This is a genomic window from Acidisoma sp. 7E03, from assembly GCF_054665075.1.
In genome coordinates this window covers 110,832-165,761 of record NZ_BAAFHE010000011.1, presented here as the reverse complement: position 1 = coordinate 165,761, position 54,930 = coordinate 110,832, and the positions used below count along the sequence as shown (strand labels likewise).

The following is a 54,930-nucleotide window of genomic DNA, read 5'->3' as shown; positions in this document are numbered from 1 at the left end:
CGGCGCCCGTTGCCCTCAGCACACATGCCGAGGCGCAGGGCTGGCACCACTGGCATGGCGGCTACGGTGGCTGGCACGGTGGCTATGGCGGCCCCGGCCCGGGCGTTGCGGTCGCGAGCGGCCTGCTGGGCCTTGCCGTGGGTGCCGCGGTCGGCAGCGCGCTCGCGGCGCCCCCGCCGCCCGCCTATTACGCCCCGCCTCCGCCGCCGGTCGTCTATACGCCGCCGCCGGTCTACTACGCGGCCCCGCCGCCCCCGGTGGTTTATGCCGCGCCCCCGCCTCCGGCCTACTACGTCCCGTAACGGCGACATCCGCTTCCAGCCCGGACCCGACATCCGGGGATGAGAAACGCCCCGGTCCTCCTGCGAGGGCCGGGGCGTTTCCGTTCAGGGTGCGGCAAGCGCCAGATAGACGCTGTCGACCCAGGTCTCACCGATCAGGAAAGTCCGCGCGGCGCGGCCCGTTTCGTGAAAGCCGAGCCGCGTCAACAGCCGCAGGCAGGCCGCGTTCGACGGGTCCACATCGGCCGTGATCTCCGTCGCGCCGCGCGCGAAGGCGCGCGCGATGACGGCGCGCAGCGCTTCAGCGGCTATACCCTGACCCCATTGGTCGCGCGCCAGCAGGAAGCCGATCTCCCCACCGCGCCAGAGCCCCGCCTTGCCGATGACGCGACCATCGCGCGTGATGACGAAATCGTCCGACTCGCCTGCGGCGACCGCGGCGATCGTGCTGGCGACGAAGGCAGCGGTATCCGCTTCGCGCGCATGCGGCAGGCTGGACCAGAAGCGCATCACCGCGGGGTCGCGCATGATGGCGTGCAGCGCGGGCACGTCTGCCTCGGTCATGCGGCGGAGGTGCAGCCGCTCGGTATCGATCACCGGGGGTGCCGTCTCGTCCATCCTGTCCTCCAACGAAAAAGGGCGCCCCGAAGGACGCCCTTTTGCGATTCGATCGAAAGCCTGATCAGCGCGAGTAGTATTCGACGACCAGGTTCGGTTCCATCTGCACGGGGAAGGGAACGTCCGCAAGCTTCGGCGCGCGGAGGTAGCGGCCCTTCATGGCGCGATGATCGACCTCGATATACTCCGGCACGTCGCGCTCACCGCTCTGCGTCGCATCCAGAACGACGGCGAGCTGCTTCGACTTCTCGCGCACCTCGATCACGTCGTCATTGCTGACGAGGTAGGAGGCGATGTTCACCCGGCGGCCGTTGACCAGCAGGTGGCCGTGCGAGACGAACTGGCGGGCGGCGAAGGGGGTGATCGCGAACTTCATGCGGTAGATCACTGTGTCCAGCCGGCGCTCCAGCAGCTCGATCAGGTTCTCGGAGGTGTCGCCCTTCCGGCGGACGGCTTCCTCGTAATACTTGCGGAACTGCTTCTCGCTGATGTTGCCGTAGTAGCCCTTGAGCTTCTGCTTGGCCATCAGCTGCACGCCGTAGTCGCTGGGCTTCTTGCGGCGCTGGCCGTGCTGGCCCGGACCGTAGTCACGCTTCGCGACGGGGGACTTGGCGCGGCCCCAGAGATTGACGCCGAGGCGGCGATTGATCTTGAACTTGCTTTCGGTGCGCTTGGTCATGCGCAACTCCTTCGTCTATGGCGCCAGTAGTCCATCCCGGCCCCCGATGATCACTGATCGAAAGGGAGCAGCGGACAGGCCCCGGTGGGGGCCGTTCCGCCTTGGGTGGCGGGGCGATCGGCGGAAGGCCGCGGATCGTCCACATTCCCGGCAATAGCGGCGGCTTCTAGGTGGCGCGTCCCGCTCTGTCAAACCGCAGCAGCCATGCGCCGCGCGGCGCCTTATTCTTCGGGCCTCTTGTTGCTGGTGGCGCCACCCCGCGCCGCCGACCACGCGGCCGGCGCTTCCAGGAAGCGGCGCACCTCGGCCATGGCACTTTCCGGGAAGTAGGGGCGTTCGCGGCAGGCTTCCAGCACGTCCCACCAGGTGGTCAGGTAGTGGAGCGCGATGTCGTGCTCGGTCAGCGTCTCGATGCTGCCTTCGAACACGCCGTAGAAGAAGACGACGAAGGCGTGGTGGCAGAGGGCACCGGCATCCCGCAGGCTTTGGGCAAAGCGGATCTTGGACTGGCCGTCCGTCGTCAGATCCTCGACCAGCAGGGTCTCCTTGCCTTCCGGCACGTCGCCCTCGATGAGCGCGTTACGGCCGAAACCCTTCGGCTTCTTGCGCACATAGGACATCGGCAGTCCCATGCGGTCTGAAATCCAGGCGGCATAGGGAATGCCGGCCGTCTCACCGCCGGCGATCGCTTCGATCGTCTCATAGCCGATGGCGCGCTGAATCTTCTCAACCGCGAGCTGGCTGATCTTGGTGCGGGCCTGCGGGTAGTAGATGATGCGGCGGCAGTCGATATAGACCGGGGATTTCCAGCCGGAGGTGAGGGTGTAGGGCTCCTCGGGCCGGAAATTGATCGCCTTGATCTCGAGCAGGATTCGCGCAGCCGTCATGGCCGCGTCGCGGTCCCAGTCGCTCGCATGGCCTGCAAGTTTGCGGGATAAGGCGGTCATGGCTGCGCTCCGATGCAAATTCCGGCCGATTTCTAGCGGATTGTCGCCGTCCCGCAAGAATGACCTGGAACCTGCCGTCCGGGCCAGCCCCCCGGCCGGCGCGGGGCGCCTTTCCGCGATGCACAATGGCCCGCGCCTTGATCCGAAGGCCCCATCTCTGTAAGGATCAGGGCGCCGGCGCGACGCCCTGTGGGCGGCGTGGCGGATTGGATCATAGGGGGCCTGACAGGATGGGGCGTGACGTAGCCACCATCGCTCGCCGGTGCGAGCGTGCCGTGATTACCGCCTATCGGGAGCTGCGCGTTCACGGCAACGGAGACATGGAGTCCTTCCGCGCCTGCACGACCCTCTATCGCATCCACCACCCGGAGGCTTCGATGGACGAAGCCCGCCGCCTCGTCGCGGAATGGATCGACCATCACGTCGTCCGCGAGGATGCCGGCCCGACCCCGGGTTGCGATTGCTGACGACCGAGGCGTGAGCCCGGCGCCGTCTCCCGATCTTTCCCAGTGGAAGGGTGTGCCGCGTCCTGAGCGTGTCGTGCTCGACGGGCAGTATGCGCGTCTCGAACCGCTGGACCCCGCGCGCCATGGGACCGATCTCTACGTGGCGGCGAACGATGACGGGGCCGAAGCCCGCTTCCGCTATCTCTTCGAGATCAAGCCCCCGGACCGCCCGACCTTCGACGGGTGGCTGAGCCAGGCCGCCGCATCGACCGATCCCCTTTTCTTCGCCGTGGTGAATCGCGCCACGGGACGCGCCCTCGGCCGCCAGGCGCTGATGCGCATCGACCCCACGCACGGCGTGATCGAAATCGGCAGCATTCATTGGGGCCCCGGCATGGCGCGCAGCCGCATCGCGACCGAAGCGCTCTTTCTCTTCGGCCGCTACGTCTTCGAGACCATCGGCTACCGCCGCTTCGAATGGAAATGCCATAACGGCAACGAGCCCTCGAAGCGCGCGGCCGCCCGTTTCGGCTTCACCTATGAGGGCCTGTTCCGCCAGCACATGGTGGCCAAGGGCGCCAACCGGGACACCGCCTGGTTCTCCATCATCGACGGCGAATGGCCGGCGCTCGCCGCGGCCTTCTCCGCCTGGCTGGACCCGTCGAACTTCGATGGCGAGGGCCGGCAGCGCCGCCGGCTCGAAGCGTTCCGCTGAAGGGACGTCCGATGCAGGGCAGGACGCTGGAACTCCACGGCCACCGCGGCGCGCGGGGGCTGTGGCCCGAGAATACGCGGCCGGCTTTCGAAGGCGCGCTCGCCCTCGGCGTCTCAGCGATCGAGATGGACGTGGCGCTGAGCCGGGATGGCGTCGCCCTCCTCAGCCATGACCCGATCCTTGATCCAGATCTCACGCGGGGCCCCGACGGCGCTTGGATCACTCCCCCCGGCGGCCTGATTCGCGATCTGACGGCTGTCGAGTTGGAGGCCTTCGACGTTGGGCGCATCCGCCCTGGCAGCGCCCAGGCCGCGGCCTTCCCCGAACAGCGCGGCATGGACGGCGTTCCTCTGCCGCGCCTCGACGACATCGTGGCGCTCGCCCCGCCCGGGGTGTTGCTGGCGGTGGAGCTGAAGACCTTTCCCGACCATCCGGAGCGGACGGTGCCGCCCGAAGCGATGGCCGATGCCGTTCTCGCCGTGCTGGAAGAGGCGGGGGTGCTGGCGCGCACGCGCATCATCTCCTTCGACTGGCGGGTGCTGGCCTATCTCCGGCAGGTGCGGCCCGCGCTCGACCTGGGCTATCTCACCGATGCCGAAACAGAAGCGGCCGAACGGCTGTGGTGGAACGGCGCCTCCGCCGCCGACCATGGCGGGTCGGTCCCGCGCCTTGTCGCGGCGCTCGGCGGCCGCGTCTGGGGACCCGACGCCGCGACGCTCACCCGGGCGCAGGTGGACGAGGCCCATGCGCTGGGGCTTCTGGTCAATCCCTGGACGGTCAACGACCCGGCCGAGATGGCGCGGCTCATCGGCTGGGGCGTCGGCGCCCTGACGACGGACTATCCGGATCGGGCGCGGGCGGTGATGGCGGAGAAGGGCATCACCCTCGCCTGAAACGAAGAGGGCGTCCGGATCGCTCCGGACGCCCTCTTCTGTCCGATTCGGAGCGCCTCAGCGCTTGTCGGCGGGCACGTAGTCGCGCTTGGCGGCGCCGGTATAGATCTGGCGCGGGCGGCCGATGCGGTTCGCCGGATCTTCCAGCATTTCCTGCCACTGGCTGATCCAGCCGGCGGTGCGCGCCACCGCGAAGAGCACGGTGAACATGCTGGTCGGGATGCCCATCGCCTTGAGGATGATACCCGAATAGAAATCGACGTTCGGATACAGCTTGCGCTCGACGAAATAGGGATCGGTCGTCGCGATGTGCTCGAGTTCGAGCGCGAGATCGAGCAGCGGCTCGTCCTTGATGCCGAGCTCGTCCAGCACCTCGTGGCAGGTCTGCTGCATGATCTTCGCGCGCGGATCGTAGTTGCGATAGACGCGATGGCCGAAGCCCATGAGGCGGATGTGGCTGGTCTTGTCCTTCACCTTCGCGATGAAGTCCGGGATGTTGTCCTTGTGCCCGATCTCGTTGAGCATCTTCAGCACCGCCTCGTTCGCGCCGCCATGCGCGGGGCCCCAGAGGGAGGCGATGCCGGCCGCGATGCAGGCGAAGGGATTGGCGCCGGTGGAGCCGGCGAGCCGCACCGTGCTGGTCGAGGCGTTCTGCTCATGATCCGCGTGCAGGATGAAGATGCGGTCCATGGCGCGGGCCAGGATGGGGTTGACCTTGTATTCCTCGGCCGGCACCGCGTTCATCATGTAGAGGAAGTTGGCCGCGTAGCTGAGGTCGTTGCGCGGATAGATGAAGGGCTGACCGATCGAATACTTGTGGGCCCAGGCCGCGATCGTCGGCAGCTTGGCGATCAGGCGGAAGGCGCTGATCGTACGGTGCTCGGGGTTCGTGATGTCCAGGCTGTCATGGTAGAAGGCGGACATGGCGCCCACCACGCCGCAGAGGATCGCCATCGGATGGGCGTCGCGGCGGAAGCCGTCGAAGAAGCGGCGCAGCTGTTCGTGCACCATGGTGTGATGCGTGACGCCACGATGAAATTCGTCCATCTGCTTGGCGTCGGGCAGTTCACCATGCAGCAGCAGATAGGCGACTTCGAGGAAGGTCGACTGCTCGGCCAGCTGGTCGATCGGATAGCCGCGATGCAGCAGGATGCCCTCGTCACCGTCGATATAGGTGATCTTGGAGGCGCAGGAGGCCGTGGCGCCGTAGCCGGGGTCGAAGGTGAAGATGCCGAGATCGGCATAGAGCTTACGGATATCGGCGACGGGCGGCCCCATCGTCCCATGCATCAGGGGCAGCGATGCGACCTTGCCCGATGATTCCAACGAGACCGTCACCGCGTCCTTGGCTGTGTCGCTCATTCCGCCGCCCTTCGTTCTTCAGGTTGTGCGTGTGACCGATGACCGTTCGGTCACCAGGACCGTACGGGGATCGGATTGGATGGTCTTTGCATAAGACGGAGCCGGCTTTCTGGCAATCTTCGCGGACGCAGCATAGGCCGCAAAAAGCCAGGCCGGCGGCCCGGAAGCCTACTTAAAAGGGATAGGTTTTCATCAGCTTGCGCCACGCCGCGAAGACGGCCTCGCGCGTGCCGCTGGCGCGACCCAGACCATAGCCGCGCACCAGCCCTGTCGCTTCCGCAGCGAGCACCTGCGAGCGGACCGCCGCCCGCGCCGCGGGGCGCAGGCTTTCGGCGAGGTCGCCTGCGACGGCGCCATCGTTCAGCGCACCCATGATCTCCTGGGTTTCGCTGAGGCGCCGGATCAGCCTGCGCACCGGCTTGGCCGGCAGCGCATCCTGAAACATCTCTGCCTGGTAGCGCAGCTTCTTGCACAGGATGCGCATGGCATGCAGCTCATGCACCGGCATGGGCAGAAGGTCGCGCACCGGGCGCGCCGTCTTCTTCCAGCGCATCTCGATGCAGCGAAGCGCGAAGTCTCCGAGGCGGCTGAGGTCCACCGCGTCCTTGGCTCGCACGGCCGGCGGGGCGAGGCGGGAGATGGCGCCGGAGACGGGGTCCGCGCCCTCGCCCGCCGGTTCGGGCGGCGGGGGTGGTTCCACGTGCCGCCAGCCGATGCCAAGGCAAAGTCCGACCAGTTCCCACAGCAGCGCCCGATAGTCCGCCTGATGCTGATAGGCGAGCAGCGCTTCGTACGCGCTTTCGCGGCGCGCCTCGGCGGCTTCTTTCAGCCATTGCAGGGCAGCGGCTTCCTCGGGCTGCACCGCGGCCAGCGGCGCGACCGTCTCCGACAGAAACACGTCCCAGTCCCGCGCCGGGCCGAGCACGGTCTTCAGCTCGGTCAGCAGCGCCTTCACCCGCTGCTCGCCATCTTTCAGGATCGGGCGGAAGGCGAGCATGAGGGCGCGCAGGCGACGCATCGTCACCCGCGCCTGATGCACGGGTTCCGGCCCGCTGCGGCCCGGAATCTGGGCGAGGCGCGTGAGAAAGGTGGTGACGAAGCCGCTGGCGAGGATGGCCAGCGCCTCCTCGGTCGGCATCGTCGCATCCAGAATCGGAGGCGGTGGGGCCTTGATCTTGGCGCCGCGCAGTGAAAGGGCTTCCTGCGGCAGCGTCGTGATGCCAGGCAGCACGGGAAGGTCGGCCGCGAGCCGCCGGGCAAGGTCGAGCGCGACCGGCGCCGCAGCTTCGATCTCCAGCTGCCGAACCGGCGTCGGCCGCCCCGCATCCCCGGGCAGGGCAAAGCTCTCCAAGGTCCCGCGCAGCAGTCTGCACTCGGCGGTCCCCTCCTCGAGCGCAATCGGCAGGCGCTGCACCTCACCCGTGAAGCGAGCGACGGCATGGCGCGGCCCGGGTAGGGCCTCGCCGAGGGCAGTTTCGATTCCAGCCGGATTGATGGCCTCGGCAAGCGTCTCCGGAGCCGTTGCCGGCCGGCGCGGCCAGCCGAGGCCGAGATGACGGAGATGCCAGTGGCCGGCGCTCTCGGACAGGGCGAGATCGCGCACCGCGAGCTGAGAATCGGCAGTGTCGTACCAGACCTCTTCGACCTTCTTCGCCCGCGGTTTGCGGCCGCGCAGCTTCAGGGCGGAATGCCGCAGCAGCTCGGTTTCGGCGGTCGGCGGGTAGTGGAGGACGAGGACGACAGACCCGATGGTCGGGGCAGGAGAGGACATCAGCGTGCGGCAGTCTGCAGATCGTGGGGGGTCAGGAAGCGGACCAGTTCGGCCCCTTCGGGCAGACTGCGCCAGGAGCCGGCGAGGGAGAATTCGGCGAGAGCTGCGGTTGGAAAGCCACGGGCGAGGCGCTGGCTGCCGGGGCGGCCGAGGCTCGCCGCATGAGCGCCGAGCAGGATCATGGCAAGGTCATGCAGCCCAGGATTATGGGCGATGACGAGAACACGGCCGGTCTCCCCGGGCAGTTCGGCCAGTTGTTCCAGGATCTGCCGCGGGCTCGCGAGATACAGGTCCCCCGTCACCTCGGTCTGCGGTGCGCCGGGCAGGGGCTGCAAATGCTCCAGCGTCTCGCGCGTGCGTCGGGCCGAGGAGACGAGAACCAGATCAGGCGCAAGGCCGAGGCTCAGGATCGCACCGCGCATCGCGGCGGCATCCGCTTGACCCTCTGCATCGAGCGGACGGTCGTGATCGGCGAGGCTGGGGTCGTGCCAGCTCGATTTGGCATGGCGAAGGAGCAGCAGGTGACGCATGGCGCGATCCTCGCATGAAATTCACCCTCTGTCGCCAGCCGCCGCGCGGATTTCCAAGCCGCGGCGTCACGCCATCGAGGCTTGTCATTCCCCCCGGTTGGCGGTTCGATCCGTCGACCAAGCGGGAGAGAGCAGGGTGGGGCAGTTGAAGATCGCAATCGAGCAGGTGACGCCGTTTCGGCAGAACTGCGCCTTCATCTGGGATGACGAGACGCAGCGCGGTGTCGTTATCGACCCCGGCGGGGAGGTGGACCGGCTGCTCGAGACGGTGGCAACCACGGGCATCGTCGTGGACCACATCCTGCTGACCCATGGCCATATCGACCATGCGGGCGGCGCCGCCCGGCTGCGCGAGGAACTCACCGCCCGGCAGGGGGCCCCGGTGCCGATCTGGGGGCCGGACGAGCGCGACCGCTTCCTGCTCGACGGGCTGCAGGTCACCGGAGAGGGCTACGGCATCACCGATGCCCGCGCCTTCGTGCCCGACCGCTGGCTGAGCGAGGGGGACGAGGTTCCGATCGCTGGTCACAGCTTCCAGGTGCTGCACTGCCCAGGTCATACGCCGGGCCATGTCGTCTTCGTCTCCCGCGCCATGGGGTTCGGCATCTTCGGCGACGTGCTGTTTCGCGGTTCGGTGGGGCGGACGGATTTCCCCTACGGTGATCCAGAAGCGCTGCTGCGCGCGATCCACGACAAGCTGATGGTGCTGGACGACCGCCTGGTTTTCATCTGCGGCCATGGGGCCCGCTCGACGATCGGGACGGAGCGGCAGACCAATCCCTTCCTGCGGAGGGAGGCATGAGCGGCCCCGGCCGTTGGCGGGATGACGGCGTTCAGGTCATCCCCGGGACTCAGCTCGACCCGAATACGGCCAGCACCCCGGGCATGGCGCGGGCGGCCGCCATCACCGCGGCGCGGACGGGCGCGCAGAAGATCTGGGCCGGGACGGTGACGATCGCGCCGCATGCGAAGACCGGCGCCCACCACCACGGCGACCTCGAAAGCGTCATCTACGTCCTGCGCGGTCGCGCCCGCATGCGCTGGGGCGAAAGGCTGGAATTCGTCGCGGAAGCGGGCCCGGGCGACTTCATCTATGTTCCCCCCTTCGTGCCGCATCAGGAGATCAACGCCGGGACCGATGAGCCGCTCGAATGCGTTCTTGTGCGCAGCGGTGGGGAGGCGGTGGTCGTCAACCTCGACATCGAGCCGGTGGAGGCGCCGGAAGCGGTCGCCTGGGTCGATCCGATTCACCGCGCGCCCTGAGGTCTCCACGGCCACGAATCCGGCCGCCTGCTTGGCAAGTCTCGTGAGAGGTGACACGATGCTGTGAGCAGCGGTGAAGCATTTCGGCGCTGATCTGTCACAATAAACAATGTGGGGGACGGATGTCCGATACACGGAACGCGAGCCGCGTGGTTCTGGCCGCCTATCTCGGCTGGACGCTGGATGCCTTCGACTTCTTCATCATGATCTTCGTCTTCGATGACGTGGCAAAGACCTTCGGCGTCGGCCTGACGACGGCGAGCTTCGCGATCACGCTGACGCTTGCGATGCGCGCCTTCGGCGCCCTGCTGTTCGGCCGCCTGGCCGATAAATATGGCCGGCGTCCCATCATGATGTTCAACATCCTGTGCTTCTCGGCGCTGGAACTGCTCTCCGGCCTCGCGCCCACGCTGCTCTCCTTCATGATCCTTCGCGCGCTCTTCGGCATCGCCATGGGTGGCGAATGGGGCGTCGGCTCCTCCCTGACCATGGAGAGCATTCCGGCCAAATGGCGCGGGTGGGTTTCCGGGCTGCTGCAGGCGGGCTATCCCTCGGGCTATCTGCTGGCGACCCTCGCCTTCGGCGTGCTTTACCCGCTCGTCGGCTGGCGCGGCCTCTTCATCGTCGGCGCCCTGCCGGCGCTGCTCGTCGTCTACATCCGCCGCAACGTGCCCGAGAGCCCGGACTGGCATGCCCGTCAGGAAGAGGGGCCGCGGCCGCCGATCATGGAGGTGCTGCGCCGCCATGCCGGCCTCACCGTCTATGCCGTGATCCTGATGTGCGCCTTCAACTTCTTCAGCCACGGCACGCAGGACATCTATCCCAAGGCCTTCCTGAAGGTGCAGCACGGCTTCAGCCACGACACCATCACCATCATCGCTCTGGTCTACAATGTCGGCGCGATCCTCGGCGGCCTCACCTTCGGCTCACTCTCCCAATATATCGGCCGCCGCTGGGCGATCGTGCTCGCCGCGGTGCTCGCTCTGCCGGTCATTCCGCTCTGGGCCTTCTCGAACTCGCCGTGGCTGCTCGGCCTCGGCGCCTTCCTGATGCAGTTCATGGTGCAGGGTGCTTGGGGCATCATTCCGGCGCATCTCAACGAGTTGTCGCCTGCCGACATCCGGGCGACCTTCCCGGGCTTCGTCTATCAGCTGGGGAACTTCCTGGCCTCGTACAACGCGACCCTGCAGACCAAGATCGGCGCGGCGAACAACCACAATTACAGCTGGGCCCTGGCCGGCGTCGCCGGCACGGTCGCCATCATCATCGCGGTGCTCTCCGCCTTCGGCGTGGACCGCAGCCACGTGAAGATGGGCCGAGAGGCCCGAAGCTAGGGCCATACCGACTCCGAGGGGCGCCGCACGGCGCCCCTCGGGCAACGGTCAGTCGTCGCTGCCCAGGCTCTGGCTGCCGAGCGGCAGCATCACCTCCACCGTGGTGCTGGCCTCACCCTCCCCATGGCGCACGCCGATGGTGCCGCCATGCGCCTCGATCAGCTCGCGCGCGATGACGAGGCCGAGACCGCTGCTGCCGAAGCGGAAGGCGCCCGAGAAGGGGCGCAGCGCATCGGCCAGCTGCTCATCCCGAAAGGGCCGGCCGTCATCCGAGAAGTGGATGACGATCCGTTCCGCCAGCACCTCCACCATGATCGCCATGCGGCGCGCCTGCGCCTTGGCGGCCGTCCGCAGCAGATGGGCGAAGGCCCGCAGCAGAAGCGCGCGATCGGCATCGAGCGTGACATCCGTCGCCGTGCCGTATTCCACCGCCATGCTCTGATGCTGGACGTGCACGTCCTGCACCGCCTGCTCGATGATGGAGGAGAGGGTGCAGGGCGCCCGGGTCAGGCGCGGCGCCCCTTCCTGTGCGAAATCGAGCGAGGTGTTGATGAGCGCCGTCGCTTGTTCGAGGGCCGAGACGATGAGCCGACCGCTGCGCGCGACCTTCGGGTCTTCAGAGGATTCCAGCCGGTCCGACACCATGAGCGCGGAGGCCATGATATTGCGCAGGTCGTGGTTCAGCTTGGCCTGCGCAACGCCGAGTTCGGCGAGGCGCCGCAGCCGCCACACGTCCTCCCCGAGGGTTCGGCGGAGAACCGCGATCTCGGCGCGCAGGGTCAGCAGTTCCTGGGTCTGCTGGTCGGTCTGATCGGTCTCGTTCATGGCGATGCGAAAGTCCGTCCGATGAGAGGGCGCCTGGCCGCTCGGGGCCGATCGGCACGGCGCGATGTGCGCCTCAGGAAATGCCCATCTCTCTTAAGTTTGCTTGAAACAGATAGGGGTAACGGGCCTGATTCGCACCCGCGGCCGTATTTTTCCACCAGCCGGCCGGGCCGTGGCGGGCCCAGTGCGAGAAAAGGCGCATCTGGCACCCGGTGCATGGACGTTGACGCGCGCGGGATCCGACTTCTATACCGCGCTCCCTGAGCGGGACCGTCATCCGGGATGCGGGCGCCCGCCTGTTTTGTTGACGCCTGATCATGACGGTGATGCCGGCCGGGCCAAGCCCGCCCGGGGCCGGGAAGACTGGAGAGTAACGTGAAGCGCACCTATCAGCCCTCGAAGATCGTCCGCAAGCGGCGGCATGGTTTCCGCGCCCGCATGGAGACCGTGGGTGGTCGCAAGGTGCTGGCCAACCGCCGCGCCAAGGGCCGGAAGCGCCTCTCCGCCTGATTTCTTTCGGACGGAAGGTCATGCCGTGGCGACGACTCGCATGAGCCAGCCGCCACGCCTCAAGCGCCGGGCGGAGTTCCTGGCGGTGGCGGGCAAGGGGGTCAAGGCACCCATGCCCGGCCTCGTGCTGCAACTCCTGCCCCGGGCGGATGATGCGCCGCTGCGCGTCGGCTTCACCGTGACCAAGAAGGTCGGCAATGCCGTCGTCCGCAACCGGACGAAGCGCCGCCTGCGCGAAGCCGTGCGCCTGGGCCTGGACCCGGCCCTACATCGCGGCTTCGACATCGTCGTCATCGGCCGGGACAAGACGGCCGACCGGCCCTTCGCCGAACTGATCGACGATCTGCAGCGCGCGACGGCGCGCGCGCGTCGCCAGCTCGAGCGCGGCAGCCCGGCGCCCACGTCCATCTCGCCCCGATGAACGATTTCCTTTCCACCCTCCTGCGCGCCCTGCTGATCGGCCTCGTCCGGCTGTGGCAGGTGATGCTGCGCCCCGTGCTCGGCAACAATTGCCGCTTCCATCCCGGCTGCAGCGACTATGCGGTCGAGGCGATTCGGGAGTATGGGGCGATCCGGGGCGGCTGGATGGCCTGCCGGCGTATCCTGCGCTGCAATCCCTGGCATCCGGGCGGTTACGATCCGGTGCCGCCGCGTGACGGCGGCCCATGCCACGACCACGACCACCACGATCGTGGCCTGCCGCCAGGCATGCCGCGGCAAACGAACTGGGACCTTGTCGGCTGATGGAACAGAAGCGCCTTTTTCTCGCGATCGCGATCTCGCTGGCGATCCTGCTCGGCTTCGAGTTCCTTGTGCAGCCGCATCTGCCGCACCCGAAGCCCCCGCCGGCGGTGACCGAGACCAAGACCAACCCGCAGGCGACGAGCGCGGACAATGCCGCCCCGGGCGCGCCCGCCGGCAAGAACGGCGTGTCGGCCTCGGCTGCGGCGGCCGGCGCGGCACCGTCTCCGACCGTCGCCATCAAGGCGCCGTCGCTCGACGGCTCGATCAGCCTGCGCGGCGCCCTGCTCGATAACCTCGTCCTCACCGACTATCACGAGACGGTCGACCCGAAGTCGCCGCTCGTGAAGCTGCTGGAGCCCACGACGAGCGCGCAGCCTTATTACATCCAGTACGGATGGGCGGCGGCGCCCGGCCAGACGATCGACGGCCAGCCCGTGCGTTTGCCGGATTCGACCACGCTGTGGAAGGCCTCGGGCGACACGCTGTCCCCCGGCCAGCCGCTGACGCTGAGCTGGGACAATGGCCAGGGCCTGACCTTCGCGCTGACCTATACGATCGACGACCACTACATGTTCTCGGTCGATCAGCAGGTGAAGAATACCGGCAAGACCGCGGTCTCGCTCTTCCCCTGGTCGCGCATCCGCCGCGACTACATGCCGCCGACCTCCGGCTACTATCTGCTGCATGAAGGGCCGCTCGGCGTCTTCCGCGGCACGCTGCACGAACTCGGCTACAAGAGCATCCAGAAGGACGGCGAGCAGCACGACGGGGTCGGCTATACCGAGACGAGCGACGGCGGCTGGCTCGGCTTCACCGACAAATACTGGCTGACGGCACTGATCCCCGACCAGCATGACGAGGTGACGGGCTCCGTCCGCGCCATCAATATCGGCGGCACCGAAGGCTTCCAGAGCGACTTCATCGCGAGCAAGGCGCAGACGGTCGCGCCCGGTGCCACCGAAGCCTTCACCAGCCGCGCCTTCACCGGCGCGAAGGTGGTGAGCCTGCTCGACAAGTACGAGGCCGAGTACCACATCCCGAGCTTCGACAAGGCGGTCGACTTCGGCATCTTCTACTTCCTGACGAAGCCGATCTTCTTCGCGCTGGACTACCTCAATCACCTGCTCGGCAATTTCGGCCTGGCGATCATGCTCTTCACCGTCTTCGTGAAGCTGCTGTTCTTCCCGCTGGCCAACAAGTCCTACAAGTCCATGAGCAAAATGAAGCTCATGGCGCCGAAGATCCAGGAGATGCGGGAGCGCTACAAGGACGATCCGGCCAAGCAGCAGGCCGAGATGATGGCCCTGTATCGCTCGGAGAAGGTCAATCCGGCCTCGGGCTGCCTGCCCATGATCATCCAGATCCCGGTCTTCTTCTGCCTCTACAAGGTCATCTTCGTGACCATCGAGATGCGGCACGCCCCCTTCTTCGGCTGGATTCACGATCTCTCGGCGACCGATCCGACCAATATCTTCACGCTCTTCGGTCTCATTCCGTGGGACCCGACGGCGATCGCGCCCTTCCTGCATCTGGGCGCCTGGCCGATCATCATGGGCTGCACCATGTTCCTGCAGCAGAAGCTGAACCCGCCGCCGCCGGACCCGACCCAGGCGCGCCTGTTCCAGCTGATGCCGATCATCTTCACCTTCATGCTGGCGCATTTCCCGGCCGGCTTGGTGATCTACTGGAGCTGGAACAACCTGCTCTCGGTCGCGCAGCAGTGGTTCATCATGCGCCGCACCCGGCTTGACCGGCCGCGCATGGTGCGCACCGAGCGCAAGGGCGCCAAGGCCTGAGGCGGCCCCGTGGCGCGCGAAACCTTGCCGGCGGCGGAGGGGCTGAATCTGGCCCCGACGCCGGCGACACCTGAGGAACTAGAGGCGGCGCGGGTCTTCTTCGCGGCCCCCTGCGCTTTTTTCTATGCGGCGCAAAGCCTGGACCAGCTGCCCGAGCCGCGCAGCCTGGAACTGGCCTTCGCCGGGCGCTCCAACGTCGGCAAATCCTCCTTCGTGAACGCCCTGACCGGGCAGAACGCGCTCGCCCGCACCTCCAACACGCCGGGCCGCACCAAGCAGCTAAACTTCTTCGATCTCGGCGGGCGCCTCACCCTCGTCGACATGCCGGGCTACGGCTATGCCCAGGCGGAGAAGAAGGTGAAGGAGGATTGGCAGGGGTTGATGTTCAACTACCTGCGCGGCCGCCCCAACCTGCGCCGCGTTGCCCTGCTCATGGACGGGCGGATCGAGGTCAAGGAGAGCGATCGCGCGGTGATGGACCTGCTGGACAAGGCGGCCGTCACCTTCCAGATCGTCATGACCAAGGCGGACGGGCTGAAGCCCGCCGCCCTCGCGCGCAAGACCGACGAGCTTCAGGCGCTTGCCCGCTCCCATGCCGCAGGCTTCCCCCAGGTGCTGGTGACCAGCGCCCGCTCCGGCCTCGGCATACCCGAGGCGCGCGCCGCTTTCGCAGCCCTGGCGCTCGGCGGCGGTCAAGGGTAAGGGGCGTTTCGCGCCCGTGCGGCGCCGCCGGTCTCTCGCAGGAAAAGGATGTGTGGATGACTTCCGCCACTGAACGCTATCGGCTCGCCGCCGAGCAGGCTTCCACCGTCTCCCGCGCGCTGCCCTATCTCCGCCGCTATGCCGGCGCCACCATCGTCGTGAAATACGGCGGCCACGCCATGGGCGACGATACCCTGGCGGAAGGCTTCGGCCGGGACATCGCGGCGCTGAAGCAGGTCGGCATCAACCCCGTCGTCGTCCATGGTGGCGGGCCGCAGATCAACACCATGCTGAAGCGGCTCGCCATCCAGTCGACCTTCGTCGAAGGCCTGCGCGTGACGGATGCCGCCATGGTTGAGGTGGTCGAGATGGTGCTCGCCGGCTCCGTCAACAAGCAGGTGACGTCGTTGATCACCCGGGCCGGTGCGCTCGCCGTCGGCATCTGCGGCAAGGATGGCGGCCTCATCCGCGCCCGCAAGCTGACGCGGATGATGCGGGACCCCGACAGCAACATCGAGCGCGCGCTCGACCTCGGCTTCGTCGGTGAACCGGCGCATATCGACATCCGCGTCATCCATGCGCTGACCGGCGCCGGGTTGATCCCGGTCATCGCCCCCGTCGGCATCGGCGAGGATGGTCAGACCTACAACATCAATGCCGACACGGCGGCGAGTGCCATCGCGGCGGCGCTCCAGGCGCATCGCCTGCTGATGCTGACGGACGTGCCCGGCGTGCTGAACGAAAACAAGGAGTTGTTGCCCGAACTGACCGTGGAGCAGGTGGAAGCCGGCATCGCCAGCGGCATGATCACCGGCGGCATGATCCCCAAGGTGGAGAATTGCATCGCGGCCGTCCGCGGCGGCGTCAAGGGCGCCACCATCCTCGACGGCCGTGTCGAACACGCCTGCTTGTTGGAGCTCTTCACGGAAGGCGGCGTCGGCACCATGATTCTCGGCTAGGATCTGAGACTCGACCCATAAAGGCAGGGGAACATGCGACTGTTTCGGCGCGGCGTCATGGCTTTGGGACTGGTGGCCGCAGTCTCGCTCGGGGCCGTGACGGCCTATGCCGAACATTCCACGGTGGATTTTCCGGGGATCGGCCTCGTCACGCTGCGCACCATCAAGGCGATCGGCGCGCTGCCCAGCGTCGCACTCGCCGGGCCGGATGGACGCGTCCTGCTGAACGCGACGGTGGGCGGCACGCAGTCGGAATATTTCCGTATTTCCAAGGGGCCAGACGGCACTCTTAACCCGACCGTGCACTATGCCGTCCTGCCTGGGCCGGACGCCGAATCGCGGGCAGTGCTCGCGGTCGCCGCCGCGATGGGCGGTTCGGACTGCGCTTATGAGGCGATCGTCTTCGGCTCCAATCGCGGCAAGCTCAGCCTATGGACGCCCAAGACCATCGACACGATGGCGGAGGGCGGCATCTATGTCGGCGATCTCGGCCAGGGCCGGGGCTACGGCATGGCGGACTGGAACTTCATCTGGGGGGACGAGCCGCACGTCGCGCCCCATCGCTACCAGGTTCACCTCTACAAGCTGAACCGCAAGACCATGAAGTTCTATCCGACCACGACCATGACGACGCATGGCCACTACGCGGACGGCACGGCCGCGCTGCGTGAACTCCGGCTCGATTTCCCCAATCTAACGACGGCAATCCCCAAACTGTCCTGCTGATCGGCGAAGCACCCTCTCCAAAGCATGACAGGATGTTCAGATTTCCGGCAAAGCCCGTGAAACGCGGTGCGGCTTAGCGTTCGCCCATCGCGCTTGAGTGGGAGAACGTCATGCAGCCGATCCGTGCTCTTCTTCTGGCCGGTGCAGTGACTGCCGGTGCCACGGCCTTGGCAGGCTATGCCCATGCCGGACAGGACGGCATGCAGACCCTCATCCTGCAGCTGCCCGGCGGCGGCGTGGAGCAGGTGCAGGCCGTCGTGGCTGCGCCTGCCACCGTTCCGCAGCAGATCGTGCTGGTGCCGGCGCCGGCCGGCATGCCCGTGCCGATGCCCATGCCTGTCGCGCTCTTGGCCCCGCCGCCCGTGGCCGCGGTATCGGGCGATCCCTTCGCCCAGATGGACAGGATTTCGGCGATCATGAACGCCCAGGCTGCGGCCATGATGAACGCGATGACCGCGATGATGTCGCAGCCTGTCCCGACACCGAGCGCACTCGTGCCTGCACGCTTCGCGGCACTGCCGCCTGGCGGCTCGGCCAGCTATGCCGTCATCTCCACGGCCGCTGGCCGCCAAGGGGCCTGTATGGAGAGCGTGCAGATCACCATGGGCGCGCCCGGTCAGGCGCCGCAGGTCCTCTCCCACCGCGCCGGAACCTGCGGCGGGGGCGCTTTGCCCTTCGGCCAGACCCCGACGGCCGCACCTCTGCCGCAGGCGCCCGCGGGCACGCCGGCCCTGGTGCCGGCGGTGCAGCAGCCCGTGGCATCTCCGCCCGCGGAGGTGCCACACCTCATTCGGGCGCGGGCGGATCTACCGGTCTCCCTCCCGCAGCCCGCGCGTACCTGACGGCGGCCGGATGCCGGCTCACGAAGCCGGCATCCGGCGCCGCACGCCTCGTTACCGCGATCGCTTCTTGCAACCCCCGTCTTGACCCTGGCGGTTCGGCCATCATCTCGCATGGGAACCGGTTCTCAGCAGGAAGGATGCGCCGATGGCGGCGTTGGCCAAGATCAAGGATCTCGCGCCCGTACAGATGGCGCTCGATACCTTCAACGGCTTCATTGACGACGACTGCCTGAGCCGAGGCGCGGCCATCGCCTATTTCACCATCTTTTCCCTCGCGCCCATCCTTCTCGTCATCATCGCCATCGCGGGCTTCGTCTTCGGCGATGATGCGGCGCGCGGCGTCGTCTTCACCAAATTGCAGGGCCTGGTCGGCAAGGACGCGGCCGGCCTGGTTCAATCGATGATCCAGAGCGCCGCCAACCGGAAGAGCGGGATCATCGCCACCATCATCTCCATCGTCATGCTGCTGGTCACCGCCACCGGCGTCTTCGGCGAGATGCAATCCGCCCTCAACGTCATCTGGAAGACGGATGGTTCGGCGCATTCCACCGTCTCTCGCCTGATCAAGGCGCGAGCCCAGAGCCTTGGGCTGGTTGTGACGCTGGGCTTCCTGCTGCTCGTCTCGCTTGCCATCAGCGCCGCCATCTCGGCCGCCTGGAACAAGGTCGACCAGGCGGTTCCGGGTGCGAGCGTCGTGCTGCGACTGATCAATCTGCTTCTGTCGCTCGTCTTCACGACGATTCTCTTTGCCGCAGTCTACAAGGTTCTGCCGGACCGCAACCTGCGCTGGCGCGACGTCATGATGGGCTCGATCTTCACGGCGCTGCTCTACACGGTGGGGAAGACCGCCATCGCGCTCTATATTGGGCGCAGCGGGGTGGCCTCATCCTACGGCGCGGCCGGCGCGCTCGTGGTTCTCCTGCTCTGGGTTTACTACTCGGCCCAGATCTTCTTGCTCGGCGCCGAGTTCACCAAGGTCTACGCGGCGCATCGGGGCAATCAGAAGCATCTGCTCGCGCCCTTCCGGCAAACCGTGCCCGTCATGGACGCCCAGGACCGCGACTTACGGCGGGAGCCGACAACCTCGTCCCGGTGAAGGTGGCGCATGTGGCCGTCAGCCCTCTATCGCCGTCTCCGCGAGGCCGTTACGGTCCGCGGCAAGACCGTGGATGCGGTCCTTGGCCCGACCGCGAAAAGGGATGACATGACGGAAGACGACGAGACTTTCATGCGCCGGGCGATTGCCCTGTCAGAGCATACCTCGCTGGTGGAGAGCGCGGGTGGGGCCTTCGGATGCGTCATCGTGCAGGACGGCCAGATCATCGGTGAAGGCGCCAACCGGGTCGTAGCGGAGAACGACCCGACCTGGCATGCCGAGATGGCGGCCATCCGAAATGCCTGCACCACGCAAGGCACCTTCAAGCTGCGCGATGCGACGCTGTACACGAGTGCCGAACCTTGCCCGATGTGTATGGCGGCTTGCTATTGGGCCGGCATCGAACGCGTCTTCTACGCCTCTCAGGTCGAAGATGCGCTGGAATACGGCAATTTCGACGACAGCATGATCTATGAGGAAATCCGCAAGCCGGCGGCCGAGCGGACAATCGCCATCCGCCAAATTCTGCGCGCCGAGGCGACCGAGGTCTGGAAGAAATACGCCGAGAAGGACGACCGCGTTCCCTATTGAACGCGGCCCGGCCTACGCGGCGCGGCCTACGCGGCCCGGGTGATCCGCACGGGCACAGATTTGTAGGAGGGCGTGCCGCTCTGCCGGTCGTAATGGTCGAGCGGCACGAGCACGTTCGCTTCCGGATAATAGGCGCCGGCCGAACCCGGGGCGATTGCGTAGTCGACCACCGTGACGCGGCGCAGCACGGCCTGAGGGTTCGGCGCCTCGCCCTCGCGTGGCACGGCGGCGACATCCACCACGTCTCCCGCCTTCAGCCCGCGCGCCGCAATGTCCTGCGCATTGAGGAAGACCACGTCGCGCCGGCCGAAGACGCCGCGGTAGCGATCGTCCAATCCGTAGACGGTGGTGTTGTACTGGTCGTGGCTGCGCAGCGTGGTGAGGATGAGAGCATCCGCCTGCGCTGCGCGCGGATCTTCGGTGACGCCGGGAAAGACCAGGAACTGCGCTCGGCCTGACGGCGTCTTCCACTGCCGTTCGGTCGGCGGCAGGGGCAGCCGGAAGCCGCCCGGCTCCTTGATGCGCGTGTTGTAGTCATGAAAGGCCGGAAACACGCCCGCGATCTTGTCGCGGATGCGATCGTAATCCGCGATCAGCCAATCCCAGTCGATGCCGTAACGGTCACCCAGCACCGCCTTCGCCATGCCGGCGATGATCGCGGGTTCCGAGCGTACGAAGGGGGAGGGGGGCGGCAGGCGGCCGGTCGAGGCATGGACCATGGACATGCTGTCTTCGACAGTGACCGACTGTGCACCTTCGGCCTGCACGTCGAGTTCGGTGCGGCCCAGGCAGGGCAGCAGAATGGTCTCGCCCGCCAGCAGCAGATGCGAGCGGTTGGGCTTGGTCGCGACATGCACGGCGAGATCGAGCTTTCGCATGGCGGCGAAGGTGGTCTCGGGGTCCGACATGGCAACGGCGAGATTGCCGCCGAGCGCGATCATGACCTTGGAGCGGCCTTCGGCGATCGCCTGGATCGCTTCCACCGCATTGTGCCCGTGCTTTTCCGGCGGATCGAAGCCGAAGACGCGGCGGATGCCTTCGCGCAGCGCCGCCGGTGCCTTTTCGTCGATGCCGACGGTGCGGTCGCCCTGCACGTTGGAATGACCGCGCAAAGGGCAGATGCCAGCCCCAGGCTTGCCGAAATTGCCCCGCAGCATCAGCAGGTTCGCGATCTGCTGCACGTTCTCGGTGCCATGAGCGTGCTGGGTGATGCCCATGCCATAGCAGATGATGACGGCTTTTGCGCGGGCATAGACGGCGGCCGCCTCTTCCAGCGCCGCGCGGGGAAGGCCGGAGACGCGTTCGATCTCGGCCCATTCGGTTGCTTCGATATCGGCGCGCAGCGCATCGAAGCCGGTCGTATGTTCGGTGATGAAATCGCGGTCCAACACGCCCGAACCCCCGGCCGCGAGGTCCGCCGCGTCGAGCGCGAGCACGCCTTTCATGATGCCCTTGAGGGCGGCGGCATCGCCGCCGACCTTTACCTGATTGTAGACGCTGGCGATGGGCGTCGCGCTCAGCGTTGCCATCTCCACCGGCGCCTGCGGATCGGCGAAGCGCTCCAGCGCGCGCTCCTTGAGCGGATTGAAGACGATGATCGGTGCGCCGCGGCGGGAGGCTTCGCGCAGCGTTCGCATCATGCGCGGGTGATTGGTCCCCGGATTGTGGCCGATGCAGAAGATGGCCTGGGCATGGTCGAAGTCTTCCAGGCTTACGGTGCCCTTGCCGATGCCGATCGACATCGGCAGCCCCACGCTCGTCGCCTCGTGGCACATGTTCGAGCAGTCGGGGAAGTTGTTGGTGCCATAGGCGCGGACGAAGAGCTGAAACAGGAAGGCGGCTTCGTTGGAGGCACGGCCGGAGGTGTAGAACTCCGCCATGTTGGGATCGGGCAGGGCATTGAGATGCGCGGCGATCCGGGCGAAGGCGGCCTCCCAGGAAATCTCGACGAGCTTGTCCGTTGCCCGGTCATAGGTCAGGGGATGCGTCAGGCGGCCGAGATTCTCGATTTGATGGTCGCTCCAGCCGAGCAGCTCGCTCACCGTATGCTGGGCGAAGACCTCGGGCGTCGCGCGCTTCTTGGTCGCTTCCCACGAGACCGCCTTGGCGCCGTTTTCGCAGAATTCGAACGTCGAGGTGTGCTTCGGATCAGGCCAGGCACAGCCGGGGCAGTCGAAGCCGTGCGGCTGATTGTTGCGCAGCAGAAGCTTGCCGCCGGAGACCGCGTCCATCTGCTCGTGCAGCGCTTTCGCGACGGCCTTCAACGCGCCCCATCCGCCGGCGGGGCCGTCATAGGGGTGGATGCCTTCGGAGGACGGTTTCGCTGGCGTTTCGCTCATCCGAAGGCTCCTGATCGCTAGGCGGCCAAGGCCGCCACCTGTTCCGGGGTCATCTGAACCAGCGCTTCGTAATCACGCAAGAGTGTTTCGGTCACAGACCCGGGAGCAAAGATGTGGTCACCGATCTGACGCACCGGCGTTACTTCCGCCGCGGTGCCGGTGAGGAAGACCTCCTGCGCGCGGCCGATCTCCTCCGGCAGGATCGTGCGCTCGACCACGGGGATGCCGCGGCGGCGGGCGAGATCGATGACGGTGCGGCGCGTGATGCCGTCGAGAAAGCAATCCGGCAGCGGCGTGTGCAGCGCGCCGTCGATGACGAAGAAGACGTTGGCGCCCGTCGCCTCCGACACGTGGCCCCGCCAGTCGAGCATCAAGGCGTCGTCGAAGCCCTCCTCTTCGGCCTTGTGCTTGGAGAGCGTGCCGATCATGTAGAGCCCCGCAGCCTTGGAGGCGGTGGGCGCCGTTTCGGGATGTGGGCGGCGCCAGGCGGCATGGGCCAGGCGCACACCCTTCATGCGGTCGGCGCCGAAGAGATTCGGCCAGGGCCAGACGGCGATGGCGAGGTTGATGCGCGTGAGGCGGGCGGAAACCGCGAGCTGTTCCGATCCGCGCCAGGCGATGGGGCGGACATAGGCGTCCGTCAGCCCATTGGCGGCGAGGGTGGTGCGGCAGGCCGCGTCAATCTCGGCCACGGAGAAGGGGATTTCGTAGCCCAGAATCTGCGCCGAGCGGCGCAGGCGTTCGGAGTGTTCGCTGAGTTTGAAGATGTGCCCGCCATAGGCCCGCTCCCCCTCGAAGACGGCGCTGCCGTAATGCAGCCCATGGCTCAGCACGTGCAGCTTGGCCTCTCGCCAGGGACGGAGCGCCCCGTTCCACCAGATGGTGCCATCGCGGTCGTCGAAAGGAATGAGCGTCATGGCGTCATTCTCCGAAATATTGTTGCTAAGAACCTCGTCACGCTATTCTGATGCTTCTTGTTAAGTCAATAATCCTGTCTTAAACTGCCGGTATGTCAGCTATGCCCCCCTCTGCCTCGCCTCCTCCGTCCAATGCCGGTGCCGGCCTGCTCTTCCTGCGCGAGGAGGAGTTGCGGCTGGCGCAGGACCTGCTGTTCTTTGCCTATCGCAATTTCACCCATGCGGCGGATGAGGTGCTGGAGGGGCTGGAACTGGGGCGCGCCCATCATCGCGCCCTGCATTTCATCGGGCGGATGCCGGGCATGACGGTCTCCGACCTGCTGACCATCCTCGGGATCACCAAGCAGAGCCTGTCCCGCGTGCTGACGACGCTGGTCGATCAGGGTTATGTTATCCAGGCCGCAGGCCGCGCCGACCGGCGCCAGCGCCTGCTCAGCCTGACTGCGAAGGGGGTCGCCTTGGAACGGCAATTGTTCGAGCGGCAACGGGACGTTCTGCTGCGGGCCTATCGCGAAGCTGGCGGGCCTGCGGTGGAAGGCTTCCGCCGCGTGTTGCGGGCGCTGGCGGAAGAGACCGGTCAGGCGCATCTCTCGGTCATGGAGGCGGCCGCCCGCGAACTGCGCGCCCGTTCCAGCTGAGCGATGAGCATGTCCCAAACGGCGGCGGCGGACGGCACGCTCAATGCGCATGTGCTGGTAGTGGACGATGACGAGCGCCTGCGGCGGCTGCTCGTCCGCTATCTCACGGACCACGGCTTTCGCGTGACCGCCGCCGCTGATGCGGCGGAGGCCCGGGCGAGCCTCCGCTCCCTGCGGCCAGACCTCATGATCCTGGACGTGACGATGCCGGGCGAGACCGGGCTCGAACTGGTGGATGACTTGCGCCGCCGGGGAGACCCAGAACTCCCCGTGCTCCTGCTCACCGCCCGGGGCGCGCCCGAGGACCGCATCGCAGGGTTCGAGGCCGGGGCGGACGACTATCTCGGCAAGCCATTCGACCCGTACGAACTTGTGCTGCGTGCCCGCGCCCTGCTGCGCCGCGCGGGAGCCGTGGCGACGGCCGCAGCGGATGCCGGTCCGATCCGGCTGGGGGATGCGGAATTCGATACCGCGCGGGGCGAGTTGCGCAATGCCAATGGCCCGGTCCGCCTCACAGGCGGGGAGGTCGCCTTGCTGACGGCCCTTGCCCGCAAGCCCAACGAAATCCTTTCGCGCGAGGAAATTGCAGAGGCGCTTGGCATGGAAGAGCCTGGGGAGCGAGCGATCGACGTGCAGGTGACGCGGCTGCGCCGCAAGATCGAGCGCGACAGCCGCGAGCCGCGCTTCCTGCACACCGTGCGCGGCCGCGGCTACGTGTTGAAGCCCGGGATATGAGCGCGGATCTGGCCTGAGCATGGCCTCTGCCCCCGATCGCTTCCTGCGCAAATTTCTGCCGCGCGGCCTCTTCGCGCGCAGCCTGCTGATCATTCTGCTGCCCGTGCTTCTGCTCGAAGCGGTCATCCTTCAGGTCTTCTACGGCAGTCATCTCGGCATCGTCTCCCGCCGCTTCGCCTTCAGCATCGCGGGCGAGGTCGCCTTCACCTTGGATCAGCTCGACCGTAGCGACAGTTCAGCGCAGCAATGGACCATCCTGAGGGAAGCACAGCGGCAGTTTCAATTGACCATGCGCTTCGAGCCAAGGGTCCAGCTTGCCCATCGTCGTCAGGTCAACATCTTCGGCCCGATGGATGACGATCTGACGGACGCGCTGCATCAGCATCTGAGGAAGCGCTTCACCACCGACTGGGTGTCCGACCCCGATTATGTCCTCGTCAACGTGCAGCAGAAGGACGGGGTGGTGCATGTCGAGATTCCGCGCAAGCGGCTCTGGGCAGGCTCGCTCTTTATGTTCGCCGCCTGGGTGTTCGGCACCTCCATCCTGCTCGTGGTGGTGGCGAGCTTGTTTCTGCGCATCCAGGTCCGCGGCATCCGCCGCTTGGCGCGGGCGGCGGAAGCCTTCGGCATGGGGCGGGACCGCGGGCCGATCCGCCCCGAGGGCGCGCGGGAGGTGCGGCGCGCCGCCATCGCCTTCAACCGCATGCAGGAGCGCATCCTGCGCTTCCTCTCCCAGCGCACGGACATGCTGGCCGGCGTCAGCCACGATCTGCGGACACCGCTGACGCGCCTGCGTCTGACGCTCGCCATGATGCCGAAGACGCCGGAAACCGCGCCTGACATCGCCGACATGACGGCCGATCTCGAAGAGATGGAGCGGATGATCAGCGGCTATCTCGCCTTCGCGCGTGGCGAGGGTGAGGAGAAGACGACCCTTGCGAACCTCTCCGCGATCCTCGAGGAAATCGTCGCCGCCGCGCGCCGTTCGGGCGCGCGCGTCTCCTTCCATGGTGCGACGGACGTGGTGCTGCCCTTGCGCGCCGATGCGATGCGCCGCGCCATCACCAACCTCGTTGACAATGCGCGGCGCCACGCGCCGCACGTCGTCGCCGGCCTCACCGTTCTCTCGCCGCAGATGGTGGAGGTGACGGTGGAGGACGACGGCCCAGGGATTCCGCCCGAGAAGCTGGAGAGCGTCTTCCGCCCCTTCGAGAGCGGTGGAGCGGCCGGCGGGCATGGCCTAGGCCTCTCCATCGCCCGGGACATCGTGCGCGCCCATGGCGGCGAAATCCAGCTGGGGCGCAGCACGCTGGGCGGCTTGCGGGCCGCGATCCGCCTGCCGGTGTGACGCGGCTCAACCTGTCGGGAAATCGGTGCTGCGTGTCACCGCCTCCCAGGCGTCGATCTCGGCGGTTGCCGCCTCGACCGCCGCACGCTTACGGGTGAGGGCATCGGTGCCGAGCAGGAGATGCACGGGCGGCGCCTCGGCCTCGACGACTGCGATGATGGCCTCGGCCGCCCGGGCCGGATCGCCCGCCTGCCGCCCGGCCATCTCGTCGAACCGGGCGAACAGCCGTCCCACCGTCTCGGCATAGGGGCCGGTGCGCTCCGTGCCGCTATGGCGGATCGAATGCGGGTCAAGAAAATCCGTGCGGAAGGCGCCGGGGGCGATGGCCGTCACCCGAATGCCGAACGGTGCGACTTCCGGCGCGAGCGCGTGCGACAGGCCTTCCAGCGCGAATTTGGTGGCGCCATAGAGCGTGGAGCCGGCCATCGGCGCGTGCCCGGCGATCGAGGTGATGTTGATGACATGCCCGCCACCGGCCGCGCGCATGCGGGGCAGGAAAGCCCGGATCAGGCGGATGGGGGCGAAAACGTTGACGGCGAAAAGCCGCGCGGTCTCCTCCTCGGTCGAATCTTCGAGCGCGCCGAGCAGGCCGTAGCCCGCATTGTTGACGAGCACGTCGATGTTGGGCGCGAGGGCGAAGGCCTGGGCGACGAGCGGTTCGACTGCCGCGAGCTCTGCGAGATCCGCGGTCAGCACGTGCAGCCTGCCTTCGGGCGCGGCGAGGGCGGGGCGGCCGGAGCGGACGGTGCCAATGACGGTGTCGCCGCGGGCGAGCACGGCCTCGGCGAGCGCCAGGCCGAAGCCGCGGGAAATGCCGGTGATGAACCATGTGCGCATGGTCGGGTCTCCTCGTTGTCGGGATGGCCGGAGAATGGTTCTATCCGGAACGAGATTTAATACGTCCATTTCTCAGGAGGCTTGTTAGCCTCCCTTCACAATGAGAGGGTGGAGCCATGGACACCCCGCTTTCAGCAACGGAATACAGCCAGCTCCGTGCTTTCATCGCGGTCGCCGAGGCGCGCAGCTTCAGCCGCGCGGCCGATAGCCTCGGCGTTTCCGCCTCTGCCCTCAGCCAGACGATCCGTGCGCTGGAGGAGCGGCTCGGCGTGCGGCTGCTCAACCGCACCACCCGCAGCGTCTCGCTCAGCGAGGCGGGCGCGCATCTTTTGCGCGGGGCCGAGCCCGCTATCGGCGAGCTCGGCCGTGTGATCGAGCGGGCGCGGCGGTTTGGGGAAAGGCCGGCGGGGCTCGTGCGTCTCGTGGCCTTCCGCAAGGCGCAGGAGGTGCTGCGGCCGATGCTGGGCCGCTTCTTCAGCCAGTATCCCGAAATCGTCCTCGACATCACCTTCGACGATGCAGTGACGGACTTCGTGGCGGCCGGCTTCGATGCCGCGATCCGCCTGGGCGAGGTGGTGGAAGCGGATATGGTCGCGATTCGGCTCGGGCCGGATCTTCGTCAACTGGCGGTCGCGTCGCCCGCCTATCTCGCGCGGCACGGCACGCCGCAGACGCCACGCGACCTGCCGCAGCATCACTGCCTCGGCTGGCGGTGGGATGGCCAGGCGCGGCTCTACAATTGGGAATTTCAGGAAGCCGGCGCCTGGTTCGAAGTGGCGGTGAGCGGACCGCTCATCTCCAATAGCCGCGCCCTTCTGTTGCAGGCGGCGCTGGATGGCCTCGGCATTGCCTTCGTATTGGAACAGGCCGTTATCGCCCATGTCGCGGAGGGCCGGCTGGTTCCGCTGTTGGAGGCGTGGGCGGGCAGCTTTCCCGGCCTCTGCCTCTGCTATCCGACACAACGGCAGATGGCGCCCGCCTTGCGCGCCTTCATCGATGCGCTGCGCGCTTCCGTCACGGAGCATAGTGCCGTGCTCACATAATGCCCGATCATCTTCCTCCGTTGCCTGATCAGGCAGGTCGCGGCCATGATCTTGCATGGTCATTCGCGGAAAGGCAGCAAGGAGGTTCGGATGCTGAGAGTGATGGTAGGACTGGTCATCCCGGTCGTCGCGGTCGTGTTCCTGCTGCCGGTGGTGGATCAGGTGCAGTGGAGCCCTTGGAACATTCCCTTCTCATACCTGTGGCTCTTCGCTTGGTTCATCCTCACCTCGGTGTGTCTCGCCATCTGCTGGTTCTGCTTCGACCGGCACCGCACCGACGGTCTGTGAGGAGAAGCCAACATGGCAAGCCTCGTCTTTCTCCTCATCATCGCGCTGTCGCTCGTCGTCGCCTTTGCCGCCATTCGCGGCCACAACGTGCTCGATCTCAAGGAATATCTCGTCGCTTCGCGGCAATTCGGCAGCTTTCTGCTCTTCTTCCTGGCGGCGGGCGAAATCTACAGCATCGGCACCATGCTGGGCCTGCCGGGCGGCATCTATGCCAAGGGACCGAGCTACGCACTGTGGTTCATGGGCTATATCCTGCTTGCCTATCCCCTCGGCTACTTCCTCAACCCCTGGATCTGGCGTGCCGGCAAAATCTACAACGCGCTGACCCTGCCGGATCTCTTCAAGGGCCACTTCAACAGCCGCGCCCTGGAACTGATGGTGACGATCACCGCCATCATCTTCCTCATTCCTTGGGGGCAGTTGCAGTTCACCGGGCTGATCATCGCGCTGCATGCGCTGGGCTGGCAGCTTGATCCCTTCGCGCTCTGCCTGATCGCTGCGGCGCTCGCCTTCGCCTATATCGCGGCCTCCGGCGTGCGGGCGCCGGCCATGGTCTCGATCATCAAGGATACGCTGCTCGTCCTCGCCCTCGTCATCATCGGCGTGGCCGCCGCCTCCTCCAAAGGCCTTGGCGCTATCTTCCACGATGCCAATCAGCATTTCCCGCTCCATCTCACCGGGGCGCAGGAACGCTTCTCGATGAGCACCATGATCTTTCAGGCCATGGGCTTCTACGTCTTTCCCTTTTCCATTCCGAACATCTTCACGGCACGCAGCGAGCAGACCATCCGGCGCACGCAGATCGTCATGCCGCTCTACATGCTGATGTTCCCCTTTCTCGTCGTCGCCGCCTATTTCGCGGTGGGCGCGGGCTACCATCTGGGCTCTCCCAATCAGGCGCTACTGACGGCGGCGGTCCATCTTCTGCCGGGCTGGCTGATCGGCCTCGTCGCGGCCGGGGCGGCGCTCTCCGGCCTCGTCGTGCTCGCCGGCATCTGCCTTGCCATCGGTCCGCTCGTCTCGCGCAACCTGCTCGGCCATCTCGATGAGCCGCATCAGCGGAAAGGCGCCAAGATCGTCATCGTCGCCTATCTGGCGCTCTCGATCGTCTTCACCCTGGCCACGCCGTCGCTGATGCTGACCCTCGTCAACACCGCCTATTTCGGCATCACCCAGTTCTTTCCGGGTCTCATCGCCATTCTCTTCTTTCGGCGCGTGAACCCGATTGCGGTGATGGCGGGCATCCTCTGCGCCGACGCGCTGGCCATCGGGCTCTACGTCAACCACGTGCCGCTGGGCGGTCTGAATACTGGCTTCGTCTGCCTCATCGTCAACGTCGCCATCATCGCGCTCGGCAGCCTTCTTGCCGCCAAGCGCGAGATTACGCCAGTCGCTCAGATGGCAGTTGATTAGACGTGCTTGCGGCCGCCGGCGTCGTAGAACCAGTCGTCGGGGTAGGGGTACCACCAGGCCTGACGCTGCGGCTTATGATCGATCACCACCATCTTGGAGCGGCGGAAACTATCGAGGCCGAGGCGGGAGAGTTCCCGCCCGATGCCGGATTGCTTCCAGCCGCCGAAGGGCAGCGCGTCGTTGTCGATCATCGGGTTGTTGACCCAGACCATTCCTGCCTCCAGCCGCTCGGCCGCTTCCATCGCCTCTTCGAGTGAGGTGGTGAAGAGCGAGGCGCCGAGGCCGAAGGGGCTGTCGTTCGCCGCCGCAAGCGCCGCGTCGAAATCCGGCACGCGGCAGATTGCGGCGACAGGGCCGAAGCATTCTTCGTGGAACAGCGCCATCTCCGGCGTGCAGCCGGTCAGGATCGTCGGTTCGTAGAACCAGCCGGTGGCCTGCTCGGGCGGAATACGACCGCCCGTCACCACGGTCGCGCCCTTTGCCTTTGCGTCCTCCACCAGGCGGATCACCTTGGCGCGTGCGGCTTCCGAGACGAGGGGGCCGATTTCCGAGCGGCCAAGGCCCGGGCCGATGCGCAGGCGCCGCGTCTCAGTCGCGAAGGCCGCCACGAAGGCGTCATGCACGGCATCCACCACATAAAGCCGTTCGGTGGAGGTGCAGACCTGGCCCGAGAGATGGAAGGCGCCGGTCACCGCACCGGCGGCCGCCACTTCCACAGGCGCATGGGCGGAAATGATCATCGGGTCCGAGCCGCCGGCTTCGATGATGGCGGGCTTCATGCGCGCGGCGGCGGCGATCGCGACGGCGCGACCGGCCGCGACCGAGCCCGTGAAGGCGACGGCATGGGTACGGGGCGAGGCGATGAGCGCTTCGCCCAGGGCGGCGCCGCCGGGCAGGCAGGCGATCAGCCCTTCCGGCAGATCGGCGAAGACGCTCATGAAGATCAGGGTGGAGAGTGTCGTCACCGGCGCGGGTTTGACGATGCAGCCATTGCCGGCGGCGAGCGAGGCCGCGACCGTCCAGCACATCAGCAGGATGGGAAAGTTGAAGGGCATGATGTGCACGGAAAGGCCCAAGGGCTCGTAGCGCGCATATTGGAAGGAGCCAGCCTGAGTGGTGCCGGCAACCTTGCCCGCCTCGTCCCGCGCCATTTCGGCAAAATAGCGGAAGACGGCGGCGCAGTTCGCGACCTCCCCGATCGCTTCCGGATAAGGCTTGCCCATTTCGCGGGACATGGTCTCCGCACAGACGCGCATGTCCGTCGCTTCGATGCGGCTCGCCACCCGGTGCAGCACGCCAGCGCGGCTTTTCGCATCCATCTGCCGCCAGAGTTTCTGGGCGGCAGCCGCCCGCTCCAGCGCCACCTCGCGCTCCGCCTCCGTCGTCTCGGCAATCTGGCCGACGGTGGCCAGGCTTGCCGGGTCGAGGATGGCCTGCGCGGTGCCCGCGGAAGACCGCCAGCCGGCGGAGAAATGGACGGGGGTTGCGAGATCGAAGGGCGGCATCGGAGGGCGCTTCAGCGGATCATATAGACCTTCTTGATCGTCTCATGCACGGTGCAGACGCCCTTCCAGTCCTTCGGGAAGAAGGCGGCGGTGTCGGGTGTGATCTCGATCACCTCTCCCGATTCATGCACATAGGTGCAGCGCCCTTCGAGGAAGTGGCAGAATTCGTCCCGCGTGACATGGCAGTCCCACTTGCCAGGGGTGCAGACCCACAGCCCGCATTCGGACTGGCCGTCCGGCCCCTTGTGGATGAGCAGGCCGGAGGTGTGGCTTTCGCCCTCGATCATGGTTGGGATGACCCCCCAATCCTTGAGGTCGGTCTGGGCGAGGGGGTTACGCAGCAGCGGTGTGGCGGTCACGGGGCGGGTCCTCAGGAAAGCAGATACAGATTGCGGATAGTGTCGATGACATGGCATTCGCCCGTCCAGCCGGCGGGGAAGAGCACGGCCGTGCCGGGGGTGATCTCGATCACCTCGCCATCGTCGCGCGTGTAGATGGCCCGCCCCGCGACGAAATGGCAGAATTCGTCGCGCGGAATGGAGAGCCGCCAGCGCCCCGGCGTGCAGACCCAGAGCCCGCATTCGGGCTGGTTGCCCGGCCCCTTGAAGAGGAGGCGGCCGGAGGAATGGGATTGGCCCTCGAGCATCTCCGGCTGGTCGCCCCAATCCGCGAGATCGGCGTACCCCGTCGCGCCATGCAGATGCGGCGCGGAACTCTTCAGCGTGTCAGCCATTCATGAGAATCCCGTCCAGGATGCGGGCTGCCTTCTCCGGCCCGTTTTCGGCCTGCATATGGGCCGAGGTCGCGGCAAGCTTCGCGCGCATCGCGGGATCGGTGATGCAGGCCTCGATCCTGGCCGCGAGATCGGCATCGCTCCAGTCATAGCGCGGCATCTTGAAGCCGTGCCCGGTCTCGTCCACCCGGGTTGCATTGTCATGCCCGTCCCAGACGTAGGGCATGATGATCGCGGGCTTGCCGAAATAGAGGCATTCGGTGAAGGAGTTGTTGCCGCCATGATGGATCACGGCATCGACCTGCGGGATGACGGAAGGCTGCGGGAACCAGCTCTCTACGATCACATTGCCCGGCAGGTCGGTATACTGGTCCTTGTAGTCGCCGACATTGACGAGGGCGCGATAGGGCAGGCGGCCGATGACGCCGATGATGCGCTTGAGCAGATCCGTGTCCCCCGCGCCGAGGCTGCCGAAGCTCACATAGAGCAGGGGCTTGTCGTCATGCAGCGCGAAGCGCGGCACGTCATAGGGCGCTTCCTTACGCACGCAGCCTTCGAGATACTGAAATTGTGCCGGGTCCAGCGGATGGGCTCGCTCGAATTTCACCGGTTCCGGATAGAGCAGGAGGTTCATGAACGGCGAGGCCTCGAAGAACTGCCCGATCGGATAAGGTGCTTCACCGACGGAGGCGAGGAAGGCGTTGAAATCGTCGTGGATCGGGCGGATCACCTCTTCGAAGCGCGCGCGGAAGGCCGCATGGCAGGCGGTGTCCTTCGCGCCGCAGCCCGAGAGATGCGGCGGGATGGCCGGGTCTTCGATCTCGTTCTCGGAGCAGGAGATGATTCGCACCCAGGGCTTGCCGAAGCGCTTGATAGCCGGGAAGAGAATGACGTTGTCGACGCAGATGAGGTCAGGCTTGATCTCGGCCAGAACGCACGGCAGGTCCTTCTCCGCCCATTTTGCGCTGTCGACGATCGCGGACCAGCAGTCCTTCACGTAGTTGTCGATCTGGTCGATCGGGGCTTTGCGGAAGTTCGGAATGTGGCCGTTGATGAAGTCTTCCCAGAACTTCGCCATCTGCTCCGGCGGCATGGGCGCGGAGAGATTCATCGGCAGCGCGCGGAAGCCATAACCTTCGTAGACGGAAACGAAGCCGGGATCGGAGAGGAAGACGACCTCATGCCCCAGACGCTGCACCGCCTGGGCAATGCCGACCGAATTCAGCGCCGGGCCGAAGGCGGCTTCAGGAAAGAAGGCGATGGTCTTGGTCATCGGGCCGGCCCTTCGGTACAAGGGGTGACGTGGGAAGCCAAAGCCGGGACGCGCCGCGGCGCGCCTTTGTGATCACCATTCTTTCCGGGAAACCCGCCCCGTCAATGGGTAGGGCCGCGTTCAGGCAGCGAAAATCTCTTCCGCGTTGGGGTCGCCCGGTGCCGTCGCCCAGGCGAGTTCCACTAGCGTCACGATGCGCCGCCCCGCGCCATCCTGCTGACAGACGATGAGGCCCTGCTCCTCCATATAGGTGAGCAGCCGCCGCGCCCGGCCGAGGGAGCGCGTGCCGTAGGCACGGGCCAATGCGGGGTCGCCAGGGCAGGGCGCGCCGTCCCGTGCCGCGCGGGCCAGCATCATGAAGATGCCCTGGCAATCTTCCGGCAGCACGGCAGCGCGCGCCGCGACATCGTGCCAAACGGCGTCTTCCGCCATCTCGGCCGAAATGCCGGCGCGGGCGCGCGTCAGCATGCGGCGGAAGGCGGCGAGGTCGGGCGCGCCGGCGCCCAGGCCCTCGATCCGGCAGCGGACGAGGAAATCCTGGTAGAGCACGCCGACGGCGCGGAAGCCCGCCTCGGGGTCGGCGAGGATGGCGGCCAGGATGCGGTCCAACCGGGCGCGGCGCTCGGCCAGTTCTTCCGGGCTCGGGGGCGCCACCTCCGCTTCCGGGGCCGCAGCCTCAGTCATGGGCTTCGCCGCCATCAACTGGCTGAGCAGATCGGGTGCGGGTGGCGGCGGTGGGCGGCGCACCGGCCGCATCGCCTCCGGCGGTGGGGCGGCCAGGATCACGGCAGCCGCATCCTCCAGCGCGGTATTCGGCAGCGGCATCAGCCGCGGCGTCGCATTGCGCGGCGCGGTTTCGGTCGCGCCGATGGCGACGCCGAGCGGCCGGCGCGAGAGGGCAGGGCCGAGCGCCATGAAATGCCCGCGGGCGAGATCGCGGAAGCTCTCCGCCTGCCGTCGCTCCATGCCGAGCAGGTCGGCGGCGCGCGCCATGTCGATGTCGAGGAAGGTCCGGCCCATCAGGAAGTTGGAGGCTTCCGCCGCTACGTTCTTGGCGAGCTTGGCGAGGCGCTGCGTCGCGATGATGCCGGCGAGGCCCCGCTTGCGGCCGCGGCACATCAGATTCGTCATGGCCCCGAGGGAGAGTTTCCGCGCCTCGTCGGAGACTTCGCCGGCGATGGCAGGGGCGAAGAGCTGCGCTTCGTCCACCACCACCAGCATGGGGTACCAATGGTCGCGCGGCACGTCGAAGAGGCCGCCGAGGAAGGCGGCGGCGCGCCGCATTTGGTTCTCCGCGTCCAGTCCTTCGAGGTTCAGCACGGTGGAGACGCGATGGATGCGGGCGCGCTCGCCCGCCAACTGCAGCCCCTGTTCGGTATGGGCCTCGGCGTCGATCACGAGATGGCCGAAGCGGTCGGCCAGCGTCACGAAGTCGCCTTCGGGGTCGATGATGGCCTGCTGCACCCAGGGCGCACTCTGCTCCAGCAGGCGCCGCAGCAGATGGGATTTGCCCGAGCCGGAATTGCCCTGCACCAGCAGGCGGGTGGCGAGCAGCTCCTCGAGGTCGAGCGAGGCGGGCTGCCCCGCGGTCGTCTGCCCCATCTCGATCGCAATCGTCATGACTCGCCGTTCGCCCTCCTTCGCGGCCGCAGGGCTTATCAACCCCGCCCGGTCCAGTCGAGCACTCCCTGGGCTGCGGCCACGCCGGTTGCGAAGCAGGCCTGGAGCAGATAGCCGCCGGTCGGCGCGTCCCAGTCCAGCATTTCGCCCGCCAGAAACAGCCCCGGCCGGCGCTTGAGCATGAAGCGCGCGTCCAACTCCGCCCAGGCCAGTCCCCCGGCCGAGGAGATGGCGCGGCCCAGCCCCTCGGTCCCCGTGATGGTGAGGGGCACGGCTTTGATGAGGGCCGCGAGGGCGGCCGGGTCGCGCGGCAGGTCGCGCGAAACTTCGCGGAGCAGTCCGATGGCGACCGGCGCGAGGGCGAGCGTACGGCGCAGGCCGGTGGACAGGCTGTCGCGGGGGCGGAGCGCGCGCAGCCGGCCCGCAATGGCCGCCTCCGTCATGTCGGGCCGCAGGTCGATCATGATCGGCTGCGGCCCGCCCGCCCGATGCATGGCCGAGGAGAGGGGATAGACGAGGCCCCCTTCCAGGCCATATGTGCTGATCATACCATCTCCTCGGGAGAGCTGATCCTGCCAGCGCAACGCGACCGATTTCAGCGGCTCGCCCGCGAATTTCTCGCGGAACAGGGGAGTCCAGCCGATGCGCAGGCCGACATTGGCGGGCGTGAAGGGGGTGACCTGCCCGCCGAGGGATTCGAGCGCCGGCACCCAGGCGCCATCGGCGCCGAGCCTTGGCCAGGAGGCGCCGCCGAGAGCAAGCACCACGGCCTCCGCCTGGATGGGAGGCGCCTCCTCAAAGAGAAGGGCGCCGTCTGCCCTCCAGCCCTGCCAGCGATGCCGCAAGCGGAAGGTCACGCCGTGGGAGCCGAGGCGCTGCATCCAGGCGCGCAGCAGCGGGCTCGCCTTCATCGTTTTCGGAAACACCCGATTGCTGGAGCCGACGAAGAGCGGCTGGCCCAGCCCCTCCGCCCAGGCGCGCAACGAAGCAGGGGGAAAGGCCCTGATTGCCGCCAGCAACTGGGGTGCGGCGTCGCTGCCGTAGCGGCTGAGGAAGGCGTCCAACGGCTCGTCATGCGTCAGGTTCAGGCCGCCGCGCCCGGCCATGAGGAATTTGCGGCCGACCGAGGGCATGCGGTCGAAGACCGTCACCGCCTTGCCGGCTTGCGCCAGCACTTCGGCGGCCATCAGCCCGGCCGGCCCTGCCCCGATGACGGCGATCATGGCCTGTCCTTCCGGCAGGAAAGCGCATATCGGGGGCCAGGTGCGGGCGTGCAGAGAAACGACATCCGTGCATAGACGACAGAGAGGTCCCGATGCGTAAACCCCTGGTTGGAACCGGCTGGAAGATGAACCACGGCCCGGCCGCCGCCATCACCTATGCGCATCGCCTGCGCACCCTGCTCGCGGACCAGAAAACAGAGGGGCTGGACATCTTCGTCCTGCCGCCTTTCGTCTCGCTCTCGGCCGCCGCCGCGGCCTTTGCGGGTTCCCCGGTCGCGATCGGCGGGCAGAACCTGCATTGGGAGGAGCGCGGCTCTTGGACCGGCGAAATCTCCGCCCCGATGCTCAAGGAGGTCGGCTGCCGCTACGCCGAACTCGCCCATTCCGAGCGGCTGCAGCATTTCGGCGAGACCTATGACTTGGTGCGGCTCAAGCTGGATGCCGCGATGGCCGCGGGGCTGACGCCTATCCTCTGCCTCGGCGAAAGCGCGGAGGATAAGGCGGCCGGCCGTGCGGACGAGACGCTACGCGCCCAGGTGACAACGGCGCTGGCCGGCCAGACGGCCGCGAGCATTCCGGGCGTCGTCCTCGCCTACGAGCCGCGCTGGGCCATCGGCCAGGCCGAGGCCGCGCCGCCGGCCTATGTGGCGGACCGCCACGCGGCGCTGCGCGCCCTGCTGCAGGACGAATGGGGTGCCGCGACGGCCGAAGCGACGCGCATCATCTATGGCGGTTCGGTCTCGCAGAAGAACGGCGCGGCCCTCATCGCGCTGCGGAACGTCGATGGGCTCTTCATCGGCCGCGCCGCCTGGACGCCGGAAGGCTTCGCCGAGATGGTGGCGATCGTGGCACAGGCGAAGCTCGCGTAAGTGCCTTGCGGCGGGCGCGCCTCGCACCCGCCCGCCATGGTCGCTAACATGGCGGGAGGATAGCGGAGACCACGCCCGTGTACGATATCGCCATCATCGGGGCCGGCCCGGTCGGCCTCGCTTTCGCCCTCAGCCTGGCCGACAGCGGCTTGCGCGTCGCGGTGGTCGAACGGCAGAGCGAAGCAGCCCTGGCGGATCCCGCCTTCGACGGGCGGGAGATCGCGCTTACCCATAATTCCCGCCGCGTGATGGAAGAGGTTGGCGCCTGGGAACGCCTGCCGGAGGATGCGGTCTCTCCGCTGTCCCGCGCCCGCGTGCTGAACGGCCGCGGCCCGCTCGGTCTCAGCTTCACGCCGGAGCCGGGGAAGGCGGGGCCGCTCGGCTTCCTGGTGCCGAACCATCTCATCCGCCGCAGCCTCTTCGCAGCCTTTGCCGAGCGCCAGCCGGCCGATCTCTTCCCCGGCGTGGCGCTCGAGGATTTCACGATCGGGTCGGAAGGCGCCGAACTGCATCTCGCCGACGGCCGCAGCCTTCAGGCAGCGCTCGTCGTTGCCGCCGACACGCGCTTCTCCGCCGCCCGCAAGGCGCAGAGCATCGGCGCCATCGTGCATGACTTCAAGCGCAGCATGATGGTCTGCCGCATGGCGCATGAGGCCGATCATCAGGAGACGGCGACGGAATGGTTCGCCTATGGCCAGACCGTCGCTCTCTTGCCGGTGAACGGCCGCATCTCCTCCGTCGTCATCACCCGCAGCAAGGCGGAGATCGCCCGGCTTCAGGCCATGCCCGAAGCGGCGTTCGAGGCGGAGATGCAGCAGAGCCTGGCGCGCCGTCATCTCGGAGGGCTGCGTCTCGTCAGCACGCGCCACGCCTATCCGCTGGTCGCGACCTTCGCCCACCGCTTCGTGGCCCAGCGCTTTGCGCTCATCGGGGATGCGGCGGTCGGCATGCACCCGATGACCGCGCATGGCTTCAATCTCGGCCTGTCCGGTGCCGAGACGCTCGCGCGGGAAATTCAAGCGGCAGGGCCGGACTTCGCGGCCCTCGCGCCGCTCAAGCGCTATGAGGCGGCGCATCGCCGGGCGAGCTTCCCACTCTTCGCCGGCACCAATGCGATCGCGACTCTCTATGCGCGCGAAAGCACGCCGGCGCTGCTGGCGCGTCACGCCATCATCGGTCTGGGCACCGCGCTGCCGCCTGCGCGCCGAGCGATCTCGGCGCTGCTGACGGACCGGCGGGAGAGGGTGGCGCTGCCCGCCTGAGGCGCCGTTCAGGCCTGAATGCTGCCGCGGATGGCGCGATGCGCCGCGCGGTAGCCTGGGGCCACCGTCTTCAGATGGGGCTGCAGCATCGCATGAAGCCGCGGCAGGGCGTGGAAGGGCACGCCTGGCGCGAAATGATGCTCGATATGCAGATGCGCATTCCAGAAAATCAGCCCGAAGAAGCGGCCGGTGAGGGTGGTGCGCGTATTGGCCATGCGGTCGCCGTTCTCGGGGCAGCCCTTGTGCTCGGCCATCAGCACGGCGCGCAGAACCGGCTGCACGAGCAGAACGGGAATCACCCAGAGCAGCAGCGGCAGAGTTGAGCGGAAGACGAGGCCGAGGGCCGCGAGCAGGAGATAGAGTGCGAGATAGAGGCGCGCTTCCCACACCACGGTCGGGCGGGAGGATGGTGGGATCCAAGGAAGGTCGGCGCGGCCACCCGCCGTGCGGAACAGGCCGGAGATCTGGCTGATCCAATAGGGAATGCCGGTGAGCAGCCACAGATAGCGCCCGCGGGTCAGGGGCGGCGCGCCGATCAGCTCGGGGTCCTGGGCCGGGTCCTGGGTGTGGCGGTGATGCGCCATGTGGAAGAGGCGGAACCCCTCTGGCGGTAGGATCAGCACGAAGCCCGCGACCCAGCCGACGGTGCGGTTGAGCCAGAGGCTACGGAAGGGCGTACGGTGCGTCGTCTCGTGCAGCGGCGTGAAAAGCGCAATTTCGAACAGGCCGAGGAGCGCCATGGCAGGCCAGACGGCCCAACTACCGCGCAGCAGCAGGACGAGCGCCCCGGCCCCCAGGATTGCCGCGCCATGGCAGGCGAGTTGCGCGACGCCGCGCGCATCCGAGCGGACGGAGAGAGTCTTCAAGGCGGCGAGGTCGATCGGCAGATCGCGCAGGCCGGTGGCGCTGGGGCGGGTCATGGGGACGAGCTTAGTGGCCGGGGCCCCCCCGAATCCAGCCTCGCGGGGCAGGGCCGCTCTCTTGTGAGAGACGGGGGTCCGGCTTACGGACGTGAGCGCATGATCCATATCGAAGAGCTTCCCTGGCACCCGCCCGAACGGGCCTTCACGGTCTTCGCCTCCGACCGCGACCTGGCCTTTCTCGACAGCGCCGCCACAGGCGATGCGCGCAGCCGCTACGCCTATCTCTGTCCGGAGCCCTTCGGGCGGATCACCGCTACGGGTGAGATCGTCCTGCGCGATGGCAGGCGCCAGCCAGGCGATCCCTTCGCAACCTTGGCTGCGGCTCTCGAGGATTTCGCGCTGCCGGGGATCGCCGGGCCGGTGCCGTTTCTCGGCGGTGCCGTCGGCTATTTCGGCTATGAACTCGGCCGCTGGTTGGAGCGTCTGCCGGCGCGGCACGCGGCCGTGCCGCAGGTGCCGGACATGGCCTTCGGCCTGCACGACGTGATCCTTGCCTTCGACACCTGGGAAGAACGCTGCTGGCTGCTGTCTTCCGGCCTGCCGGAGCGGGACACGGCCGCGCGCCAGGCCCGTGCACGCACCAGGGCCACCGCCATCCGCACGCGGCTCGATCAGACCGCTCGCGTGCGCGTCTCGCCGGGCTGGCCGCGCTTCGATTTCCAGCCGGACCTGTCTCGTGACGCGTATGAGGCCCGCATCGCCCGCATCCTCGACTTCATCCGGGCGGGGGACATCTTCCAGGCGAACTTCACCATGGCGCACAGGGCGGCCCGGCCGGCGGGGCTTGATCCCGCGGCGCTCTACGCCGCGCTGCGGCGGCGCAATCCGGCGCCGTTCGCCGCCTATCTCGCCTTCGACGCGCTGCATCTTCTCAGCGCCTCGCCCGAACGCTTCCTGCGGCTCGATGCGGGGGGTGCCGTGGAGACCCGGCCGATCAAAGGCACGCGGCTGCGGGGCGAGACGCCCGCCGCAGACCGCGCGGCCGCCGAGGCTCTGGCGGCGAGTGCCAAGGACCGCGCCGAGAACCTCATGATCGTCGATCTGATGCGCAACGATCTCGGCCACGTCGCGCAGACGGGCTCGGTGCGCGTGCCGCAATTCCTGGCGGTGGAGAGTTTTGCGACCGTCCACCACCTCGTCTCGGCGGTGACGGCGCGACTGCGCCCGGGGCTCGGGCCCGTCGATCTGCTGCGCGCGACCTTCCCCGGGGGGTCGATCACCGGTGCGCCGAAGATCCGCGCGATGGAGATCATCGACGCGCTCGAAGCCTCGGCCCGTGGCCCCTATTGCGGCGCCATTGCCTGGCTCGGGTTCGACGGCGCGATGGACAGCAGCATCACCATCCGCACCCTGGTATTGACGCCCGCGCAGATCATCGCGCAGGCCGGGGGCGGGATCGTCGCCGATTCCGATCCGGCGGGCGAATACGAGGAGCACTTGCACAAGCTCGCACCGCTGCTCGCGCTGGGCGAGGGAGGGGAGGCATGAGGGTCTGGCTGAACGGCGCCCTGCTGTCCGCGGCCGAAGCGCGCATCGATCCGGCCGATCGCGGCTTCACCCTGGGCGATGGCCTCTTCGAGACGATGCGCGTGGCGGGTGGCGCGCCCCGCCATCTCACCCGCCATCTGGTGCGGCTGCGGCGCGGCTGCGCGCTGCTCGATCTCCCCTGCCCATACGGCGATGACGCTCTCTCGGACGCGATGGCGGTTCTGTTTGCGGCCGAGGCACGGCAGGAGGGGGTTCTCCGCCTCACCCTGTCCCGTGGTGTCATGGCGCGGGGCGTGCTGCCGCAGGGAGAGGCGCGGCCCACGATTCTGATCACCGCCCGCCCTCTGCCACCACCGCTGCCGCCGGCGCGGCTGATCGTGGCGGAGACGACGCGGCGGAACGAGCAGTCTCCCCTCAGCCGGATCAAGTCCCTGAACTATCTGGACGCGATTCTGGCGCGCCAGGAAGCGGCGGCGCGCGGCGCGGATGACGCGGTGATGCTCAACACACAAGGAATGGTCGCGGAAGCGACGGCCGCCAATCTCTTCATGATGCGGGACGGGCGGATCGTCACGCCGCGGATCGAGGATGGGGCTCTGCCCGGCATCGCCCGGGCGCTCATCCTGGAACGGATCGCGGTGGAGGAGCGCCCGGTCTCGCGCGCAGACCTGCAGCGGGCGGAGGCACTGTTCCTCTCGAACAGTCTCGGGGTGCGCGCGGTCGCCGAGATCGACGGCCGCGCCCTCTCGCCTCGACCCGATCTGCTGCGGGTCCTGGCCGATCCTTAGATCAGCAGGCGTCAGTTCGAGACGGTGACGCCCTTCCAGAAGGCCACCCGGTCGCGGATATTGGCCGCGGCCTCTTTGGGCTCCGGGTAGTACCAAACGGCGTTGGGATTGGTCTGGTCCCCCACCACCAGGTCATAGTAATGCGCCGTGCCCTTCCACGGGCAGATGCTGGTGTGCGTGCTTTGCCGCACCAGATCCTGCCGCAGCGACTCCGCCGGAAAATAGGCATTGCCTTCGACGGTCACGATGTCGTCGCTCTCGGCGATGATCGTGTCCTGCCAGATCGCTCTCATGAAAGTCTCCTCATCGTTCGGCCGCACCGGGACGGGTGAGCGCTTCGATCTTGGCAGCGAGCACGAAATCCGCCCGGCTCAGGCCGCCGATCGCATGCGTGTGGAGGGAGATGGCGACGTAGCCCCAGCCGAAGGCCAGATCGGGATGATGGCCCTGCTCTTCGGCGATGGTGCCGATGCGTACGACGTAGTCGAGCGCTGTCGCGAAGTCGTGAAATTTCAGGTGCCGTTCCAGCCGCTTGCGGTCTTCAGACAGGCGCCAGCCCGGCACTTCCTGCAGAAGCTGGTCGATTTCGGCGGGGGGAAGGGGCGGCGTGTCGCCCCGGCAGGGTTCACAGACCTCCTGAACCAGGCTGGACATGGCGCTCTCCGGGATGTTCGTGGCTCGTGATTTAGCTGAGACGGCGACCGAGCCGCCACAAGGCGGCGCCGATGATATTGACGTCATCCGGGGCTGTCAGCCAATTCCCCACGGTGCAAGCTCTGCCTGCGCCGGGGCGGCATGCGGCGACAAGACTGGCACGGCAGGCCGAGGGCAGTAGGGTTTCGTCGGATCATCATCTCATCACGCGTGCGCATGGGTCCAAGTTGGCGCCCGCGTCCAAAAGCGTCATCCACCGGAGGAAGTTTGCATGAGTGACCAACAGGCGGCCGGCAAGGCCGATATCGGCGTTCTCGGCCTGGCCGTCATGGGGGCCAACCTCGCGCGCAACGCGGCGCGCAAGGGTTTCGGCGTGGCGCTGTTCAACCGCAATCACGAGCGCACCGACAAGCTGATGGCCGAGCACGGCGCGGAAGGGCGTTTCTACCCGGCCAAGACGATCGAGGCATTCGTCGCCTCTCTGGCCAAGCCGCGTGCCATCATCATCATGGTCAAGGCCGGCAAGCCGGTGGACGACATGATCGAGGAATTGATCGGCCATCTCGAGCCGGACGACATCATCATCGACGGCGGCAACTCGCTCTACACGGACACCGCCCGCCGCTTCAAACGCTGCGAGGACGCCAAGATCCGCTTCGTCGGCATGGGCGTCTCGGGCGGTGAGGAAGGGGCGCTGGAAGGCCCCTCGATGATGCCGGGCGGCGACCGCGCGGCCTATGAGCGCATCGCCCCGATCGTCACCAAGATGGCCGTCTCCGTCGATGGCACGCCTTGCTGCACCTATATCGGCCCGGATGGCGCCGGCCATTACGTGAAGATGGTGCACAACGGTATCGAATATGCCGACATGCAGCTCATCACCGAAGCATATGACCTGATGCAGACGCTATATGGTCTCGATGCCAAGGCCATGGGCGACATCTTCGCCGACTGGAAGCAGGGCGACCTCGACAGCTACCTCATCGAGATCACCGCCGCCGTGCTGCGCAAGACGGACAGCACCGGCAAGCCGCTGGTCGACGCCATCGTGGACGAGGCGGAGCAGAAGGGCACCGGCCGCTGGACGGCGCAGAACGCGCTCGAACTCGGCGTGCCGGTGACGGCGATCACCGAGGCGGTCTTTGCCCGCGCCCTGTCCGGTCGTCGCGCGATGCGGGCGGAAGCGGAGAAGAAGCTGCCGCATCCGGCCGTCAGCCAGCGCAAGCCGGAGCGTGCCGAGATCGACGCGATCCGCGATGCCCTCTACGCCTCCAAGATCGTCGCCTATGCGCAGGGCTTCGAGCAGATGGCCGTCGCCTCCGCGCAATATGGCTGGAACCTCACCCTCGGCGACATGGCGACCATCTGGCGCGGCGGCTGCATCATCCGCGCCCGCTTCCTCGACCGCATCAAGGAAGCCTATGACCGTGACGCCAAACTCTCCAACCTGCTGCTGGACGACTACTTCCGCGATGCGGTGGTGAAGGCGGAGGAGTCCTGGCGCCGGGTCATCGTGCTCGCGGTGCAGAACGGTGTCGCTGTGCCGGCCTTCTCCTCGGCGCTCGCCTATTACGACGGTCTGCGGCGCGCGCGGGGGCCGGCCAATCTGTTGCAGGGCCTGCGCGATTACTTCGGCGCCCATACCTATCGCCGCCTGGACAAGGAAGGCTCCTTCCACACCCGTTGGAGCCAGGATGGCAGCGAGGTGGAGGCCTGAGGCTTGCCGGCTGAGACCGGCGCCTACCCCCCGGCGGCACCTGCCGCCGGGGGTAAGCGGGCGAAGAAGCGCCTGCCGCGGGAGATGCGGACCACGGCGCTGATCGTCGCCAGCGCCTTCTTCATGCAAAATCTGGATTCGACGGTCGTCGCGACGGCGCTGCCCGCCATGGCGAAGAGCTTCGACGTCGCGCCGGTCACCATGAACATCGCCATCACCTCCTATCTGGTGAGCCTCGCCGCCTGCATTCCGGCCAGCGGCTGGTTCGCGGATCGCTTCGGCGCCCGCACCGTCTTTCGCGCTGCCATTCTCGTCTTCACCCTGGCCTCGGTCCTCTGCGGCATGTCCGACAGCCTCGGTCTGCTGGTCATCGCCCGCATCCTGCAGGGCTTGGGCGGGGCGATGATGGTGCCGGTCGGGCGCCTGCTGCTGTTGCGCCGGGTCGGCAAGAAGGATCTGGTCTCGGTGATGTCCTGGCTCACCATGCCAGGCCTGCTCGGCCCGGTGATCGGCCCGCCCGTCGGCGGCTTCCTAGTGACGACCCTCTCCTGGCATTGGATTTTCTTCATCAACATTCCGATCGGCGCGTTGGGCGTCCTGCTCGTCACCCTCTTCATCCGCGAGGACGAGAGGGTCGCCGCGACGCAGTTCGACATGGTGGGCCAGATCCTGGCCGGCATCGGCATGGCGGGGCTGATCATGGGCCTTTCCTCCTTCGGGCGCGGTGCGCTGCCGCCTGCGCTCGCGGTGGGTCTGACCGCTGTCGGTGCCGCCGCGGCCGGGGCCTATCTGCGCCATGCCCGGCGCACGCCGCATCCGCTGCTGGACGTGACCCTTCTCAAGATTCCGACCTTCGCGATTTCCGTCGGCGCAGGCTCGCTCTTTCGCGTCGGCATCGGCGCCATGCCCTTCCTGCTGCCGCTGATGCTACAGATCGGCTTCGGCTTGAGCGCCTTTCACAGCGGCCTCGTCACCTTCGTCAGTGCGGCGGGCGCCCTCGTCACCAAGCCGGTGGCGCGGCCGGCGCTGAAGCGTCTCGGCTTTCGCACCTTGCTCGCGGGCAATGCGTTGATCTCGGCTCTGGTGCTGGGGCTGACGGCGGCCTTCCGGCCGGACTGGCCGCTCGCCGTGATCTACGGCGTGCTGCTGCTCGGCGGCGTTTTCCGCTCGCTGCAATTCACCGCCTACAACACCATCGCCTATGCCGACATCCCGGAACTGCGGATGAGTGCCGCCACCAGCTTCTACAGCACGCTGCAGCAGCTCTCGCTGACGGCGGGCGTCACGCTCGGCGCTGCGGCGCTCGGCCTTGCGGGCTTCCTGGCCGGCAAGCCCCATCCCAGGCTCGAGGATTTCTCCGCGGCCTTTCTGGTGGTTGCCGCCGTCATGCTGCCGGCGGCCTTCCTCGCGCTCCGCCTGCCGCAGGACGCGGGGGCGGAGATGTCAGGCCACCGCGCCTGACGCGCCTCAGGGCTTGGGCGGCTCCGTCAGCAGGGTGCGCGCCTGGGCGATGGCGATGCCCGTGAGATCCAGCGCCTCGGACAGATCCTGCGCCGGCCCCATGTCCCGTGCCTTGGCCGTCTTCGGCAGAGGATAGGTCTGCTCCCCGCCCACGACGAGCGGCGTGCCCGGCATATGGGCGAAGCAGGAGATGGTGACGCTCTTCTTGCCGAGGGGGTGGAAGCGCAGGCAGGCGATCGTCACCGGTTGCGCCTGCGCGCCCTTGGGTCCCTCGTCCTTCGCCGCATCGGTCGCGAAAAAGCCGGGGCCATGGCCGATATAGGCGAAGCTGCCCCGGCGCTTGTCCGGCGCGAGGGAAACGTAATCCGCCGCCGCGGCCTCATCGGCGAAGACGCGATAGATTAGCGTTGCGTCTGGGCCGACCATCTGCGGATCGGGATGCGCGATGATCTCGCCATAGGCCGGCTTGTCCTTGGTGGGCGCGCCGGCAGGCTGGGAGGTGACGGAGAGGATCTGGATCGGCATGCCGTTGAAGAGGGCGGGGCCAGCGGCCATGGCCTTCACGCGGTCGAAGAGGGACGGCGCGGCGCTGGCGGCCTCCGGGCTTGCCACGGGCGGCGTCGGGGAGGGCGGGGCGGCTGGCGCCGATGCCGCGGCCGTCTTCATCTCGGCGGCGAAGGGGGATTGGTCGGCGCAGCGCGTCTTGAGGACCATGGTGGTGCCGTTCGACCAGGCGACCGCTTGCCCGTTCAGCCCGAAGGCGAAGGTGCCGCTCTGGCTGCCTTGCGTGAAGGTGATGCTGCCACCGTTCAGGGCATAGCGCGTCACCGGGCTGTCCGGCCCTGCGCCGCCGAGCACGACCGTCCCATCGGGGCGGAACACCGCCACGTCGGCCGTGCAACTGCTGTCGTCACCCCAGGCGCCGAGCAGGCCGGGGGGTAGGGTGGCGTCGTCGGCATGGGCGGCAGGCGGCAGCGTGAGGCATGACAGAAAGAGCCCGGCGGCCGTCAGAGGCAGGAGAAGCGTCGGCGAGAGGCGAGAAAGCATCGGCGTCCTTTCGGAAGAGCGGCGCACCCTAGCCCGATCGGTGGCTGCGCCCAAATACGCAGCCCTCGCATTTGCAGTTCGTTCCGGCTCGGGCTATGAGCGGAATGGTTCAACCGCACGCGGAGAGGGAGGGTCGATGTACAGCCGTATGACGCATGATCATCCCCTGCCGCCTGCCTGGACGGCACGACCTGGAAAGGCGGCCCTGCCGACGCACTGAGGCAGGCCCGCCTGAGCGGCACGACAGCGGCCCATCCGCGCCCTGCGTTCCCCGCGGTCTCTCCCGTCCATGCCCTGCGGTCTTCCGCACCAGGGTTGAATCATAGGCATCTCGTTATGTCGTCGCGCGTTATGGGCACCGTTGCGGTGCAGCCTTTCCTGCGGGAGGTGAAAACCCTCATTCCGCTCGCCTTGCCGCTCGTCCTCGGGCAGCTCTTCGGCATCGGCACCGAAGTCATCCTCTCCTATTTCGCCGGTCATATGGATGCGGCGACCATGGCGGCCGTGGCCCTCGGCGGCAGCCTCTGGATCATCGCCTTCATGGCCGTGCTCGGCCTGATGATGGCGGTGCAGCCCGCCGTCTCTGCCCTGCACGGGGCGGAACGCCAGCACGAAGCCGGCCATCTGCTGGCGCAGGCGATCCTGCTCGGGCTCGGCGCGGGCAGCGTCGCTGGTCTCGCGCTCGTTTTGATCGGCCCGCATCTCGCCGGCATCATGGGTCTGCCGCACGAGGCCGTGCCGGGCATCGACGGCTTCATGCGCGGTGCCGCCTGGTCGATCCCGGCGCTGGGACTCCTCACCGCCTGCCGCGGCCTGTCGGAGGGTCTTTCCATGACCCGCCCGACGATGGTGGTGGGCGCTGTCGGTCTCGCTCTGCTCGTGCCGGCAGCGCGGGTGCTGATCCCCGGCGTCACGCTGCCGGGCCTCGGCCCAGTCGGTGGCTTCGGCGCGACCGGGGGTGGCATTGCGCTCGCCTTCGTGCTCTGGGCCGAAGCGCTCACCTATCTCGGCTGGATCACCTTTTCCGGCCGCTACCCGATGGTGGTGTGGAGCTGGGCTGCCCTGCGGCCGGATGGCGCCGTGTTGCTGCGCTTCCTTAAGGTCGGTCTGCCCATCGCGGTCACCACCATGTTCGAAGTCTGCATGTTTTCGGTGGCGACCCTCATGGCGGGCTGGTTCGGCGCCGTGGCCGTCGCCGGGCATCAGGTGGGGCTGATGGTGACGGCGGTCTTCTTCATGACCCCACTCGGCCTGTCGCTTGCCGTCACCGTCCGCGTCGGCCGGGCGGTCGGCCGCGGGGATCGGGCCGGCGTGCGCCTGGCGGGGTTCGCCGGCTTCGCCCTGATGCTGATGAGCCAAAGCATCAGCTGTGCGCTGATGATCTTCGCGGCCGGGCCGATCGCGGTGTTCTTCACGGACGTCCCGGCGGTGCAGGCCCTGGCCGCACGGCTGCTGCACTTCGCCGCGATCTTCCAATTCATGGATGGGGCGCAGGTGGTTGCGATGGGGGCGCTGCGCGGCCAGGAGGACACGCGCAGCCCCATGCTGCTCGCCATGTGCGCCTATTGGCTGGTCGGCGTGCCGGCCGGCGGCCTGCTGGCCTTCGTCGGCGGCCTCGGCGTCATCGGCATCTGGGCCGGGCTGATGATCGGCCTGACCCTGGCCGCGACCCTGCTCGGCGGCCGGTTTTTGTGGCTGACCTCGGCGCGCCGTCGCCTCTGCTGAACCGGCCTCAGACTTTCACCCGGGCCGGCCGTGGCGGTGTTTGCGCTGCGGCCGGTCTCTTGGATGAGGCGGGCGCGAGGCTCATGCCCGTCAGCTTCTCGACGAGCGCGGCATAGGCCGTGAGATAGGCTTCGCGGTCGAGATGCGCTTCCGCATAGGCGCGGGCATTGGCCCGCAGGCGGCGCGCCAGCGCCGGCTCTTCGAGCAGGCGCAGGATGCCGTCGGCGATGCGAGCAGGCTCGAGGAAGGGCACGAGCAGGCCCGTCTCCTCATGCGTCACGAACTCCCGCACAGGGGGCGTATCACTGCCGATGATCGCACAACCGACCGCCATGGCCTCGCGCAAGGACCAGGAGGCGACGAAGGGATAGGTGAGATAGACGTGTACGTCGGACCGGCGCAGCAGCGCGATGTGGGTTTCGTACGGTACTTGGCCCAGGAAGTGCACCCGGCTCGTATCGTATTTGCCGGCCATCTCCCGCAGCATGGTCTCTTTCCAGCTCGACCCGTCATCGGGCAAGGCGCCGTAGCCGGGCTTGTCGTCGCCCACCAGCGTCACGTGCAGGTCCGGCCGTGCCGCGAGCAAAGCGGGCAGGGCGCGCATCAGCACGTGGAAGCCGCGATAGGGTTCGAGGTTCCGCGCCATGTAGGTGACGAGCTTGTGGCGGGGTTCGATCTTGAAGCCGTCCGGCAGGGTCAGATGCCGGCTCGCGCGCGGTGCCGCGGGGCTGCATGTTGTAAGGTCAACGCCTTCGGGCAGGAGATGGATGCGCGGATGCGCCCATTCCGGATAGGTGCCGAGCTGCCAGGCCGTCGGCGTCTGCCCGAAGGTCTCCGTCATGTTGAGGGCGAGGAGGTTCACCGCGTTCTTCGAGCGCACCATCGGCAGGCGCTTTTCCGGCAGCGGAAACTCCGGGTCAAAATGCACGTCCTGCCCAACGAGATTATAGAAGAATTCGAAGTAGCCGAGGATCGGCACGTTCGGGAAAACGTCCTGCAGGTTGAGCAATTCACCCCAGCCGTGATGGCCGATGATGATGTCCGGCTGGAAGCCGAGTACCTTGATCTGTGCTGCGGCATTGGCGGCCGCTTCCGCCCGGCGCACCGCAATTTCGAACTCCCGTGCATGTTCGTGGATGCGCACGTCCGAGGCGCGGGGCGAGACATAGGCGATCTTCCGCACGTTCGCCATGAAGTTCGGATTGGGCTCGGACAGGAAGGCGACCTCGTGGTCGCGCTTCGTCAGGTAGCTGACGAAATGAAGGTATTGTCCGGGAAAGTTCTGATGGACGAAGAGAAAGCGCAACGACGCGTATCCTGTTCGGGTCGGCCGCCGCCATGGTCAGTGGGGCGGGTCTCCCTCGGCGTGATCCCGCGCTGGAGCGAGCCTCGGAGAACGCGACGGTGCCGCGCCTCCGAGGTCTCGTCCTCAGCGGGCTTTGGGCTTCGCCCGCGCCGTCGTCGTGGCGGGGGTCTTGGCCGCCGGCGTCGCGGCCTTGGGCGCAGGTTTGGCGGCGGCCGCTTTCGGGGCGGAGGCGCCGCGCGCACCACCCTTCGGCGTCAGTGTGATCTGCATGGCTTCGAGCGGGGAAAGCGAGGGCGCCTCGCAGCTGTCCTCGCTGCCGAGATCCTCGAGCTTGGTGCCGTCGACGAAGGATGCGTCGATGCTGAGATCGTAGCGGCGAGCGGCCGCATCGCTCAGCTTCAGCTTGAAGCCGAGGATCGGCAGGGCCATGCCGCGGCTGCCGCAGAACTGTCCGGCTTCGACCCAGGGGGACAGCCAGCCGCGGCCGAGAACCGCCTGATAGGTGAGATCGGCCGGCGCCAGACCGTCCGGCGCGCTCAGGCTGAAGCCTTCGATGGCGCGCTGGTGGCCGGGTTCGCCCACCCATGTGCCGAAGGCGCCACCCACGTCGCCCATGCTCTGGATATGCGCGATGACGTCATGCTTTTCTTTCAGCACCATGACAGGTGCGCGCGCCGCGCCCGCCGCTGCCGGCGCCGCCGCTTCCGCGCCCGCTTCCGAAAGGCGCAGCACGCGCAGCTTGGGCGCCCCGTCGGTGCTGCCGCTCGGCTGGTAGATGGTGATGAGGATCTGGGCCGGACCTTCGAGCACGCGGATGAGCGCGGCATCGCCGCCGCCGCTCAGCCAGCCATCGGCGCGGAAGGTCGCGATCGTGACATTGCTGTCGGTCGGATCCGTCGCGGAGACACGCACCCCCGAGAGATGGCTGTCAGCACCGTAGGAGGAACCGTTGACCAGGCAGAAGACGCCGGTATCGAGGCTCATCAGATGGGCGGATGCCCGCAACTCCTGCACACGATTCTCCTGAGAGCGGGCGGAAGCATGCCGTTCGGACTGGGACATTCAATCCTCTTCATCGATAGGCTGGGTCAAAACGGCGCCACGGGGCGCCCAGGCAAGGCAATCGCTGGACTTGCTTGGAGTTGTGCAACGGCTGGCTGCGGGCCGCAATACGCAGTTCCGAGTTAATTAGGGCTTTCTGCCAAAGAGATCAGCGCGTTGTTGATGCCGGCCGCAGGCAGCGCCAGGGGCAGTACCCAGCCTAGTCCGGTCTCGCGAACCCGTTCCGCTTGTGTTCCGATATCGAAGACCGCCGCGCGCAGGCCCGCGGCCCAAGCGTCGCTCAGCGCGAAACACCATGTTTCCGGCCAGATGGAGGGGATGAAGGCGATCTCCGCCTCCTGTGCCGCGATTTCCGCGACGGCCTCTTCGGGCGCAAACCGATAGGTGATGCGCACCCGTCCCGTCTCGATCAGCCGCAGATCGTCATGCGTGTAGCCGATGATGACAAATTCGAGAGGCAGGTCTCGGCGCGCCGCGTCGCGTGCGCAATCGAGGAGCACGTCGTAGCCTTTTTCGGTGCCGAGCGCCCCGATCACGGCGATCCGGAGGGGCGCGCCCGGCCGCCGCGGTGCGGCACGGGGCCGCCGCGGCAGGGTCTTGGGATCCGTCTGCCACGGCGCGATCCTGGCGTCTCGCGTGGGCACGTAGCGGCGGAAGCGCGCTTCCACCTCGGGCGAGGGGAAGGTGACGTGGCGGGCCGCTGCAAATTCGGCCGCGGTGCGGGCACGCAGCGCCGGCACCGTGATCTCTTCGCGCAGCCGGCTGCCGAGATCGGCGACGCAGGCCGCGCAGGTCGCGGCGTCGGGCTCGCCGCAATAGCGGCCGGTGACGGTGACGAGGGTGACGCGCGGGCAGATGGCGGCATAGTCGTGCACCACGATGTCGAGCGGGATGCCGAGGAGAGCAGCAAGATCGGCGACGGCGGGGGCATGGCCCAGCCGGTGGTGCAGTTCGACGTGCTGCGGCCGTTCGGCGCGCAGGAAGGACAGCAGCGCCCGCATCTCCTCCGGCAGTCGGAAGATGAGGTTGGGAAAGTCCGCGGCCCAGGGATTGCCGCTGTCGAGGCCGGTCGCAACGCGGCAGCCGCCGCCCTCCGCGGGACGCAGCAGGATCGGCGTCAGGCCTTGTCGCGCCAGCGCCTGGGCGCGGGCCCGGACCTGGCGCTCCACCCCGCCGCCTTCCTCATGGGTGATGAGCAGCACCGAGGCCCGCGCCGTGCCACGGCGCCGGCCGGCCAGCCAGCGCGCACGGTCAAACCGCCGGCGGGCCTCGGCCAGGGGATCGGCAGCGATGTGGGCGGCGACGAGCGCACCATAGCCCGGATGCAGACGCTCCAGCAGCGCTTCGTTCCGGCGCAGCAGATGGGCGCGGGCGGCACCAAAGGAATGGCCGCCGATATGGGCGACGAAGACGCCCGGGGCGGCGACGTGGCGCCAGCCGAGATGGCGCGCCCGCATGCAGAAGTCGTTCTCCTCGCCATAGCCCTGGGCGAAGACGTCCTCCCGGAAGGGCCCGGTCTCGGCCAGACAGGCCGCCCGGATATACATGCAGAAGCCGACGCTGGTCGGGATGTCCACGACGGCGGCGCCGTTTGCTTTCCAAGCCAGGGCGTCGATGCCGTCCAGTTCATCCTCCGCCGGGGGCGGCTGCCGGTCGTCGGCACGCGGATAGCTGAGGATGGTCGCCTCGTTCGAGAGCGGAGCCACGGTCCCGATGTCAGGCGCAGAATAGGCGGCGTCCCGCAGCCGCTCCAGCCACCCTGGCGGCACCAGCGCGTCGCTGTTGAGGAGAACCACGTCGCGGCCCTCGGCGGCCGCCATGCCGCGGTTGACGCTGCCGGGAAAGCCGAGGTTGCGCGCGTTGCGGATCAGGGTGATGCGGCGCCGGGCGGCAAGGGCGTCGATCGCGGCGGACAGGGCAGGTTCCGGCGACTGGTCGTCGACGACGATGACGCGGGTACCGCGCGGCACGGAAGCCAGCAGGCGGGTGAGGCACTGCAGCGTCGTCTCCAGGCCGCGATAGACGGGCAGGATGACGGCGAGGCCGGGCAGGGCGCGGCGCGGGCGCGGCGCCCCAGGTGAGCCGACGGGCCGAGGTGGAACCTCCGGCTCTACCCAGAGCGGCAGCAGGGGTTGGTCCGGCCAGGACGGGCGGCTGCGCGCGACGAAACGGACCGCGGCCTGGGCGGAGCGCACCCATTGGCCCGGCACCACGGGGCTGCCGGTGAGATCGCGGCCGTGCGCATCCCGCACATGGACCAAACCGCTGAGGTCCTCCCCGTCATGGCGGAAGACCTTGGGCGCGGTAAGGCCGTCCTTGTCGGGGTAGTGGGCAGCCTCTTCCGTCACCAGCGGCGATGCGAGCTGACGTCCGTCCGCGGTTTGCAGATGGAGGTGGACGCGCGCATCGGGATTGGCGGGCATCCAGGCCCATCCCGTCAGACCCATGCCTGCGCCGGCGACGAAGCCTTCGACCAGGCGATGCCGTGTCAGGTCGATCGGGCTGCCGATCAAGGGCGCATCGCCCACCAAGACGGAGAGCGCCTGCGCCGTGCGCCACGAGCCAGGCAGGCGGTAGCGGCTGGGCGTTTCCTGGCGGCAGCGGATCGGGCGGCCGTCCAGCAAGAAGCGTGGCGCAGCGGTGCTAGAGACCGTGACGACGCCGCTCGCTTCCGCGGCACACCAGCCAAGACGCCCGAGATGGGAGGCGATGCTCACCGCGAGCGCGGGGAAGTCGTCGTCCGTTGGCGGGGCAAAGCGCGACAGCAATTGCCCTAGCAGGCGCCCCATCTCCTCCGGCGGCTGCGACAGGGTCGCCGCCGATAGCAGGCCGCGATGGGCGGGCAGGGTGTCGGACCGGCGCACGAGATCCTGGAAGATCGGAAAACAGCCGGGCTTGCCCTGGCGCAGCAGGGTCATGCCGAGCAGAAAGCGCACCTGCGTGTCATTGGGACCGAGGCGGAGCGCGCGTTCCGCCCAGAACTGCGCCTCCTTCCACGCGCCAGCGCGGGCGGCCGCCTGCGCCCGGTTCCAGGCGTCGAGCGCGAGGGGCAGAACCTGGGGGCGTTCCGGCGCATCGCGCCGGCCGAGCAGCCAGTCGGACGGGGGTTCGGCGCTCGGCCGCTGCTGCGGCATCGCTCAGTTGTGGATGAGCTGCGGGCCTGCTTCCTGCGCCATGCCCGGCGCCGGGCTCGGTGGGCTCGCCGGCCGGGCGGTGGGGGCATCGCTCGCAACGGTGCGGGGATGGGCGGCGTCGATCGCCGCGATATCCGCCGCTGCCTCGGCAATGCCGTTGTCGAGCGCACGTTGCAGCCACAGGCGCGCCTGGTCGGGATCGGCAGGGCTGGCGAGGCCCAGGCGCAGATAACGGCCCAGCATCAGCTGCGCCTGGGGGTGGCCGCGGTCGGCCGCCTCTCGGAACCAGCGCAAGGCGCGTGCGCGATCCACCGGCACGTCATGGCCGCCGCCATAGAGGGCACCGAGGCCGAACATCGCTCCGCCATGGCCGAGCTCGGCCGCCTTTTCGAAGAGGCGCGCGGCTTCATGATGATCCCGCGGGCCCCCGCGGCCATTGACCAGCATTTCGGCGAGGGCGACGAGCGCATCGGCCATGCCGGCTTCGCCGGCGCGGGCGAACCAGAGGCGGGCGGCCGCCGCATCGGGTGCGACGCCGGTGCCCTCCAGCAGCATGCGTCCGTAATGATACTGGGCGTTGACGATCCCGTCGGCCGCGCGGTGCATCCAGAAGGCGGCACGCTCTGGGTCGCGTTCCACACCGAACCCCCGCGCCAGGCAGACGCTGAAATTGAAGGCGGCGATGAGGTCGCCGCTTTCCGCCGCCTGCTCGAACCAGGAGCGCATGCGGTCGGGGTCGCCCTCGCGAACGCTTCCCTGCAGCACGAGATTGGCGAGATCGACTTGGGAGGCGGTATTGCCGGCCGAGGCGGCGCGCTCGAACCACACGGCGGCCTCGTCCGCGTTGCGCGGGACCCCGGCGCCGGTGAGGTAGAGCATGCCGAGCGCGCGGGCCGCCATGGTGTGGCCGCCTTCGGCCGCGCGCTCGAACCAGACCGCGGCTTCGGCGAAATTCGGCGGCAGCGCGCCGCCCTTGGCGTAAAGATCGCCGACGAGGGCGGCGGCTTCGATGTCACCGGCGAGCGCCGCGCGCCGCAGCCAGGATTCGCCCGAGACCGGCTCCGCCTTGCAGCCGCGGCCTTCCAGCAGCGCGAGGCCGAGGCGGGCCATGGCGGAGCGCAGGCCGGTCGCCGCCGCCTTGTTGTAGAGACGGACCGCTTGCGGCAGATCCTGGGTCAAACCCACGCCATGTTCCAGCAGAACGCCATGGAGATATTGCGCCATGGGCAATTCGTCGTTCGACGCCGCGATGATCTGCGCAATGCCTTCGGGCTGCTGGCTGGTGTCCGGCCCGGCACGGCGGAGAATGGCGAGACCGAGGCCGAGCTTACCCTGTGGGCTGCCACCCTCGGCGGCGCGGCGATACCAGCTTTCCGCCTGTTCGAGATTGCGGATGGCTTCCGGCCCGGCGGTGAGGATGTAGCCCAGCAGCGCCTGGCCTTCGGCCGATCCCTGTTCGGCGGCGCGGCGCGCCCAGCCTTCGGCCGCAATGAAATCGGGCTGGGCCGACAGATGATCCGAGAAGAGCGCCGATCCACCCTTCTGGGTCTGATCCTCGATCTGTCCAGTCACCAGGAGGGTGGCGAGGGCGGTCTGCGCCTCGGCATGGCCTTGGGTCGCTGCGAGTTCCAGCCAGCGGCGGCCTTCGCTGCGGCTCGGGGGAACGCCCCGGCCCTGGATGTAGCAGAGGCCGACGCGGTATTCCGCGGCAGGCAGCTTGGCTTGGGCGGCGCGGGCGACGAGCTTGAAACCGGCTTCCCGGTCGCCAGACTCGAGCGCCGCTTCGCCCTTTTTCAAAAGGGCCGCAGCCCCCCCGAGATTCAGCCAGCCAAACACCAAGGCAATCGTCCTTTTTGGTCGTAACACAGTCCGACACCGGCGGGTCCTGACGCGCGTCCTTTCAGGTCCGTCCGTAGGGGCGGTGCGCCGGGCCCGGAGGGCTGCCTGACCGC

Annotated in this window: 54 protein-coding genes (1 of these 54 cut by a window edge); 30 read left to right on the top strand and 24 right to left on the bottom strand. The window is 67.8% G+C overall.

The window, feature by feature from the left end; genetic code table 11:
* Nucleotides 1-302, top strand: partial view of a hypothetical protein gene (locus ACYQ6W_RS17480; RefSeq protein ID WP_459677074.1) — the 3' portion only. 70 nt of this gene lie to the left of the window's left edge; only the last 302 of its 372 coding nucleotides appear in the window; the start codon falls outside the window, past its left edge; the stop codon is at nucleotides 300-302.
* 84 nt (nucleotides 303-386) lie between these two features.
* Here the strand turns inward: ACYQ6W_RS17480 and ACYQ6W_RS17475 are convergent, their stop codons facing one another.
* The 3 genes from ACYQ6W_RS17475 to ACYQ6W_RS17465 all read right to left on the bottom strand — a co-directional run bounded on the left by ACYQ6W_RS17475 (nucleotide 387) and on the right by ACYQ6W_RS17465 (nucleotide 2,525).
* Nucleotides 387-899: a GNAT family N-acetyltransferase gene (locus ACYQ6W_RS17475; protein ID WP_459677072.1), complete on the bottom strand. Its 513-nt coding sequence runs from the start codon at nucleotides 897-899 to the stop codon at nucleotides 387-389.
* Between the two features lie 64 nt (nucleotides 900-963).
* Nucleotides 964-1,578 carry a 30S ribosomal protein S4 gene (gene rpsD / locus ACYQ6W_RS17470; protein ID WP_459677071.1) on the bottom strand — a complete coding sequence of 205 codons (615 nt, stop codon included), beginning with the start codon at nucleotides 1,576-1,578 and terminating at the stop codon, nucleotides 964-966.
* A 221-nt stretch (nucleotides 1,579-1,799) separates the two neighbouring features.
* Complete coding sequence (locus ACYQ6W_RS17465) at nucleotides 1,800-2,525, bottom strand: orotate phosphoribosyltransferase (RefSeq protein WP_459677070.1); 726 nt, start codon at nucleotides 2,523-2,525, stop codon at nucleotides 1,800-1,802.
* A gap of 230 nt (nucleotides 2,526-2,755) precedes the next feature.
* On the opposite strand from ACYQ6W_RS17465, the gene ACYQ6W_RS17460 reads away from it, so the two are divergent.
* From ACYQ6W_RS17460 to ACYQ6W_RS17450, 3 genes are read left to right on the top strand one after another with little or no spacing between them, the layout of a single operon-like run.
* Complete coding sequence (locus ACYQ6W_RS17460) at nucleotides 2,756-2,992, top strand: hypothetical protein (protein WP_459677068.1); 237 nt, start codon at nucleotides 2,756-2,758, stop codon at nucleotides 2,990-2,992.
* Between the two features lie 10 nt (nucleotides 2,993-3,002).
* Entirely contained in the window at nucleotides 3,003-3,686 is a 684-nt protein-coding gene (locus ACYQ6W_RS17455) for a GNAT family N-acetyltransferase (RefSeq protein WP_459677067.1), read from the top strand.
* Nucleotides 3,687-3,697: 11 nt separating this feature from the next.
* Complete coding sequence (locus ACYQ6W_RS17450; RefSeq protein WP_459677066.1) at nucleotides 3,698-4,579, top strand: glycerophosphodiester phosphodiesterase; 882 nt, start codon at nucleotides 3,698-3,700, stop codon at nucleotides 4,577-4,579.
* Between the two features lie 57 nt (nucleotides 4,580-4,636).
* Here the strand turns inward: ACYQ6W_RS17450 and gltA are convergent, their stop codons facing one another.
* The 3 genes from gltA to ACYQ6W_RS17435 form a co-directional block, all read right to left on the bottom strand.
* Nucleotides 4,637-5,941, bottom strand: coding sequence for a citrate synthase (gene gltA / locus ACYQ6W_RS17445; protein ID WP_459677065.1), 1,305 nt, complete (start codon nucleotides 5,939-5,941; stop codon nucleotides 4,637-4,639).
* Between the two features lie 172 nt (nucleotides 5,942-6,113).
* Nucleotides 6,114-7,712, bottom strand: a complete 1,599-nt coding sequence (locus ACYQ6W_RS17440) for a CYTH and CHAD domain-containing protein (protein ID WP_459677063.1) — start codon at nucleotides 7,710-7,712, stop codon at nucleotides 6,114-6,116.
* Nucleotides 7,712-8,242 carry a SixA phosphatase family protein gene (locus ACYQ6W_RS17435; RefSeq protein WP_459677062.1) on the bottom strand — a complete coding sequence of 177 codons (531 nt, stop codon included), beginning with the start codon at nucleotides 8,240-8,242 and terminating at the stop codon, nucleotides 7,712-7,714. The genes ACYQ6W_RS17440 and ACYQ6W_RS17435 overlap by 1 nt, the downstream gene beginning before the upstream one ends.
* A 136-nt stretch (nucleotides 8,243-8,378) precedes the next feature.
* Between ACYQ6W_RS17435 and ACYQ6W_RS17430 the strand changes: the two genes are divergently transcribed.
* From ACYQ6W_RS17430 to ACYQ6W_RS17420, 3 genes are all read left to right on the top strand, one after another.
* The gene (locus ACYQ6W_RS17430) at nucleotides 8,379-9,044 is read left to right on the top strand and encodes an MBL fold metallo-hydrolase (RefSeq protein ID WP_459677061.1); all 666 of its coding nucleotides are present in this window, start codon (nucleotides 8,379-8,381) and stop codon (nucleotides 9,042-9,044) included.
* Complete coding sequence (locus ACYQ6W_RS17425) at nucleotides 9,041-9,505, top strand: cupin domain-containing protein (RefSeq protein WP_459677060.1); 465 nt, start codon at nucleotides 9,041-9,043, stop codon at nucleotides 9,503-9,505. The genes ACYQ6W_RS17430 and ACYQ6W_RS17425 overlap by 4 nt, the downstream gene beginning before the upstream one ends.
* A gap of 122 nt (nucleotides 9,506-9,627) precedes the next feature.
* Entirely contained in the window at nucleotides 9,628-10,839 is a 1,212-nt protein-coding gene (locus tag ACYQ6W_RS17420) for an MFS transporter (protein ID WP_459677059.1), read from the top strand.
* A 48-nt stretch (nucleotides 10,840-10,887) separates the two neighbouring features.
* On the opposite strand, the gene ACYQ6W_RS17415 is transcribed toward ACYQ6W_RS17420, so the two are convergent.
* Nucleotides 10,888-11,664 (bottom strand): sensor histidine kinase, encoded by a 777-nt coding sequence (locus ACYQ6W_RS17415; RefSeq protein WP_459677057.1) that lies wholly within the window; start codon nucleotides 11,662-11,664, stop codon nucleotides 10,888-10,890.
* Between the two features lie 375 nt (nucleotides 11,665-12,039).
* Between ACYQ6W_RS17415 and rpmH the strand changes: the two genes are divergently transcribed.
* From rpmH to ACYQ6W_RS17365, 10 genes are all read left to right on the top strand, one after another.
* Nucleotides 12,040-12,174, top strand: coding sequence for a 50S ribosomal protein L34 (gene rpmH, locus ACYQ6W_RS17410; protein WP_459677055.1), 135 nt, complete (start codon nucleotides 12,040-12,042; stop codon nucleotides 12,172-12,174).
* 40 nt (nucleotides 12,175-12,214) lie between these two features.
* Nucleotides 12,215-12,595, top strand: coding sequence for a ribonuclease P protein component (rnpA, locus tag ACYQ6W_RS17405; protein ID WP_459677124.1), 381 nt, complete (start codon nucleotides 12,215-12,217; stop codon nucleotides 12,593-12,595).
* Nucleotides 12,592-12,918 carry a membrane protein insertion efficiency factor YidD gene (gene yidD, locus ACYQ6W_RS17400; RefSeq protein ID WP_459677054.1) on the top strand — a complete coding sequence of 109 codons (327 nt, stop codon included), beginning with the start codon at nucleotides 12,592-12,594 and terminating at the stop codon, nucleotides 12,916-12,918. The genes rnpA and yidD overlap by 4 nt, the downstream gene beginning before the upstream one ends.
* A complete protein-coding gene (yidC, locus tag ACYQ6W_RS17395) occupies nucleotides 12,918-14,714 on the top strand; it encodes a membrane protein insertase YidC (protein WP_459677052.1) in 1,797 nt (598 codons plus the stop codon). Before yidD ends, yidC begins: the two co-directional genes overlap by 1 nt.
* 9 nt (nucleotides 14,715-14,723) lie before the next feature.
* Nucleotides 14,724-15,416: a ribosome biogenesis GTP-binding protein YihA/YsxC gene (yihA, locus tag ACYQ6W_RS17390; protein ID WP_459677051.1), complete on the top strand. Its 693-nt coding sequence runs from the start codon at nucleotides 14,724-14,726 to the stop codon at nucleotides 15,414-15,416.
* A 56-nt stretch (nucleotides 15,417-15,472) separates the two neighbouring features.
* Nucleotides 15,473-16,375: an acetylglutamate kinase gene (gene argB / locus ACYQ6W_RS17385; protein ID WP_459677050.1), complete on the top strand. Its 903-nt coding sequence runs from the start codon at nucleotides 15,473-15,475 to the stop codon at nucleotides 16,373-16,375.
* Nucleotides 16,376-16,408: 33 nt separating this feature from the next.
* Entirely contained in the window at nucleotides 16,409-17,101 is a 693-nt protein-coding gene (locus ACYQ6W_RS17380; RefSeq protein ID WP_459677048.1) for a hypothetical protein, read from the top strand.
* 110 nt (nucleotides 17,102-17,211) lie between these two features.
* On the top strand, nucleotides 17,212-17,943 hold the full coding sequence (locus ACYQ6W_RS17375) for a hypothetical protein (protein ID WP_459677047.1): 732 nt from the start codon (nucleotides 17,212-17,214) through the stop codon (nucleotides 17,941-17,943).
* A 145-nt stretch (nucleotides 17,944-18,088) separates the two neighbouring features.
* Nucleotides 18,089-19,039, top strand: coding sequence for a YihY/virulence factor BrkB family protein (locus ACYQ6W_RS17370; RefSeq protein ID WP_459677046.1), 951 nt, complete (start codon nucleotides 18,089-18,091; stop codon nucleotides 19,037-19,039).
* A gap of 108 nt (nucleotides 19,040-19,147) precedes the next feature.
* The gene (locus tag ACYQ6W_RS17365; RefSeq protein WP_459677044.1) at nucleotides 19,148-19,630 is read left to right on the top strand and encodes a nucleoside deaminase; all 483 of its coding nucleotides are present in this window, start codon (nucleotides 19,148-19,150) and stop codon (nucleotides 19,628-19,630) included.
* Nucleotides 19,631-19,656: 26 nt separating this feature from the next.
* Here ACYQ6W_RS17365 and ACYQ6W_RS17360 read toward each other — a convergent pair whose 3' ends face one another.
* On the bottom strand, nucleotides 19,657-21,969 hold the full coding sequence (locus ACYQ6W_RS17360) for an FdhF/YdeP family oxidoreductase (RefSeq protein ID WP_459677043.1): 2,313 nt from the start codon (nucleotides 21,967-21,969) through the stop codon (nucleotides 19,657-19,659).
* Between the two features lie 17 nt (nucleotides 21,970-21,986).
* The gene (locus ACYQ6W_RS17355) at nucleotides 21,987-22,886 is read right to left on the bottom strand and encodes a branched-chain amino acid aminotransferase (protein ID WP_459677041.1); all 900 of its coding nucleotides are present in this window, start codon (nucleotides 22,884-22,886) and stop codon (nucleotides 21,987-21,989) included.
* A gap of 101 nt (nucleotides 22,887-22,987) precedes the next feature.
* Here ACYQ6W_RS17355 and ACYQ6W_RS17350 point away from each other — a divergent pair, with 101 nt between their 5' ends.
* Genes ACYQ6W_RS17350 through ACYQ6W_RS17340 form a run of 3 tightly spaced genes read left to right on the top strand, consistent with a single transcriptional unit; the run spans nucleotide 22,988 to nucleotide 25,607 of the window.
* The gene (locus tag ACYQ6W_RS17350) at nucleotides 22,988-23,524 is read left to right on the top strand and encodes a MarR family winged helix-turn-helix transcriptional regulator (RefSeq protein ID WP_459677039.1); all 537 of its coding nucleotides are present in this window, start codon (nucleotides 22,988-22,990) and stop codon (nucleotides 23,522-23,524) included.
* A gap of 9 nt (nucleotides 23,525-23,533) precedes the next feature.
* Nucleotides 23,534-24,259: a response regulator transcription factor gene (locus ACYQ6W_RS17345; protein WP_459677038.1), complete on the top strand. Its 726-nt coding sequence runs from the start codon at nucleotides 23,534-23,536 to the stop codon at nucleotides 24,257-24,259.
* A 19-nt stretch (nucleotides 24,260-24,278) separates the two neighbouring features.
* Nucleotides 24,279-25,607 carry an ATP-binding protein gene (locus ACYQ6W_RS17340; RefSeq protein ID WP_459677037.1) on the top strand — a complete coding sequence of 443 codons (1,329 nt, stop codon included), beginning with the start codon at nucleotides 24,279-24,281 and terminating at the stop codon, nucleotides 25,605-25,607.
* Nucleotides 25,608-25,613: 6 nt separating this feature from the next.
* Here ACYQ6W_RS17340 and ACYQ6W_RS17335 read toward each other — a convergent pair whose 3' ends face one another.
* Entirely contained in the window at nucleotides 25,614-26,444 is an 831-nt protein-coding gene (locus ACYQ6W_RS17335) for an oxidoreductase (RefSeq protein ID WP_459677036.1), read from the bottom strand.
* Between the two features lie 116 nt (nucleotides 26,445-26,560).
* Between ACYQ6W_RS17335 and ACYQ6W_RS17330 the strand changes: the two genes are divergently transcribed.
* The 3 genes from ACYQ6W_RS17330 (at nucleotide 26,561) to ACYQ6W_RS17320 (ending at nucleotide 29,188) form a co-directional block, all read left to right on the top strand.
* Complete coding sequence (locus ACYQ6W_RS17330) at nucleotides 26,561-27,487, top strand: LysR family transcriptional regulator (RefSeq protein ID WP_459677034.1); 927 nt, start codon at nucleotides 26,561-26,563, stop codon at nucleotides 27,485-27,487.
* 90 nt (nucleotides 27,488-27,577) lie between these two features.
* Nucleotides 27,578-27,775 (top strand): DUF3311 domain-containing protein, encoded by a 198-nt coding sequence (locus ACYQ6W_RS17325; RefSeq protein ID WP_459677033.1) that lies wholly within the window; start codon nucleotides 27,578-27,580, stop codon nucleotides 27,773-27,775.
* A gap of 12 nt (nucleotides 27,776-27,787) precedes the next feature.
* Nucleotides 27,788-29,188: a sodium:solute symporter family protein gene (locus ACYQ6W_RS17320; RefSeq protein ID WP_459677031.1), complete on the top strand. Its 1,401-nt coding sequence runs from the start codon at nucleotides 27,788-27,790 to the stop codon at nucleotides 29,186-29,188.
* Here the strand turns inward: ACYQ6W_RS17320 and ACYQ6W_RS17315 are convergent.
* The 6 genes from ACYQ6W_RS17315 to ACYQ6W_RS17290 all read right to left on the bottom strand — a co-directional run bounded on the left by ACYQ6W_RS17315 (nucleotide 29,185) and on the right by ACYQ6W_RS17290 (nucleotide 35,542).
* Nucleotides 29,185-30,693: an aldehyde dehydrogenase family protein gene (locus ACYQ6W_RS17315; RefSeq protein WP_459677030.1), complete on the bottom strand. Its 1,509-nt coding sequence runs from the start codon at nucleotides 30,691-30,693 to the stop codon at nucleotides 29,185-29,187. The two genes, ACYQ6W_RS17320 and ACYQ6W_RS17315, sit on opposite strands and share 4 nt — an antisense overlap.
* An 11-nt stretch (nucleotides 30,694-30,704) precedes the next feature.
* On the bottom strand, nucleotides 30,705-31,052 hold the full coding sequence (locus tag ACYQ6W_RS17310) for a cupin domain-containing protein (protein WP_459677029.1): 348 nt from the start codon (nucleotides 31,050-31,052) through the stop codon (nucleotides 30,705-30,707).
* 11 nt (nucleotides 31,053-31,063) lie between these two features.
* Entirely contained in the window at nucleotides 31,064-31,426 is a 363-nt protein-coding gene (locus ACYQ6W_RS17305) for a cupin domain-containing protein (RefSeq protein WP_459677027.1), read from the bottom strand.
* Nucleotides 31,419-32,699 (bottom strand): glycosyltransferase, encoded by a 1,281-nt coding sequence (locus ACYQ6W_RS17300; protein WP_459677026.1) that lies wholly within the window; start codon nucleotides 32,697-32,699, stop codon nucleotides 31,419-31,421. Before ACYQ6W_RS17300 ends, ACYQ6W_RS17305 begins: the two co-directional genes overlap by 8 nt.
* A gap of 120 nt (nucleotides 32,700-32,819) precedes the next feature.
* Nucleotides 32,820-34,319: a helicase HerA domain-containing protein gene (locus tag ACYQ6W_RS17295; protein ID WP_459677024.1), complete on the bottom strand. Its 1,500-nt coding sequence runs from the start codon at nucleotides 34,317-34,319 to the stop codon at nucleotides 32,820-32,822.
* 38 nt (nucleotides 34,320-34,357) lie between these two features.
* The gene (locus ACYQ6W_RS17290) at nucleotides 34,358-35,542 is read right to left on the bottom strand and encodes a BaiN/RdsA family NAD(P)/FAD-dependent oxidoreductase (protein ID WP_459677022.1); all 1,185 of its coding nucleotides are present in this window, start codon (nucleotides 35,540-35,542) and stop codon (nucleotides 34,358-34,360) included.
* A gap of 92 nt (nucleotides 35,543-35,634) precedes the next feature.
* Here ACYQ6W_RS17290 and ACYQ6W_RS17285 point away from each other — a divergent pair, with 92 nt between their 5' ends.
* Nucleotides 35,635-36,411, top strand: coding sequence for a triose-phosphate isomerase family protein (locus ACYQ6W_RS17285; protein ID WP_459677020.1), 777 nt, complete (start codon nucleotides 35,635-35,637; stop codon nucleotides 36,409-36,411).
* 77 nt (nucleotides 36,412-36,488) lie between these two features.
* Complete coding sequence (gene ubiM / locus ACYQ6W_RS17280; protein ID WP_459677019.1) at nucleotides 36,489-37,673, top strand: 5-demethoxyubiquinol-8 5-hydroxylase UbiM; 1,185 nt, start codon at nucleotides 36,489-36,491, stop codon at nucleotides 37,671-37,673.
* A gap of 8 nt (nucleotides 37,674-37,681) precedes the next feature.
* Here ubiM and ACYQ6W_RS17275 read toward each other — a convergent pair whose 3' ends face one another.
* Nucleotides 37,682-38,593 carry a fatty acid desaturase gene (locus ACYQ6W_RS17275; RefSeq protein ID WP_459677018.1) on the bottom strand — a complete coding sequence of 304 codons (912 nt, stop codon included), beginning with the start codon at nucleotides 38,591-38,593 and terminating at the stop codon, nucleotides 37,682-37,684.
* A gap of 99 nt (nucleotides 38,594-38,692) precedes the next feature.
* Between ACYQ6W_RS17275 and pabB the strand changes: the two genes are divergently transcribed.
* A complete protein-coding gene (pabB, locus tag ACYQ6W_RS17270) occupies nucleotides 38,693-40,084 on the top strand; it encodes an aminodeoxychorismate synthase component I (RefSeq protein WP_459677016.1) in 1,392 nt (463 codons plus the stop codon).
* A complete protein-coding gene (locus ACYQ6W_RS17265; RefSeq protein WP_459677015.1) occupies nucleotides 40,081-40,872 on the top strand; it encodes an aminotransferase class IV in 792 nt (263 codons plus the stop codon). Before pabB ends, ACYQ6W_RS17265 begins: the two co-directional genes overlap by 4 nt.
* Before the next feature lie 11 nt (nucleotides 40,873-40,883).
* On the opposite strand, the gene ACYQ6W_RS17260 is transcribed toward ACYQ6W_RS17265, so the two are convergent.
* Both ACYQ6W_RS17260 and ACYQ6W_RS17255 read right to left on the bottom strand, forming a co-directional pair.
* A complete protein-coding gene (locus ACYQ6W_RS17260) occupies nucleotides 40,884-41,165 on the bottom strand; it encodes a DUF427 domain-containing protein (protein ID WP_459677014.1) in 282 nt (93 codons plus the stop codon).
* Between the two features lie 10 nt (nucleotides 41,166-41,175).
* A complete protein-coding gene (locus ACYQ6W_RS17255) occupies nucleotides 41,176-41,526 on the bottom strand; it encodes a 4a-hydroxytetrahydrobiopterin dehydratase (protein WP_459677013.1) in 351 nt (116 codons plus the stop codon).
* A gap of 271 nt (nucleotides 41,527-41,797) precedes the next feature.
* Here ACYQ6W_RS17255 and gndA point away from each other — a divergent pair, with 271 nt between their 5' ends.
* Nucleotides 41,798-43,243, top strand: coding sequence for an NADP-dependent phosphogluconate dehydrogenase (gndA, locus tag ACYQ6W_RS17250; RefSeq protein WP_459677012.1), 1,446 nt, complete (start codon nucleotides 41,798-41,800; stop codon nucleotides 43,241-43,243).
* Between the two features lie 3 nt (nucleotides 43,244-43,246).
* Nucleotides 43,247-44,704, top strand: coding sequence for a DHA2 family efflux MFS transporter permease subunit (locus ACYQ6W_RS17245; protein ID WP_459677011.1), 1,458 nt, complete (start codon nucleotides 43,247-43,249; stop codon nucleotides 44,702-44,704).
* A gap of 6 nt (nucleotides 44,705-44,710) precedes the next feature.
* Here ACYQ6W_RS17245 and ACYQ6W_RS17240 read toward each other — a convergent pair whose 3' ends face one another.
* Complete coding sequence (locus ACYQ6W_RS17240) at nucleotides 44,711-45,751, bottom strand: hypothetical protein (protein WP_459677010.1); 1,041 nt, start codon at nucleotides 45,749-45,751, stop codon at nucleotides 44,711-44,713.
* A gap of 336 nt (nucleotides 45,752-46,087) precedes the next feature.
* Here ACYQ6W_RS17240 and ACYQ6W_RS17235 point away from each other — a divergent pair, with 336 nt between their 5' ends.
* Nucleotides 46,088-47,476 (top strand): MATE family efflux transporter, encoded by a 1,389-nt coding sequence (locus ACYQ6W_RS17235; protein WP_459677008.1) that lies wholly within the window; start codon nucleotides 46,088-46,090, stop codon nucleotides 47,474-47,476.
* 7 nt (nucleotides 47,477-47,483) lie between these two features.
* On the opposite strand, the gene ACYQ6W_RS17230 is transcribed toward ACYQ6W_RS17235, so the two are convergent.
* The 4 genes from ACYQ6W_RS17230 to ACYQ6W_RS17215 all read right to left on the bottom strand — a co-directional run bounded on the left by ACYQ6W_RS17230 (nucleotide 47,484) and on the right by ACYQ6W_RS17215 (nucleotide 54,814).
* Nucleotides 47,484-48,782: a glycosyltransferase gene (locus ACYQ6W_RS17230; RefSeq protein ID WP_459677006.1), complete on the bottom strand. Its 1,299-nt coding sequence runs from the start codon at nucleotides 48,780-48,782 to the stop codon at nucleotides 47,484-47,486.
* A gap of 123 nt (nucleotides 48,783-48,905) precedes the next feature.
* Nucleotides 48,906-49,844, bottom strand: a complete 939-nt coding sequence (locus ACYQ6W_RS17225; RefSeq protein WP_459677005.1) for a hypothetical protein — start codon at nucleotides 49,842-49,844, stop codon at nucleotides 48,906-48,908.
* Between the two features lie 122 nt (nucleotides 49,845-49,966).
* A complete protein-coding gene (locus ACYQ6W_RS17220) occupies nucleotides 49,967-52,978 on the bottom strand; it encodes a glycosyltransferase (protein WP_459677003.1) in 3,012 nt (1,003 codons plus the stop codon).
* Nucleotides 52,979-52,981: 3 nt separating this feature from the next.
* Entirely contained in the window at nucleotides 52,982-54,814 is a 1,833-nt protein-coding gene (locus ACYQ6W_RS17215) for a tetratricopeptide repeat protein (RefSeq protein ID WP_459677002.1), read from the bottom strand.
* Between the last annotated feature and the right edge of the window lie 116 nt (nucleotides 54,815-54,930).

Coding starts and splice junctions, on each gene's coding strand:
- ACYQ6W_RS17475 (WP_459677072.1), bottom strand. CDS start 899: ATGGACGAGACGGCACCCCCGGTGATCGATACCGAGCGGCTGCACCTC.
- rpsD (WP_459677071.1), bottom strand. CDS start 1,578: ATGACCAAGCGCACCGAAAGCAAGTTCAAGATCAATCGCCGCCTCGGC.
- ACYQ6W_RS17465 (WP_459677070.1), bottom strand. CDS start 2,525: ATGACCGCCTTATCCCGCAAACTTGCAGGCCATGCGAGCGACTGGGAC.
- ACYQ6W_RS17460 (WP_459677068.1), top strand. CDS start 2,756: ATGGGGCGTGACGTAGCCACCATCGCTCGCCGGTGCGAGCGTGCCGTG.
- ACYQ6W_RS17450 (WP_459677066.1), top strand. CDS start 3,698: ATGCAGGGCAGGACGCTGGAACTCCACGGCCACCGCGGCGCGCGGGGG.
- gltA (WP_459677065.1), bottom strand. CDS start 5,941: ATGAGCGACACAGCCAAGGACGCGGTGACGGTCTCGTTGGAATCATCG.
- ACYQ6W_RS17440 (WP_459677063.1), bottom strand. CDS start 7,712: ATGTCCTCTCCTGCCCCGACCATCGGGTCTGTCGTCCTCGTCCTCCAC.
- ACYQ6W_RS17435 (WP_459677062.1), bottom strand. CDS start 8,242: ATGCGTCACCTGCTGCTCCTTCGCCATGCCAAATCGAGCTGGCACGAC.
- ACYQ6W_RS17425 (WP_459677060.1), top strand. CDS start 9,041: ATGAGCGGCCCCGGCCGTTGGCGGGATGACGGCGTTCAGGTCATCCCC.
- ACYQ6W_RS17420 (WP_459677059.1), top strand. CDS start 9,628: ATGTCCGATACACGGAACGCGAGCCGCGTGGTTCTGGCCGCCTATCTC.
- ACYQ6W_RS17415 (WP_459677057.1), bottom strand. CDS start 11,664: ATGAACGAGACCGATCAGACCGACCAGCAGACCCAGGAACTGCTGACC.
- rnpA (WP_459677124.1), top strand. CDS start 12,215: ATGAGCCAGCCGCCACGCCTCAAGCGCCGGGCGGAGTTCCTGGCGGTG.
- yidD (WP_459677054.1), top strand. CDS start 12,592: ATGAACGATTTCCTTTCCACCCTCCTGCGCGCCCTGCTGATCGGCCTC.
- yidC (WP_459677052.1), top strand. CDS start 12,918: ATGGAACAGAAGCGCCTTTTTCTCGCGATCGCGATCTCGCTGGCGATC.
- argB (WP_459677050.1), top strand. CDS start 15,473: ATGACTTCCGCCACTGAACGCTATCGGCTCGCCGCCGAGCAGGCTTCC.
- ACYQ6W_RS17380 (WP_459677048.1), top strand. CDS start 16,409: ATGCGACTGTTTCGGCGCGGCGTCATGGCTTTGGGACTGGTGGCCGCA.
- ACYQ6W_RS17375 (WP_459677047.1), top strand. CDS start 17,212: ATGCAGCCGATCCGTGCTCTTCTTCTGGCCGGTGCAGTGACTGCCGGT.
- ACYQ6W_RS17370 (WP_459677046.1), top strand. CDS start 18,089: ATGGCGGCGTTGGCCAAGATCAAGGATCTCGCGCCCGTACAGATGGCG.
- ACYQ6W_RS17365 (WP_459677044.1), top strand. CDS start 19,148: ATGACGGAAGACGACGAGACTTTCATGCGCCGGGCGATTGCCCTGTCA.
- ACYQ6W_RS17360 (WP_459677043.1), bottom strand. CDS start 21,969: ATGAGCGAAACGCCAGCGAAACCGTCCTCCGAAGGCATCCACCCCTAT.
- ACYQ6W_RS17355 (WP_459677041.1), bottom strand. CDS start 22,886: ATGACGCTCATTCCTTTCGACGACCGCGATGGCACCATCTGGTGGAAC.
- ACYQ6W_RS17350 (WP_459677039.1), top strand. CDS start 22,988: ATGCCCCCCTCTGCCTCGCCTCCTCCGTCCAATGCCGGTGCCGGCCTG.
- ACYQ6W_RS17345 (WP_459677038.1), top strand. CDS start 23,534: ATGTCCCAAACGGCGGCGGCGGACGGCACGCTCAATGCGCATGTGCTG.
- ACYQ6W_RS17340 (WP_459677037.1), top strand. CDS start 24,279: ATGGCCTCTGCCCCCGATCGCTTCCTGCGCAAATTTCTGCCGCGCGGC.
- ACYQ6W_RS17335 (WP_459677036.1), bottom strand. CDS start 26,444: ATGCGCACATGGTTCATCACCGGCATTTCCCGCGGCTTCGGCCTGGCG.
- ACYQ6W_RS17330 (WP_459677034.1), top strand. CDS start 26,561: ATGGACACCCCGCTTTCAGCAACGGAATACAGCCAGCTCCGTGCTTTC.
- ACYQ6W_RS17325 (WP_459677033.1), top strand. CDS start 27,578: ATGCTGAGAGTGATGGTAGGACTGGTCATCCCGGTCGTCGCGGTCGTG.
- ACYQ6W_RS17320 (WP_459677031.1), top strand. CDS start 27,788: ATGGCAAGCCTCGTCTTTCTCCTCATCATCGCGCTGTCGCTCGTCGTC.
- ACYQ6W_RS17315 (WP_459677030.1), bottom strand. CDS start 30,693: ATGCCGCCCTTCGATCTCGCAACCCCCGTCCATTTCTCCGCCGGCTGG.
- ACYQ6W_RS17305 (WP_459677027.1), bottom strand. CDS start 31,426: ATGGCTGACACGCTGAAGAGTTCCGCGCCGCATCTGCATGGCGCGACG.
- ACYQ6W_RS17300 (WP_459677026.1), bottom strand. CDS start 32,699: ATGACCAAGACCATCGCCTTCTTTCCTGAAGCCGCCTTCGGCCCGGCG.
- ACYQ6W_RS17295 (WP_459677024.1), bottom strand. CDS start 34,319: ATGACGATTGCGATCGAGATGGGGCAGACGACCGCGGGGCAGCCCGCC.
- ACYQ6W_RS17290 (WP_459677022.1), bottom strand. CDS start 35,542: ATGATCGCCGTCATCGGGGCAGGGCCGGCCGGGCTGATGGCCGCCGAA.
- ACYQ6W_RS17285 (WP_459677020.1), top strand. CDS start 35,635: ATGCGTAAACCCCTGGTTGGAACCGGCTGGAAGATGAACCACGGCCCG.
- ACYQ6W_RS17275 (WP_459677018.1), bottom strand. CDS start 38,593: ATGACCCGCCCCAGCGCCACCGGCCTGCGCGATCTGCCGATCGACCTC.
- pabB (WP_459677016.1), top strand. CDS start 38,693: ATGATCCATATCGAAGAGCTTCCCTGGCACCCGCCCGAACGGGCCTTC.
- ACYQ6W_RS17265 (WP_459677015.1), top strand. CDS start 40,081: ATGAGGGTCTGGCTGAACGGCGCCCTGCTGTCCGCGGCCGAAGCGCGC.
- ACYQ6W_RS17260 (WP_459677014.1), bottom strand. CDS start 41,165: ATGAGAGCGATCTGGCAGGACACGATCATCGCCGAGAGCGACGACATC.
- ACYQ6W_RS17255 (WP_459677013.1), bottom strand. CDS start 41,526: ATGTCCAGCCTGGTTCAGGAGGTCTGTGAACCCTGCCGGGGCGACACG.
- gndA (WP_459677012.1), top strand. CDS start 41,798: ATGAGTGACCAACAGGCGGCCGGCAAGGCCGATATCGGCGTTCTCGGC.
- ACYQ6W_RS17240 (WP_459677010.1), bottom strand. CDS start 45,751: ATGCTTTCTCGCCTCTCGCCGACGCTTCTCCTGCCTCTGACGGCCGCC.
- ACYQ6W_RS17235 (WP_459677008.1), top strand. CDS start 46,088: ATGTCGTCGCGCGTTATGGGCACCGTTGCGGTGCAGCCTTTCCTGCGG.
- ACYQ6W_RS17225 (WP_459677005.1), bottom strand. CDS start 49,844: ATGTCCCAGTCCGAACGGCATGCTTCCGCCCGCTCTCAGGAGAATCGT.
- ACYQ6W_RS17220 (WP_459677003.1), bottom strand. CDS start 52,978: ATGCCGCAGCAGCGGCCGAGCGCCGAACCCCCGTCCGACTGGCTGCTC.